General features: G+C 36.8%; 54 protein-coding genes and 1 other annotated feature (2 of these 55 only partly in view). Of the genes, 48 read left to right on the forward strand and 6 right to left on the reverse strand.

The annotated features are described in order from the left end of the window. From AC0OM3_RS04380 to AC0OM3_RS04390, 3 genes are all read left to right on the forward strand, one after another. On the forward strand, window positions 1-408 hold the 3' portion of the coding sequence (locus AC0OM3_RS04380) for a YceD family protein (protein ID WP_000872149.1). Its footprint begins 93 nt before the window's first position; only the last 408 of its 501 coding nucleotides appear in the window; its start codon lies off the left edge, out of view; its stop codon occupies window positions 406-408. A 61-nt stretch (window positions 409-469) separates the two neighbouring features. After that, window positions 470-643 carry a 50S ribosomal protein L32 gene (gene rpmF, locus AC0OM3_RS04385; RefSeq protein ID WP_001984764.1) on the forward strand — a complete coding sequence of 58 codons (174 nt, stop codon included), beginning with the start codon at window positions 470-472 and terminating at the stop codon, window positions 641-643. 129 nt (window positions 644-772) lie between these two features. Further along, window positions 773-1,279 carry an RsfA family transcriptional regulator gene (locus tag AC0OM3_RS04390; protein WP_000246464.1) on the forward strand — a complete coding sequence of 169 codons (507 nt, stop codon included), beginning with the start codon at window positions 773-775 and terminating at the stop codon, window positions 1,277-1,279. Between the two features lie 33 nt (window positions 1,280-1,312). On the opposite strand, the gene AC0OM3_RS04395 is transcribed toward AC0OM3_RS04390, so the two are convergent. After that, entirely contained in the window at window positions 1,313-1,786 is a 474-nt protein-coding gene (locus AC0OM3_RS04395) for an N-acetyltransferase (RefSeq protein ID WP_000506692.1), read from the reverse strand. A gap of 293 nt (window positions 1,787-2,079) precedes the next feature. Here AC0OM3_RS04395 and panE point away from each other — a divergent pair, with 293 nt between their 5' ends. From panE to pyrE, 39 genes are all read left to right on the forward strand, one after another. Further along, window positions 2,080-2,964: a 2-dehydropantoate 2-reductase gene (gene panE / locus AC0OM3_RS04400; protein ID WP_474211220.1), complete on the forward strand. Its 885-nt coding sequence runs from the start codon at window positions 2,080-2,082 to the stop codon at window positions 2,962-2,964. A gap of 79 nt (window positions 2,965-3,043) precedes the next feature. After that, on the forward strand, window positions 3,044-4,660 hold the full coding sequence (gene bshC / locus AC0OM3_RS04405) for a bacillithiol biosynthesis cysteine-adding enzyme BshC (protein WP_000403070.1): 1,617 nt from the start codon (window positions 3,044-3,046) through the stop codon (window positions 4,658-4,660). Window positions 4,661-5,028: 368 nt separating this feature from the next. Further along, the gene (rsmH, locus tag AC0OM3_RS04410; RefSeq protein WP_000472508.1) at window positions 5,029-5,961 is read left to right on the forward strand and encodes a 16S rRNA (cytosine(1402)-N(4))-methyltransferase RsmH; all 933 of its coding nucleotides are present in this window, start codon (window positions 5,029-5,031) and stop codon (window positions 5,959-5,961) included. Between the two features lie 15 nt (window positions 5,962-5,976). Next, window positions 5,977-6,339, forward strand: coding sequence for a cell division protein FtsL (gene ftsL / locus AC0OM3_RS04415; RefSeq protein ID WP_000182804.1), 363 nt, complete (start codon window positions 5,977-5,979; stop codon window positions 6,337-6,339). Between the two features lie 21 nt (window positions 6,340-6,360). Then, window positions 6,361-8,511 carry a penicillin-binding protein gene (locus tag AC0OM3_RS04420; RefSeq protein WP_000739955.1) on the forward strand — a complete coding sequence of 717 codons (2,151 nt, stop codon included), beginning with the start codon at window positions 6,361-6,363 and terminating at the stop codon, window positions 8,509-8,511. A gap of 81 nt (window positions 8,512-8,592) precedes the next feature. Next, window positions 8,593-10,509, forward strand: a complete 1,917-nt coding sequence (locus AC0OM3_RS04425; RefSeq protein ID WP_001266234.1) for a stage V sporulation protein D — start codon at window positions 8,593-8,595, stop codon at window positions 10,507-10,509. Window positions 10,510-10,693: 184 nt separating this feature from the next. Next, window positions 10,694-12,169: a UDP-N-acetylmuramoyl-L-alanyl-D-glutamate--2,6-diaminopimelate ligase gene (gene murE, locus AC0OM3_RS04430; protein ID WP_000766317.1), complete on the forward strand. Its 1,476-nt coding sequence runs from the start codon at window positions 10,694-10,696 to the stop codon at window positions 12,167-12,169. A gap of 22 nt (window positions 12,170-12,191) precedes the next feature. After that, window positions 12,192-13,166, forward strand: coding sequence for a phospho-N-acetylmuramoyl-pentapeptide-transferase (mraY, locus tag AC0OM3_RS04435; protein ID WP_000893057.1), 975 nt, complete (start codon window positions 12,192-12,194; stop codon window positions 13,164-13,166). After that, a complete protein-coding gene (murD, locus tag AC0OM3_RS04440) occupies window positions 13,167-14,519 on the forward strand; it encodes a UDP-N-acetylmuramoyl-L-alanine--D-glutamate ligase (RefSeq protein ID WP_000860130.1) in 1,353 nt (450 codons plus the stop codon). Between the two features lie 90 nt (window positions 14,520-14,609). After that, window positions 14,610-15,701 (forward strand): stage V sporulation protein E, encoded by a 1,092-nt coding sequence (gene spoVE / locus AC0OM3_RS04445; protein WP_000753519.1) that lies wholly within the window; start codon window positions 14,610-14,612, stop codon window positions 15,699-15,701. Window positions 15,702-15,797: 96 nt separating this feature from the next. Then, window positions 15,798-16,892, forward strand: coding sequence for an undecaprenyldiphospho-muramoylpentapeptide beta-N-acetylglucosaminyltransferase (gene murG / locus AC0OM3_RS04450; RefSeq protein WP_001265422.1), 1,095 nt, complete (start codon window positions 15,798-15,800; stop codon window positions 16,890-16,892). Between the two features lie 212 nt (window positions 16,893-17,104). After that, window positions 17,105-18,010: a UDP-N-acetylmuramate dehydrogenase gene (gene murB / locus AC0OM3_RS04455; protein ID WP_474211118.1), complete on the forward strand. Its 906-nt coding sequence runs from the start codon at window positions 17,105-17,107 to the stop codon at window positions 18,008-18,010. A 98-nt stretch (window positions 18,011-18,108) separates the two neighbouring features. Beyond that, window positions 18,109-18,879 carry a cell division protein DivIB gene (gene divIB, locus AC0OM3_RS04460; RefSeq protein WP_001065790.1) on the forward strand — a complete coding sequence of 257 codons (771 nt, stop codon included), beginning with the start codon at window positions 18,109-18,111 and terminating at the stop codon, window positions 18,877-18,879. 400 nt (window positions 18,880-19,279) lie between these two features. Then, window positions 19,280-20,587 carry a cell division protein FtsA gene (gene ftsA / locus AC0OM3_RS04465; RefSeq protein WP_001087557.1) on the forward strand — a complete coding sequence of 436 codons (1,308 nt, stop codon included), beginning with the start codon at window positions 19,280-19,282 and terminating at the stop codon, window positions 20,585-20,587. Between the two features lie 39 nt (window positions 20,588-20,626). Next, window positions 20,627-21,781 (forward strand): cell division protein FtsZ, encoded by a 1,155-nt coding sequence (gene ftsZ / locus AC0OM3_RS04470; protein ID WP_000888984.1) that lies wholly within the window; start codon window positions 20,627-20,629, stop codon window positions 21,779-21,781. Between the two features lie 260 nt (window positions 21,782-22,041). Then, a complete protein-coding gene (gene spoIIGA, locus AC0OM3_RS04475) occupies window positions 22,042-22,959 on the forward strand; it encodes a sigma-E processing peptidase SpoIIGA (protein WP_000261972.1) in 918 nt (305 codons plus the stop codon). Between the two features lie 19 nt (window positions 22,960-22,978). Next, complete coding sequence (sigE, locus tag AC0OM3_RS04480) at window positions 22,979-23,698, forward strand: RNA polymerase sporulation sigma factor SigE (protein ID WP_000976948.1); 720 nt, start codon at window positions 22,979-22,981, stop codon at window positions 23,696-23,698. A gap of 157 nt (window positions 23,699-23,855) precedes the next feature. After that, the gene (gene sigG, locus AC0OM3_RS04485) at window positions 23,856-24,635 is read left to right on the forward strand and encodes an RNA polymerase sporulation sigma factor SigG (protein ID WP_000197755.1); all 780 of its coding nucleotides are present in this window, start codon (window positions 23,856-23,858) and stop codon (window positions 24,633-24,635) included. A gap of 163 nt (window positions 24,636-24,798) precedes the next feature. Continuing rightward, window positions 24,799-25,080: a YlmC/YmxH family sporulation protein gene (locus AC0OM3_RS04490; RefSeq protein ID WP_000236748.1), complete on the forward strand. Its 282-nt coding sequence runs from the start codon at window positions 24,799-24,801 to the stop codon at window positions 25,078-25,080. Between the two features lie 121 nt (window positions 25,081-25,201). Next, window positions 25,202-26,020: a peptidoglycan editing factor PgeF gene (gene pgeF, locus AC0OM3_RS04495; RefSeq protein WP_001209016.1), complete on the forward strand. Its 819-nt coding sequence runs from the start codon at window positions 25,202-25,204 to the stop codon at window positions 26,018-26,020. After that, a complete protein-coding gene (locus AC0OM3_RS04500; protein ID WP_474211119.1) occupies window positions 26,017-26,691 on the forward strand; it encodes a YggS family pyridoxal phosphate-dependent enzyme in 675 nt (224 codons plus the stop codon). Before pgeF ends, AC0OM3_RS04500 begins: the two co-directional genes overlap by 4 nt. A 19-nt stretch (window positions 26,692-26,710) precedes the next feature. After that, window positions 26,711-27,181 (forward strand): cell division protein SepF, encoded by a 471-nt coding sequence (locus AC0OM3_RS04505; RefSeq protein WP_000119129.1) that lies wholly within the window; start codon window positions 26,711-26,713, stop codon window positions 27,179-27,181. 6 nt (window positions 27,182-27,187) lie between these two features. Further along, window positions 27,188-27,451, forward strand: a complete 264-nt coding sequence (locus AC0OM3_RS04510) for a YggT family protein (RefSeq protein ID WP_000214233.1) — start codon at window positions 27,188-27,190, stop codon at window positions 27,449-27,451. Between the two features lie 15 nt (window positions 27,452-27,466). Continuing rightward, window positions 27,467-28,234 carry a YlmH family RNA-binding protein gene (locus tag AC0OM3_RS04515; RefSeq protein ID WP_474211120.1) on the forward strand — a complete coding sequence of 256 codons (768 nt, stop codon included), beginning with the start codon at window positions 27,467-27,469 and terminating at the stop codon, window positions 28,232-28,234. Window positions 28,235-28,323: 89 nt separating this feature from the next. Beyond that, window positions 28,324-28,830, forward strand: a complete 507-nt coding sequence (gene divIVA, locus AC0OM3_RS04520) for a septum site-determining protein DivIVA (protein ID WP_001131611.1) — start codon at window positions 28,324-28,326, stop codon at window positions 28,828-28,830. 51 nt (window positions 28,831-28,881) lie between these two features. Then, window positions 28,882-29,105 (forward strand) — a binding site (T-box leader). Window positions 29,106-29,176: 71 nt separating this feature from the next. After that, a complete protein-coding gene (ileS2, locus tag AC0OM3_RS04525) occupies window positions 29,177-31,942 on the forward strand; it encodes an isoleucine--tRNA ligase (RefSeq protein ID WP_074593575.1) in 2,766 nt (921 codons plus the stop codon). 156 nt (window positions 31,943-32,098) lie between these two features. After that, a complete protein-coding gene (locus AC0OM3_RS04530; protein WP_001002956.1) occupies window positions 32,099-32,428 on the forward strand; it encodes a TraR/DksA C4-type zinc finger protein in 330 nt (109 codons plus the stop codon). Window positions 32,429-32,552: 124 nt separating this feature from the next. Next, window positions 32,553-33,011 carry a lipoprotein signal peptidase LspA gene (gene lspA, locus AC0OM3_RS04535; RefSeq protein WP_000642180.1) on the forward strand — a complete coding sequence of 153 codons (459 nt, stop codon included), beginning with the start codon at window positions 32,553-32,555 and terminating at the stop codon, window positions 33,009-33,011. A gap of 4 nt (window positions 33,012-33,015) precedes the next feature. Beyond that, a complete protein-coding gene (locus AC0OM3_RS04540; RefSeq protein ID WP_000005828.1) occupies window positions 33,016-33,924 on the forward strand; it encodes an RluA family pseudouridine synthase in 909 nt (302 codons plus the stop codon). Between the two features lie 203 nt (window positions 33,925-34,127). Continuing rightward, entirely contained in the window at window positions 34,128-34,670 is a 543-nt protein-coding gene (gene pyrR, locus AC0OM3_RS04545) for a bifunctional pyrimidine operon transcriptional regulator/uracil phosphoribosyltransferase (RefSeq protein ID WP_001156491.1), read from the forward strand. Window positions 34,671-34,816: 146 nt separating this feature from the next. Beyond that, a complete protein-coding gene (gene uraA, locus AC0OM3_RS04550) occupies window positions 34,817-36,100 on the forward strand; it encodes a uracil permease (protein WP_000435923.1) in 1,284 nt (427 codons plus the stop codon). A gap of 148 nt (window positions 36,101-36,248) precedes the next feature. After that, window positions 36,249-37,163, forward strand: a complete 915-nt coding sequence (pyrB, locus tag AC0OM3_RS04555) for an aspartate carbamoyltransferase (RefSeq protein ID WP_474211121.1) — start codon at window positions 36,249-36,251, stop codon at window positions 37,161-37,163. Next, window positions 37,147-38,433 carry a dihydroorotase gene (pyrC, locus tag AC0OM3_RS04560; RefSeq protein WP_001108367.1) on the forward strand — a complete coding sequence of 429 codons (1,287 nt, stop codon included), beginning with the start codon at window positions 37,147-37,149 and terminating at the stop codon, window positions 38,431-38,433. The genes pyrB and pyrC overlap by 17 nt, the downstream gene beginning before the upstream one ends. Continuing rightward, the gene (locus AC0OM3_RS04565; RefSeq protein ID WP_000828680.1) at window positions 38,430-39,527 is read left to right on the forward strand and encodes a carbamoyl phosphate synthase small subunit; all 1,098 of its coding nucleotides are present in this window, start codon (window positions 38,430-38,432) and stop codon (window positions 39,525-39,527) included. Before pyrC ends, AC0OM3_RS04565 begins: the two co-directional genes overlap by 4 nt. Next, window positions 39,512-42,730, forward strand: coding sequence for a carbamoyl-phosphate synthase large subunit (carB, locus tag AC0OM3_RS04570; RefSeq protein WP_001126102.1), 3,219 nt, complete (start codon window positions 39,512-39,514; stop codon window positions 42,728-42,730). Before AC0OM3_RS04565 ends, carB begins: the two co-directional genes overlap by 16 nt. Continuing rightward, window positions 42,727-43,506 (forward strand): dihydroorotate oxidase B electron transfer subunit, encoded by a 780-nt coding sequence (pyrK, locus tag AC0OM3_RS04575; RefSeq protein WP_000983365.1) that lies wholly within the window; start codon window positions 42,727-42,729, stop codon window positions 43,504-43,506. The genes carB and pyrK overlap by 4 nt, the downstream gene beginning before the upstream one ends. Then, window positions 43,503-44,432 carry a dihydroorotate oxidase B catalytic subunit gene (gene pyrD / locus AC0OM3_RS04580; RefSeq protein WP_001081049.1) on the forward strand — a complete coding sequence of 310 codons (930 nt, stop codon included), beginning with the start codon at window positions 43,503-43,505 and terminating at the stop codon, window positions 44,430-44,432. The genes pyrK and pyrD overlap by 4 nt, the downstream gene beginning before the upstream one ends. Beyond that, the gene (gene pyrF, locus AC0OM3_RS04585) at window positions 44,417-45,133 is read left to right on the forward strand and encodes an orotidine-5'-phosphate decarboxylase (protein ID WP_000083512.1); all 717 of its coding nucleotides are present in this window, start codon (window positions 44,417-44,419) and stop codon (window positions 45,131-45,133) included. The genes pyrD and pyrF overlap by 16 nt, the downstream gene beginning before the upstream one ends. Continuing rightward, window positions 45,130-45,762: an orotate phosphoribosyltransferase gene (gene pyrE, locus AC0OM3_RS04590; protein WP_000711449.1), complete on the forward strand. Its 633-nt coding sequence runs from the start codon at window positions 45,130-45,132 to the stop codon at window positions 45,760-45,762. The genes pyrF and pyrE overlap by 4 nt, the downstream gene beginning before the upstream one ends. Window positions 45,763-45,868: 106 nt before the next feature. Here the strand turns inward: pyrE and AC0OM3_RS04595 are convergent, their stop codons facing one another. Both AC0OM3_RS04595 and AC0OM3_RS04600 read right to left on the reverse strand, forming a co-directional pair. Continuing rightward, window positions 45,869-46,123 carry a YbeF family protein gene (locus AC0OM3_RS04595; RefSeq protein ID WP_001003920.1) on the reverse strand — a complete coding sequence of 85 codons (255 nt, stop codon included), beginning with the start codon at window positions 46,121-46,123 and terminating at the stop codon, window positions 45,869-45,871. Window positions 46,124-46,290: 167 nt separating this feature from the next. Then, the gene (locus AC0OM3_RS04600) at window positions 46,291-47,676 is read right to left on the reverse strand and encodes a hypothetical protein (protein ID WP_474211122.1); all 1,386 of its coding nucleotides are present in this window, start codon (window positions 47,674-47,676) and stop codon (window positions 46,291-46,293) included. Window positions 47,677-47,858: 182 nt separating this feature from the next. On the opposite strand from AC0OM3_RS04600, the gene AC0OM3_RS04605 reads away from it, so the two are divergent. Then, complete coding sequence (locus AC0OM3_RS04605) at window positions 47,859-48,227, forward strand: YoqO family protein (RefSeq protein ID WP_002181188.1); 369 nt, start codon at window positions 47,859-47,861, stop codon at window positions 48,225-48,227. Between the two features lie 32 nt (window positions 48,228-48,259). Here AC0OM3_RS04605 and AC0OM3_RS04610 read toward each other — a convergent pair whose 3' ends face one another. Both AC0OM3_RS04610 and AC0OM3_RS04615 read right to left on the reverse strand, forming a co-directional pair. Next, window positions 48,260-48,784: a DinB family protein gene (locus AC0OM3_RS04610; RefSeq protein WP_001012046.1), complete on the reverse strand. Its 525-nt coding sequence runs from the start codon at window positions 48,782-48,784 to the stop codon at window positions 48,260-48,262. Between the two features lie 82 nt (window positions 48,785-48,866). Continuing rightward, window positions 48,867-49,937, reverse strand: coding sequence for a M24 family metallopeptidase (locus AC0OM3_RS04615; protein WP_001026207.1), 1,071 nt, complete (start codon window positions 49,935-49,937; stop codon window positions 48,867-48,869). Between the two features lie 300 nt (window positions 49,938-50,237). Between AC0OM3_RS04615 and AC0OM3_RS04620 the strand changes: the two genes are divergently transcribed. Continuing rightward, entirely contained in the window at window positions 50,238-51,419 is a 1,182-nt protein-coding gene (locus AC0OM3_RS04620) for a lysozyme inhibitor LprI family protein (protein ID WP_474211123.1), read from the forward strand. A 50-nt stretch (window positions 51,420-51,469) separates the two neighbouring features. On the opposite strand, the gene AC0OM3_RS04625 is transcribed toward AC0OM3_RS04620, so the two are convergent. Next, window positions 51,470-53,179 carry an Rqc2 family fibronectin-binding protein gene (locus AC0OM3_RS04625; protein WP_474211124.1) on the reverse strand — a complete coding sequence of 570 codons (1,710 nt, stop codon included), beginning with the start codon at window positions 53,177-53,179 and terminating at the stop codon, window positions 51,470-51,472. 105 nt (window positions 53,180-53,284) lie between these two features. On the opposite strand from AC0OM3_RS04625, the gene AC0OM3_RS04630 reads away from it, so the two are divergent. The 4 genes from AC0OM3_RS04630 to gmk all read left to right on the forward strand — a co-directional run. After that, complete coding sequence (locus AC0OM3_RS04630; RefSeq protein WP_001104779.1) at window positions 53,285-56,008, forward strand: calcium-translocating P-type ATPase, SERCA-type; 2,724 nt, start codon at window positions 53,285-53,287, stop codon at window positions 56,006-56,008. Window positions 56,009-56,107: 99 nt separating this feature from the next. Continuing rightward, entirely contained in the window at window positions 56,108-56,983 is an 876-nt protein-coding gene (locus AC0OM3_RS04635; RefSeq protein WP_474211125.1) for a YicC/YloC family endoribonuclease, read from the forward strand. Between the two features lie 67 nt (window positions 56,984-57,050). Further along, complete coding sequence (remA, locus tag AC0OM3_RS04640; RefSeq protein WP_001251456.1) at window positions 57,051-57,314, forward strand: extracellular matrix/biofilm regulator RemA; 264 nt, start codon at window positions 57,051-57,053, stop codon at window positions 57,312-57,314. A gap of 13 nt (window positions 57,315-57,327) precedes the next feature. Continuing rightward, window positions 57,328-57,671 carry the 5' portion of a guanylate kinase gene (gmk, locus tag AC0OM3_RS04645; protein WP_001257741.1) on the forward strand. 274 nt of this gene lie beyond the right edge of the window, so only the first 344 of its 618 coding nucleotides appear in the window; its start codon is at window positions 57,328-57,330; its stop codon lies beyond the right edge, outside the window.

The following is a 57,671-nucleotide window of genomic DNA, read 5'->3' on the forward strand; positions in this document are numbered from 1 at the left end:
AAAGATATTCGTGAAATTAATCCTGTTCATGTAACGGGAAGAGTTGATTTTGGCTCCGGTAAGTTTACGTTTCATCTACATATAACTGGAAGCATGGTTTTACCATGTTCTCGCTCTTTAGTAGATGTGACATTACCATTTGACATTAAAACAACTGAGGTGTTCCAAACTTCACAAGAAGAATTTGAAACTGAAGCTGAAATTCACTCTTTAGAAGGAGAAGTACTTGACTTACTGCCCGTAATCAAGGAAAATATACTTTTGGAGATTCCAATGCAAATTTTCAGTGATGATGTTTCTGGTGGAGCACCGACGCAAGGTCAAGACTGGCAAGTGATTTCGGAAGAAGACAAAGAAAAGACTGTTGATCCAAGATTGGCAGGACTTGCAAAGTTTTTTGACAAATAATCGGAAGACTGGTTCAGGCCTTCATATGAAAATAACTATTTCTTTTAAGGAGGTGGGAAGAATGGCTGTACCTTTTAGAAGAACTTCTAAAACAGTAAAAAGAAAGCGTCGTACGCATTTCAAATTATCAGTACCTGGTATGGTAGAGTGCCCAAGCTGTGGTGAAGCGAAATTAGCTCACCGTGTATGTAAAGCATGCGGTACTTACAAAGGTAAAGAAGTAATCAGCAAGTAATTGCGGGAAAATAAACGCAGAAGATATCTTCTGCGTTTATTTTTTTTGTCTTAATCTTTAGTTGTTGTATTCTATCTTTTCTAGTAACTGCATATGCTTAATAAAAAATGCATAGGGAGGACTAGAGAGATGGCGACAACAAGACAAGATGCTTGGACTGATGATGAAGATTTGCTTCTGGCAGAAGTAGTACTCCGGCATATTCGAGAAGGTGGAACACAACTTTCTGCCTTTAAGGAAGTGGGAAAAAATTTATCTCGTACACCAGCAGCATGTGGGTTTAGATGGAATTCTTACGTAAGAAAGCAATTTAAAGAACGTATTGAGGAAGCAAAGCAACTTCGTAAAGTAGAAAATTATGAAGTGAAAGAGACAAAGGTGTTAGAACCTATGTCAATTACGTTGAATGATGTTATTGATTTCTTGCAAAATTATAAAGATGAAAACTCTTTAACGGTGTTGCAACAACAAGTTGAATCATTACAAACAGAAAGAGAGCGTCTTCTGGAGCGGTTATCAGTATATGAAGAAGAGTATAGAACATTACTTGATTATATCGATCAAAAAAGAAGTGTAATGGTAGCGGAAAGAAACAATGCTCGCTCGAATGAGAAGTTAGAGAAGCTTAAGAAATAAAAAACAGCTGTTATACAGCTGTTTTTTTATTTCTTAAGCTGATTCTTCATTTGTAACCGCATTCAAATTTGCTTCTGGATGCCAAATATAAAAATCTCCATCAGTTACTGATACGGGATTGAAATTTAATTTATCCCAAAAACCAGCTGAATGAATACGTGCTATCGTTTTAATAGGGAATTGCATTTGTTTCGCATGATTTACAAGCATTTGCCCGAATCCTTGTTTTTGAAAAGTTGGTAATACTTCAAGTTTATAAAGTTCGAGGTAGGGACCTGTAATTTCGAATGGTTCTCCGCCATTTCTTTTCATATATAGACTCATACGTGCAATTAGTGATCCACCGTAATAAATACCGTAAAATGGAGATTCACTGTCGTTTTCAATAATGTTTGCTTGTAATTCTTCCAGCATAGATAGTTCCTGGGCTCCGCACCCTTTAAATTTTTTGAATTCATCTAACGTTTTATAATTGATGAGCAAGCGCTCAACTTTTGGGAATCCCATTACATCACATCCTTTTCTTGTCTCGTTGAATGCAGAAAAGTAAAAATATTTACAATAATATTATAACTCATTTTTTTATTTTTATGAAGAAGATAGTATATTTCTTTTTTTATTTTTTTGAGGATTTGCTAAACTAAGAGTAGAAGCGTATTAATAGGTAGTACATACATAGTGAAAAATGAGAGTGTATTTGTTGGGCAAAGGACAGCGGAATTATAGGGCGTGCTCATGTGCTTTAAAAAGATATAAAGGGGGGAAGGCAAGGGCACTTAATGTGAATTCCTTGTGTGAAAATGAAAATTGGAATTGTCGGACCAGGTGCTATTGGTCTATTGTATACATTTTATTTACAAAAAAATAACCAAGATGTTACGTTGTTTACTAGGACGGCTAAGCAGGCGGAAGAATTGAAGGAAACAGGTGTAACTTGTATTAGAGATGGAAGATGTGAAACAGTATATCCATCTGTTTTACCGATAGAAAGTATGGTAGCGCAAAATTTAGATTATATATTTGTTGCTGTGAAGCAATATCATATAGATGACATACTACCGTTTGTGGAAGGGGCATCATCATTAATCTTTTTGCAAAACGGAATGTCGCATCTTCAAAAGATGCTGAACATAGGGAGTGAAAATATAGCTGTTGGTATTGTAGAACATGGTGCGAAAAAAGAGGGAGGGCATATCGTTCATCATACTGGGATAGGGGTAACAAAATTTGGAGTGGTTTGTGGTCAATCTATACATTTTAAAAAAATATTCAATTATTTTCCTGTTGCTTATTTTCCAGTTCAAATAGAAACGGATTGGGAAGAGATTATGCACAAAAAATTAGTAGTAAATGTATGTATCAATCCGTTGACAGCATTATTGGGAGTTAAGAATGGTGAATTAATCACGAATCGTTTTTTTTATCAAATGATGGAGCAAGTGTTTCAGGAGGTCGCATTTCTTATTAAAGGAGAAAAAGAAATGATATGGCAAATGGTACGAAATGTGTGTGAAGGAACGTCTCGTAATACATCCTCTATGTTAGCGGATGTAAGAGCGAATAGACAGACGGAAATTAATGCGATTGTTGGATATGTATTAGAAGAAGCTAAGAAACAGCAACGAACAGCTCCGGTACTTCAATTTTTGTTCGATGCAATAAAAGGTTTAGAAACAAGAGTATAAGTGTTATTCTTTGCTTTTACGTGAAACATTGACTACAATGTGGATTGGTGAGAGAACTGGATACGAAAGGAAGAATTATATGGAGATAAAAGAAATCTCTGTTCCGCAACAAGGTGTTGTAGCGGACTATATGAACGGTAAAAAAGAGATACAGTCATGTTTTGATTATGTGTTAACAGAAGATGCTTTTAAACAACGTTTACATGATTTGCGTGAAAGGGAGTTTTTCCGCCAAGATTTAGTAGCGCATTTATTAGAATATAATACAAAATTACAAGCGGGAGAATCTACAATTCAAAATGTAAAAGCGCTTGGAGATGAAAATACATATGTTGTTATAGCTGGACAACAAGCGGGGTTATTAACTGGACCGCTTTATACAATTCATAAAGTTATTTCAATTTTACAGCTTGCAAAGGAAAAGGAAGTAAGTTTAGGAGTTAAAGTTGTCCCTGTCTTCTGGATTGCGGGTGAAGACCATGATATGGATGAGATTAACCATACTTTCGTAGCAAAAAATAAAAAGTTGAAAAAAACAATTTTTTATGACCGTAATCCGAAAAAGGCGAGTGCTTCTGAGTCTGAACTTTCTGTTGAAGATTGTAGAAATTGGATTGAAGAGATTTTTAAAACATACCCAGAAACAAATTTTACGAAGGATGTATTAAAATTTGTTGATGATGCTTTGAAAAAATCGAATACGTATGTAGATTTCTTTGCTCATCTTATTACGAAAATCTTTGCTAATTCTGGTTTAATCCTTGTTGATTCACATCATCCTGAATTAAGAAAGTTAGAAATTCCATTTTTTAAGCGAGTTATAAGTAAGTATAAAGAGGTACAAGAGGGCCTTCGAAATCAGCAGGAAGTAATTAAAGAACTAGGATACAAACCGATTATTGAAACGAAGTCTCATGCAGTGCATATATTCATGGAAATAAATAATGAACGAGTATTGCTTGAAGAGCATCAAGGTAAGTTTGTTGGAAAGGATGGGGCGCATTCCTTTTCATACGAAGAGTTGATTGAAGAGATGGAGAGAAATCCGGCGCGTTTTAGTAATAACGTTGTAACACGTCCTCTTATGCAAGAGTATGTATTTCCTACGCTCGCATTTATTGGAGGTCCAGGAGAATTAGCTTATTGGAGTGAATTACAACAAGTATTCCATACTGTCGGTTTTCAAATGCCACCTGTCGTTCCTCGTCTTACAATTACTTATATGGAGAGAGATATAGCGACAGATTTATTTGATTTGCAATTGAGAGAAAGTGATCCATTTTTAAATGATGTCGATAAATTGCGTGAAAACTGGTTGTCCAATCAAATAGAGGAACCGATTGATGATCATTTTGAAAAGGCGAAAAAAGAAATTGCTGATATTCATACATCTTTACAGCAATTTGTAAAGAAAATAGAGCCAGGGTTAGGTGCGTTTGCAGGGAAAAACGAATTGAAAATTAATGAACAAATTGAACTGCTGGAAAGAATGTTGAAAAGAAATGTTGAGAAAAAGTATGAGGTTCAGCTAAATAAATTCCGTCGTATACAATTCGCACTTCGTCCATTAGGTGCACCACAAGAACGTGTGTGGAATGTATGTTATTATTTAAATCAGTTTGGTTTGGATTTCGTTGATCGTGTAATGGAAAACCCTTTTTCTTGGGACGGAAAACATCATGTTATAAAACTATAAAATCTTGCTCTTTGGAGCAGGATTTTATTTTTATTCCGTTGAATTTACTGTGAAGTGATTTTTTTCTGAATTATCAATCAAAAAATGTTGGATATGGTAATTGTGCTGGATACTTAAATATATGACAAAATAGCACAAAATGTAAACGTATTATTCGCTTTTTCGACAGTTTTTTATTTAAATTCCCGCAAAAGATGATAAAATTTAGTATATAATAAAAGAAAATAGCGATTTGTATAGTATGTTGCCTTTGTTGGTAAGTTAAATGAGTCGTTCTTTCGTATTATTTCATTCTCTAAGCGTGAAATATGTGTTTAGAGGAAGGGATACATTCAACATAATTAATTGGAAAAAGAGTAGGTGCAACAATGTTTAAACACGTAACAGTGCTTTTAAAGGAAACAGTAGACGGCTTAGATATAAAGCCAGATGGTACATATGTAGATTGTACACTGGGGGGAGGAGGACATAGTTCTTATTTATTATCCCAATTAACTGAAGGTGGAAAATTAATAGCGTTTGATCAAGATGAGATAGCGATTCAAAACGCGAAAGAAAAGTTCTCTTCATACGGTGAACAGTTTATAACAGTAAAGAGTAACTTCCGTTATTTAGCTGAAAAACTGCAGGAAATAGGTATAACAGAAGTAGACGGTATTTTATTTGATTTAGGTGTTTCATCCCCACAATTAGATACACCAGAACGAGGCTTTAGTTATCATCATGATGCACCGCTAGATATGCGGATGGATCAAGATGCCCCATTAACAGCGTATGATGTTGTAAATAGCTGGTCATATGAACAACTTGTAAGGATTTTCTTCCAATACGGTGAAGAAAAATTTTCAAAACAAATTGCAAGAAAAATTGAAGCTTATCGTGAGAATAAAGCTATTGAAACGACAGGAGAATTAGTAGAGCTAATTAAAGAAGGTATTCCGGCTCCAGCTCGTAGAACGGGTGGGCATCCTGCTAAGCGAGTGTTTCAGGCAATTCGTATAGCTGTAAATGATGAATTAAAAGTATTTGAAGAAGCATTGGAATCTGCTATTGAGATGGTTAAGCCAGGTGGAAGGGTTAGTGTTATAACATTCCATTCATTAGAAGATCGTATTTGTAAAACAACGTTTAAGCGAAATAGTACAACGCCACAATTGCCGCCAGGATTACCGATTATTCCTGATGAATTTAAGCCGAAATTAAAGCTTATTACAAGAAAACCGATTTTACCTTCTGATATAGAGCTAGAAGAAAATAATCGTGCGCGTTCTGCGAAGTTGAGAATCGCTGAAAAACGATAAAAGGGAGAGAGAGGTATGACTAATTTAGCTGTAAAGTACAAACAACAAGCGCAAGAAGAGGTGCAAATTCAAACGCCCCCACAGCAGATGGCTAAGCCGAAGGTTAAAGCGAAAATTACAAGAATCGAAAAATTGTTGTATGTAGCGTTTATTGGCTTTTTATTGTATGCCTGTGTCGCGTTTATTGGAAATAAAGCAGGCCTTTATCAAGTTAATGTAGAAGCAGCGACGATAGAAGAAAAAATTGTACAGCAGCAAAAAGAAAATCAAGAATTACAAGCTGAAGTAGAGAAGTTAAGTCGCTATGAACGAATCGCTGAAGTTGCAAAAAAACACGGGCTAGAAATTAATGCGAATAATGTGAAAGGCCTCAAATAAGGCAATAGGTGTGAAGGAACGATGAAGAAGAATATGACTAAATTTCATACCAATAAGGGAGCAGGTTATTTTATGATATTTTTCCTCCTGCTCTTTTTGCTGTTATTAGCCCGATTTTTTTACATACAATCAACAGGAACAGTTCATAATCAGGATTTAGATGCACTTGCTAAACAAAAGCATAGTAAAAAAGGAGTTCTTGAAGCGAACCGAGGAACTATTTATGATCAAAACGGTCATGTGTTAGCGCAAGACGCAAACTCTTATAAAATAGTAGCTGCGCTAAAAGGAGCTAACTCTGTTGAGAATAAAGAAGATACTGCAAAGAAAATTGCAGGAGTACTTGGAAAAGGCGAAGAGGATATTTTAGCTTCTTTAAATAAGGAAGGTAGAAGTCAAGTCGAATTTGGAACGTTAGGTAAGGATTTGACGAAAGAAAAGAAGGAACAAATAGAAGCGTTGAAGTTGCCAGGAATATCTTTTATTACAGAAAATGCAAGGGTGTATCCAAACGGTGATTTTGCATCTTACGTTATAGGTCATGCAAAACCAAATGAGAATGGAACCTCGGTAGGTCAATTTGGCATAGAGAAAAGCTTGGATAAATACTTAAGTGCTTCCAATGGAGAAGTAGCATATACAGGTGATCGTAAAGGTGTGTCCCTTGATGGTGGAAAAGTTAATGTAAAGGCACCTAAAAATGGAGATAACGCGTATTTGACAATTGATCAACGTGTCCAAAGTTATTTAGAAGATGCGATGAAAGCAGCAAGTAAGCAATATGAGCCAGAAAGTTTAATAGGGATTGTTGCAGATCCGAAAACCGGAAAAATATTAGCGATGTCTACTAAACCTAGTTATGACCCTAATGATCGCCAAATTAAATATTTCTTCAATGACGCAATTGCCAATGCATTTGAACCTGGATCAACAATGAAAATTTTCACGTTAGCGGCAGCTATTAATGAAGGTGTGTACAAAGGACAAGATTATTATCAATCTGGGACATATCAAGTCGGAAATAGGAAAATAAAAGATCATAACGGCGGTGCTGGTTGGGGCTCTATCACGTTTGATGAAGGGGTAGAGCGTTCTTCAAACGTAGCGTTTGCAATTTTAGGAGATCAAAAACTTGGTCCAGAACGTTTCCGAAAATATATTCATAGTTTTGGATTAGATGAAAAAACGAACATTGATTTATCAGGTGAAGGATCGAATACAATTTTATTTGATCAGCAAATACAACAAGTGACAACAGCTTTTGGACAAGGTTCCACTGTAACACCAATTCAGCTTGTACAAGCTGCAACGGCCATTGCAAATGATGGAAAAATGATGAAACCTTATGCAATTGATAAAATTGTAGACCCAATAACAGACAAAGTAAAATTAGAACATAAGCCAGAAGAAGTAGGAAAACCTGTTACAAAGGAAACAGCAGCGCAAGTAAGACAGTTATTAGAACGTGTTGTTACATCTCCGAAAGGTACAGGGACAGCTTATAAAATTGATGGATATTCAGTTGGTGGTAAAACAGGTACAGCGCAAATTCCGGATGGAAAAGGGGGCTATATGACAGGAAGACAGAATTATATATTCTCATTCTTAGGTATGGCACCAATGGACGATCCACAACTTGTTGTGTATGTAGCTGTTAAACAGCCGAAATTAAAAGATGATGAGAACGGTGCACAACCTTTAGCTGATATTTTTAAATATGTAACAAAAAATAGTTTAGAGTATTTAAAGATTAAGCCAAATGAAGTGAAAGATCCGAAAAAACATCTGAAAGAACAACAAACTACTGTTCCAGATGTAACTGGTAAAACGATGGCTGAAGCGGGGAAAGCGATTGATAAAGCAAAACTTCGTCCAATCGTACTAGGTGAAGGGAAAGTACAGCAACAAGTACCAAAAGCGACTGAACAAACATTAAAAGGCGACCGAGTCTTCTTGGTAGGAGATAAGCCTACAATGCCAAATATACAAGGATGGGCACTGCGTGATGTTATGAATTTAGCGAAGACATTACAGCTTAACTTGAAACCTTCTGGTACAGGATACGTAACAGAACAAAGTGTGGCGGAAGGAACATTATTACAACCTGGTACAGAATTAGGTGTCACACTCGTACCGCCACTCGAACCACAGCAAGAAGCAGAAAAGCCGTAATGGTAAAAGAGAATAAGTTCTAATTAAATAAGTACAAGCATATATTGGAACAAGCTAGGCGTAAGGGAGGCTTGTTCCGATATGCGTGTATCAAATGTAACAGTTAGAAAACGACTTATTTTTATACTTATATCAGGTATACTTATTTTCACTATTATCGATATTCGTCTTGGATATGTGCAATTTTTTCTTGGGAATATGTTAACGGATCGTGCGAAAGATTCATGGAGTCGTAATATTACTTTTGAACCCGAACGTGGGAAAATTTTAGACCGAAATGGTGTGGAACTTGCCACGAATAAAAGTGCTCCAACTGTCTTTGTTGTACCGAGGCAAATTGAAAAACCAGCAGAGACTGCAGAGAAGTTAGCTGCAGTATTAGGTGTGGAAAAAGATGAGATTTATAAAAGGATTACAAAAAAAGAATCAATTGTAAGGTTAGATAAAGGCGGAAGGAAAATATCACATGACAAAGCGAAAGAAGTACGAGGATTAAGTTTGAAGGGCGTGTATATCGCAGAGGATTCTATCCGGTACTATCCATTTGGAAACTTTTTATCACATGTATTAGGTTTTGCAGGTAGCGATAACCAAGGTCTTATGGGACTAGAGAAATATTATGATAAAGAGCTAAATGGGGACAAAGGTCATGTGCGTTTTTTTGCAGATGCGAAAGGACAAAGGATGCCTAATGTTGGTGATGATTTCAAAAAACCAGAAGCTGGTTTAAATTTAGGATTAACAATCGATGCGCGTATTACAAGGATTATGGAAAGAGAAATGAATATTGCGGAGTCAACTTATAATCCTGACGGTATGATTGCGATTGCAATGAATCCTAAAAATGGTGAAATTTTAGGCATGTCTAGTCGACCGAGTTTTGACCCAGCGGATTTTCAAAGTGTCTCTCCAGAAGTGTATAACAGAAATCTACCTGTATGGAGTACGTATGAGCCTGGTTCAACATTTAAGATCATTACATTAGCTGCAGCATTGAATGAAAATTTAGTAGACTTAGAGAAGGATACGTTTTATGATGATGGAGCAGCTGAAGTAGGTGGAGCTAGATTGAAATGCTGGAAAGCAGGAGGTCATGGCAGTCAAACGTTTTTAGAAGTCGTTCAAAACTCATGTAACCCGGGATTTATTGAACTTGGTGATCGCCTTGGTAAAGACCGATTATTTAAATACATTCGTAATTTTGGTTTTGGGCAGAAGACTGGAATTGACTTGCAAGGTGAAGGCAGTGGGATTTTATTTAATTTAGATAAAGTTGGTCCAGTAGAGCAAGCAACAACTTCATTCGGCCAAGGGGTTTCTGTTACACCGATTCAACAAGTAGCAGCTGTAGCGGCGGCTGTAAATGGTGGAACATTGTATCAGCCGTATATAGCTAAGGAGTTTATTGATCCGAAAAATAATCAAGTTGTTAGTAAAAAGACACCTGTTGAGAAAAGAAAAGTTATTTCCAAGGAAACTTCAGAAAAAGTTCGTTATGCATTAGAGAATGTTGTAGCGAAAGGTTCTGGTAAAGGTGCTTATATTGATGGGTATCGTGTAGGTGGAAAAACGGGTACTGCTCAAAAGGTGAAAGATGGTAAATATTTAGAGAATAATTATATAGTATCTTTTATCGGATTTGCTCCAGCGGATGATCCAGAGATTGTTGTGTATGTAGCTGTTGATAATCCAAAAGGGGTTACACAGTTTGGTGGAGTGGTAGCAGCTCCAATTGTCGGGAATATCCTTCGAGATGCGCTTCCTGTTATGGGAGTGAAACCGAGAAAAGAACAAGTTGAGAAAGAATATAAATGGGGCGATACACCAACTGTAGAAGTTCCGAATTTAATTGGAATGAAAAAGAAAGACTTACAAACACAACTCGTCGATTTGAAGCTTGATATAAGTGGAGATGGAGAGAAAGTAATTAAACAATCACCAGAAGCGGGAGCTAAAGTAAAAGAAGGCTCAAAAATTAGAATTTACTTCGGGAATTAAAGGTAACATAGTACGTTTTATGGTACAATTGGTGGAAGTGAGTTCTTTATAGAACAGTTACTTAATTTGAGACAGTAAGTGTCTCATTCATAAATAGGTCAGTAGCACTTACCTCCTTATATAGGAGGTAATGTGTTGCTTACTGAAAAAAGATAAATAAACAATGTAGAGAGGGTTTAGTGAAATGAAGTTGCATACACTTGTATCATGTTTGCATGATTTTCCAGTTGTTCCAAAAGAAAATCCAGAAATCACATCTATAGAAGCTGATTCACGTAAAGTGAAAGAGGGAAGCTTATTTGTATGTATGAAAGGATATACGGTTGATAGCCATGATTTTGCTAAGCAAGCAGCGGCACAAGGAGCGGCTGCTATTGTTGCGGAAAGACCAATTGATGTTGACGTTCCAGTTGTACTTGTGAAAAATACTTTTCGTTCGTTAGCGGTTTTAGCTGATTATTTTTATGGTCAACCGACACACAAGTTACATTTAATCGGAATTACAGGTACAAATGGAAAGACAACAACATCGCATATTATGGATGAGATTATGCGAGCACATGGTCATAAAACAGGGCTAATTGGAACGATTAATATGAAAATCGGTGATGAAACATTTGAGGTGAAAAATACAACACCAGATGCACTAACACTTCAACAGACGTTTTCAAAAATGGTTGAACAAGGTGTGGACAGCACGGTAATGGAGGTCTCGTCACATGCGTTAGATCTTGGTCGTGTACACGGATGTGATTACGATGTAGCGGTGTTTACGAATTTAACACAAGATCATTTAGACTATCATAAAACGATGGAAGAATATAAACATGCAAAAGGGTTACTATTTGCACAGCTTGGCAATAGTTATAATCATAATCGTGAAAAGTACGCTGTGCTGAATAGCGATGATAATGTAACAGAAGAGTATATGAGAAGTACTGCAGCAACAGTTGTAACATATGGTATTGATACAACAAGTGACATTATGGCAAAAAATATCGTTATGACGAGTGGCGGGACTACATTTACGCTTGTCACACCGTATGAAAGTGTAAATGTTACGATGAAATTAATAGGTAAATTTAATGTATATAACGTACTTGCAGCAACAGCAGCAGGACTTGTTTCGGGTGTGAAATTAGAAACAATCATTGCTGTTATAAAGGAACTAGCTGGGGTTCCAGGGCGTTTTGAAGTTGTTGATGGAGGGCAAAATTATACAGTTATTGTTGATTACGCACATACGCCGGATAGTTTAGAAAATGTATTAAAAACTGCGAAACAATTTGCAAAAGGTGATGTGTATTGTATCGTTGGTTGTGGCGGCGATAGGGACCGGACGAAGAGACCGATAATGGCAAGTGTTGCAACAAAATATGCAACTCATGCAATTTACACATCAGATAATCCAAGAAGTGAAGATCCAGCGGTTATTTTAGATGATATGGTACATGGTGCACGTGGAAATAATTATGAAGTGATTATTGATAGAAAAGAAGCGATACACCATGCAATCGCTAAAGCGAAAGCAGATGATATCATTATTATTGCTGGTAAGGGTCATGAAACGTATCAAATTATTGGTAAAGAAGTTCATCATTTTGATGATCGTGAAGTTGCAAAAGAAGCAATTACAGGGCGTTTAAACAACGAAGAGTAACAACGTGAGAGGAGGACTACATGTGCTTGAGCAAGGTTTATTAGTAACGGCTGGGGTAGCATTCTTAATTTCTGTTGCCCTTTCGCCATTGTTTATTCCATTTTTAAGAAAATTAAAGTTCGGACAGAGTATTCGTGATGAGGGACCGAAGTCACATCAAAAAAAATCAGGGACACCGACAATGGGTGGTATCGTCATATACGTATCTATGATGGTAACTTCACTTATTATGGCGATTAAGTTTAATCATTTAGGTGCAGAGGTTTCGTTATTACTATTAGTGACATTTGGTTACGGATTGATCGGATTTTTAGATGACTACATAAAGGTAGTTAAGAAGAGAAATCTTGGTTTAACATCAAAACAAAAATTAGTAGGTCAGCTTGTTATTGCTATTGCATTCTTTTTAATTGGAAAAGGGCAAGCGTTCCACACATACATCATGATTCCAGGAACGGATGTTAAGTTTGAATTAGGTTGGGCGTATTTTGTACTTGTACTATTTATGCTTATTGGTGGATCGAATGCAGTTAACTTAACTGACGGTTTAGATGGTTTATTATCAGGAACAGCTGCTATTGCATTTGGAGCATTTAGTATTATTGCTGTGGCACAAGAGCAATTTGGAGTAGCGATATTCTGTATGGCAGTTGTAGGAGCTGTACTTGGATTTTTAGTATTCAATGCGAATCCAGCAAAAGTGTTTATGGGAGATACAGGTTCATTAGCTTTAGGTGGAGCCATTGCAGCTGTAGCGATTTTATTAAAACAAGAATTGCTACTTGTAATTATTGGCGGAGTATTCGTAATGGAAACTTTATCGGTTATCATTCAGGTCATTTCATTTAAAACAACAGGAAAACGTGTCTTTAAAATGAGTCCATTACACCATCATTATGAATTATGTGGTTGGTCAGAGTGGCGTGTTGTTGTGACGTTTTGGTCTGCAGGATTTTTATTAGCTGTGTTAGGAATTTATATCGGGGTGTGGATGTAATTGAAAACTGTAACTGAATTTCAAAATAAGAATATTCTTGTATTAGGCATTGCAAAAAGTGGTTATGCAGCAGCTACATTGTTACAAAAGTTAGGGGCAAATGTTATTGTAAATGACGGAAAGCCTTTAGCAGAGAATGTACTTGCTGCAGAATTACAAGCAAAAGGAATGGACGTTGTATGCGGTGGACATCCTTTAGAATTATTAGAGAGAAATATTTCTCTTGTAGTAAAAAATCCAGGAATCCCGTATTCTAATCAAATACTAGTTGCTGCGAAAGAAAAGCAAATTCCGATTGTTACGGAAGTTGAATTAGCATATCGTATTTCAGAAGCACCATTTGTTGGGATTACGGGGTCTAACGGTAAAACGACGACGACAATGCTGACATTTGAAATGCTAAAAGAAGGACAAAAGCATCCTGTAATTGCAGGGAACATTGGAACTGTAGCGTGTGAAGTAGCACAGGATGCAAAAGAAAATGAAGTTGTAGTTACAGAACTTTCATCGTTTCAATTGATGGGAGTAGAATTGTTCCAACCTAAAATTGCTGCGTTTTTAAATTTATTTGAGGCCCACTTAGATTATCATGGGACGAAGAAAGAATATGGTTTAGCGAAAGCAAATATTTTTAAAAATCAAACAGAAAATGATTATAGTGTAATAAATGCGGATGATGCAGATGTGATGGCTTTGTCTGCGTATTCTAAAGGTCAAAAAATCCTGTTTTCGACAACGAAAGAAATTGAAGATGGCGCGTGTATAAAAGATAACGCTCTTTATTTCAAAGGTGAAAAAGTTGTTGAAGTAAGCGATATCGTTTTACCTGGTCAACATAATCTAGAAAATATTTTAGCTGCGATGAGTATTGCGAAATTATTAGGTACTTCTAATGAAGCAATTACGGTCGTGTTAAAACGTTTTACGGGTGTAAAACATCGTTTGGAATATGTAACAACGATTAACAACCGTAAGTTTTATAATGATTCAAAAGCAACGAATATGTTAGCGACTGAGAAAGCACTATCTGCGTTTACACAACCGATTGTGTTACTAGCAGGTGGGCTTGATCGAGGAAATGAATTCGATGATTTAATTCCGTATTTCAAAAATGTAAAAGCGATTGTAACATTTGGACAAACAGCTCCTAAACTAGTAAGAGCGGCAGAAAAAGCGGGATTAGATATAATTGAAAGTGTCGATACTTTAGATGAAGCAGTGGTGAAAGCTTATGCTCATTCTAAAGATGGTGATGTCGTTCTTCTTTCTCCAGCGTGTGCAAGCTGGGATCAATTTAAAACATTTGAAGAAAGAGGAGACATTTTTATACAAGCTGTGCATAAACTTATATAAAGTAAATCAAAACATCAGTAGGCTAACACCTACTGATGTTTTGTTACATAGGGCAAAAGGTTCTGCCTAAAGAGGTGGTGTTTGTGGGTAATGAAGAAAACGCCTGATTTTATTCTCATCATCGTAACACTTTCATTGTTGACAATCGGAATGATTATGGTTTATAGTGCGAGTGCAGTTTGGGCCTCTTATAAAATGGGGGACTCATTCTTTTTTGCAAAAAGACAATTACTGTTTGCGGGTCTTGGTGTAGTAGCTATGTTTTTTATTATGAAAATTGATTATTGGGTGTGGCGTACGTATTCAAAAGTGATTTTGCTAGTTTGCTTCATTCTTCTTATTCTCGTTCTTATTCCTGGAGTAGGTCTTGTTCGAGGAGGAGCACGAAGTTGGATTGGAATCGGTGCATTTTCGATTCAACCGTCAGAATTTATGAAGTTTGCGATGATTATTTTCTTGGCAAAGTTTTTAGCAGAACGGCAAAAATTGATTACATCTTTTAAACGTGGTTTATTACCGGCACTTAGTTTTGTGTTTCTTGCTTTTGGGATGATTATGTTACAACCAGACCTTGGGACAGGAACGGTAATGGTTGGGACATGTATCATTATGATATTTATTTCGGGAGCGAGGGTCTTTCACTTTGCAATGTTTGGTTTGATTGGTGTAGCAGGATTTATAGGGTTAATTGCATCAGCACCGTATCGAATGAAACGCATTACATCATATTTAGATCCGTGGTCAGATCCGCTCGGAAGTGGATTTCAAATTATCCAATCATTACTCGCAATTGGACCTGGTGGATTATTTGGGCTTGGACTTGGACAAAGTAGACAAAAATTCCTTTATTTACCCGAACCACAAACTGACTTTATATTTGCAATCTTATCCGAGGAATTAGGTTTTATTGGCGGTTCATTTGTGTTATTATTATTTAGTCTATTATTATGGCGCGGGATTCGTATCGCATTAGGAGCGCCAGATTTATATGGTACGTTTTTAGCAGTAGGTATTGTGGCGATGATTGCGATTCAAGTAATGATTAATGTTGGTGTTGTAACAGGACTGATGCCTGTTACGGGTATTACCTTGCCGTTTTTAAGTTATGGTGGATCAAGTTTGACATTAATGTTAATGGCAGTAGGTGTATTATTAAATATAAGTCGCCATTCTCGCTACTAAACCCTGTTTATAAGACAGGGTTTTTCGTATGTGTGTAAAAATGCAATATGTATATAGAAATAAATATAATGGAAATAAGAAGCGGAGGAGTTAGTAGTGCGTGTATTAGTGAGTGGTGGGGGTACTGGTGGTCATATTTATCCAGCTCTTGCTTTAATTAGAGAAATAAAAAAGTTAAATCCAGAAGCAAGATTTTTATATATTGGTACGGAAAATGGACTAGAGAGTACAATCGTTCCAAAAGCAGGTGTACCATTTCAATCTATTGTTATAAGTGGATTTAAACGAAAAATATCATTAGATAATGTGAAAACAGTAATGCGTTTTCTAAAAGGTGTACAGGATAGTAAACGATATATCCGTCGTTTTAATCCTGATATCGTAATTGGAACGGGTGGCTATGTATGTGGGCCAGTTGTATACGCTGCAGCCAAATTAGGTATTCCAACTATTGTACACGAACAAAATAGTGTACCAGGTGTAACGAATAAATTTTTAAGCCGTTATGTAAATAAAGTTGCTGTTTGTTTTGAAGCAGCTATAGAGCATTTTCCAGAGTCAAAAGTGGTAATGACAGGTAATCCGCGGGCATCAGAGGTAATGGATCAAAATGGAATGAAAGGGAAACGTTCAGTTGGGCTTTCTCTTCCTAAAAAGTCTGTACTTATATTTGGTGGAAGTCGTGGGGCTAGACCGATTAACGATGCCTTCGTTGAAGCAATTGAACAGTTTGGGAACAAAAGCTACGAAATACTATATGTAACAGGTGAAGTACATTATGACAAAGTGATGGAAGCCGTTAAGCAAAAAGGGAACCCAAGCAATGTTATTATTAAGCCGTTCATTCATAATATGCCAGAGGTACTAACTGGTGTAGACCTTGTTGTTTCAAGGGCTGGGGCAACAACACTTGCAGAATTAACAGCGTTAGGAAAACCAAGTGTGTTAATACCGAGTCCGTATGTAACCAATAATCATCAGGAAAAGAATGCACGTTCAGTTGTTGATAAAGGAGCGGCAAAAATGTTACTTGAAAAAGATTTAACAGCTGAAACACTTATTCGTGATATTGATGAGATTTTATTAGATGCACAAACATTACAAAATATGAAGCTAGCTGCTAAGCAACTAGGTATTCCAGATGCAGCAAATAAGCTGTATGAAGTAATGAATAAGCTTGTAAAAAAATAAAGTGAGGCTTTAATCAGTGGGGAGTGATTCTCTCTCATTGATTATTACCCTTCACTAATCGGATATTTACGGGCATCCCGATTCCGCCTACTTTCTTTGTTTCTACCGAATTTTGATTTAGGAGTCGTACTGCCCGTAAATAGAGGGATAACGTTAGGTGAACGCCCTGCATATTATTGTCATAAGGAGACTTAATATGGGGGAGATTGTCTATGGAACAATTAGTAAATGAGCTTATAGAAGCAGACGTTGGTCGTGTTTTAGTTAACGAGTCGTTAGCACGTTATACAACTATGAAAATAGGTGGACCAGCGGATATTTTAATTGTGCCAAAGCATGTAGCCGGTATTGAAAAAACATTACAGTTAGTAAAGCAATACAAAACGAAGTGGACTGTAATTGGGCGCGGTTCAAACCTTCTTGTATCTGATCAAGGCATAGAAGGTGTTGTTATTCGTTTAGGAGAAGGATTAGATCACTTAGAGGTCGAAAAACATAAGGTAAGAGTTGGTAGTGGATATCCTCTTATTAAATTGTCAACTTTACTTAGTCGTCAAGGGTTAGTTGGATTGGAGTTTGCAAGCGGTATTCCAGGAAGTGTCGGTGGTGCAGTATATATGAATGCAGGTGCACATAAATCAGATATATCGAGTGTATTATCGAAGGCTCTCATTCTGTTTGAAGACGGTACAATTGACTGGTTAACGAATAGAGAACTGGAGTTTTCTTATCGGGCATCTGTATTGCAAACGAAACGTCCTGGTATTGTTTTAGAGGCGGAGTTTCAATTACAGGCGGGAAAACGTGAAGAAATTGTACGTAGCATGCAAAATAATAAAGATTACCGCCGTGAAACGCAACCATGGAATTATCCGTGTGCAGGAAGTGTATTTCGGAATCCAATCCCACATTTTGCAGGAGATTTAGTAGAAAAAGCAGGGCTTCGTGGTTATAGGATTGGTGGAGCTCAAATTTCTGAAATGCATGGCAATTTTATTGTTAATACCGGGGGAGCTTCAGCGCAAGATGTATTGTCCTTAATTGAATTAATAAAACATACAATTAAGGATAAATTTGATGTAGATATGCACACAGAAGTAGAAATCATTGGAAGATAACGGTTATTCATTCCGCTCATTATCATTTATGTTATAATAAGAAGATAAGAACGGCATGAGGAACATGCCGTTCTTTATGTTACATAGGGGGATCGTACATGAATAATAGTAAAGTGATTAAACTACAAGATCGTGTACCAAAATTGAAAAATCAAAAGAAAAAAAACAAAAAAAATGTTAATCATCGATTGATTTTATACATATCAATTTTATTTTTATTAGTGCTCTTTTTAATTTATTTTCGGTCTCCGCTTAGTAATATAAAAAAGATTAGTGTGTTTGGAAATCACTATATGACGGATGAACAAGTAATGAAGGATTCGGGCGTGACATATGATACAAGTTATTTCCGAGTGACAGCACATAAAGCTGAAGAAAACTTAACGAAGCGAAAAGAAATTAAAGCAGTAAATGTAAAAAAACGTTTTCCAAACAAGATTGATATTCATATCGAAGAATATTTAACGATTGGTTATATAAATAAAGAGGGAAAATTACAACCGTTATTAGAGAATGGAAAAACGCTTGATGTACTACCTAATGGAAAACTTCCTGTTGCAGCACCGATTTTTGAACCTTTTAAAGAAGAGAAAATGAAGGAGTTAATCACTGAACTAGAAAAATTAACACCAGCTATTTTAAAATCTATTTCGGAAATTCGCTATTCACCAACGAATGCGAATGAAGATCATCTTACTTTATATATGAATGAGGGTTATGAAGTGAGCACTACGATTCGAAATTTCGCAAAACGTATGGAAACCTATCCGCTTATTTTAAAAACAATTGAGCCAGGTAAGAAGGTATTAATTGACTTAGAAGTAGGTGCATATACGAAAGAATTAGGTGTGGAAGAAAAAAAAGAATAGAATGGTAGTTTTCGTTGGTTATAGCAGAAAAAAACAGAACGAATGTTCTGTTATATGTATATGAATTTAGAAGAATGGTTCATTTGATGAAAAATATGTAAAAATTCTTAGATTCATACTAGTATTGGTACAAGTTTCACTTTTCTATGAGTACATCTTAGTGTAGACTTATACTTGGCGGTAAACTTTACACTCGAAATAGAATTATTTCAAGATAAGCAGTTATTCATAGTTTACTGCGATATTCTTAATTGAATGCTAAATAAAAATAAGAAAAATATAGGGTTAAAAAAGGGAAACGTATAAAGACGTTGAATATTTTTCTTATAAATAGTAAAGTTGCGATTGTTGTTCCATATATTGAGTTGTATGGTATAAATAAAGAAGGAGGTGCCAAAGAATGAACAGCAATGAAATATATGTTAGTCTTGACATCGGTACATCCAATGTTAAAGTCATCATTGGTGAAATGGTTAATGACAGCTTAAACATTATTGGTGTTGGAAATGTAAAATCAAATGGTTTAAAGAAGGGATCGATAGTTGATATAGATGAGACTGTTCGATCAATTAAAAAAGCAATTGAACAAGCTGAGCGCATGGTGGGAATCCACATTGAGCAAGTTGTAGTAGGTGTCAATGCAAACCAGGTACAGCTACTTCCTTGTCACGGAGTAGTCGCTGTTTCAAATGAAGATCGTGAAATCGGGAATGAAGATGTCTTACGCGTTCTAGATGCAGCACAAGTTGTGTCAATTGCTCCAGAACGTGAGTTTATTGATGTGGTACCTCGACAGTTCATCGTAGACGGTCTTGACGAGATTAACGATCCACGCGGGATGATCGGTGTAAGATTAGAAATGGAAGGTACACTTATTACAGGCTCGAGAACTTTACTACATAACCTACTTCGTTGTGTAGAAAAAGCAGGTCTTGAAATTGTTGATATTTGTCTTCAACCTTTAGCGGCTGCAACAGTTGCTATATCTTCAGATGAAAAAAATAGAGGAGTAGCCCTTGTTGATATGGGGGGAGGATCTACAACTTTATCTATTTTTAAAGATGGAGAGTTACAAGCGACGAGCGTATTACCATTAGGTGGAGACCATATAACGAAAGATATTGCGATTGGGTTGAAAACTTCAACAGAAAATGCAGATCAAATTAAGTTGAAATATGGACATGCTTTTTATGATACAGCATCTGAAGAAGAGATGTTTACGGTTCCTATTATGGGAAGCGACCAAACAGAACAATATTCTCAGTTGGAATTATCGGATATAATAGAGGCTCGTGTAGAGGAAATTTTAATGTTTGTTCAAGATGAAGTGCGTAAGTTAGGAGTAAAGCAAGTGGCTTCTGGTTATGTACTAACTGGCGGAATTGCTTCTATGCCAGGTGTTCTTGATCTTGCATATGATATTTTACATGAAAATGTTCGTGTAGCAACTCCTGATTATATTGGTGTGCGTGAGCCCCAATATACAAGTGGAGTTGGATTAATTAAACATTCTTATCAAAAAGCTAAATTACGTGGGAAAAATGTGCAGGAAAAGCAAGAGCATTTTGAACCAGTACCAGCACCAGCACCAACGCCGGTACAACAGCAACCCGCGAAACAAAAAACTCGTAATCAAAACAATAATAATCAAAATGATGACCGCATGATGTCAAAAGTAAAACGTGTATTCCGTTATTTATGGGATTAAAATTGGACACGAAAAATGAGGTTCTAGGGGGATTTCGACATGTTAGAGTTTGATACTACTCAAGATCAATTAGCGAATATAAAAGTTATCGGTGTCGGCGGTGGCGGAAACAATGCTGTAAACCGTATGATTGAACACGGTGTACAAGGTGTAGACTTTATCGCTGTGAACACTGATGCACAAGCATTAAATCTATCAAAAGCTGAAACAAAAATGCAAATTGGTGGAAAATTAACGCGTGGACTTGGTGCAGGTGCAAACCCTGAAGTAGGGAAAAAAGCTGCAGAAGAAAGTAAAGAACAGATCCAAGAAGCACTTCGTGGTGCGGATATGGTCTTCGTAACTGCTGGTATGGGCGGTGGAACTGGAACTGGTGCAGCTCCAGTTGTTGCTCAAGTTGCAAAAGAATTAGGTGCTTTAACAGTTGGTGTTGTAACACGTCCATTTACTTTTGAAGGACGTAAGCGTGCGACGCAAGCAGCATCTGGTATTGCAGCATTTAAAGAAAATGTAGATACTCTTATTGTAATTCCAAATGATCGCTTATTAGAGATTGTTGATAAAAATACGCCAATGTTAGAAGCATTCCGTGAAGCTGATAACGTATTACGTCAAGGTGTTCAAGGTATTTCGGATTTAATTGCAACGCCAGGTTTAATTAACTTAGACTTTGCAGACGTAAAGACAATTATGTCTAATAGAGGTTCTGCTTTAATGGGTATTGGTTCTGGTAACGGGGAAAATCGTGCTGCAGAAGCTGCGAAAAAAGCGATTTCAAGTCCATTACTAGAAACATCTATTGATGGAGCTCAAGGTGTTATCATGAACATTACGGGTGGCGCTAACTTAAGCTTATATGAAGTACAAGAAGCGGCAGATATCGTAGCTTCAGCTTCAGATCCAGAAGTAAATATGATCTTCGGTTCTGTTATTAACGAAGGATTAAAAGATGATATCGTTGTAACTGTAATTGCAACTGGTTTTGATGATAGCATTGCAACTCAACCACCAAAACCAATTATCCGTCCGAATGCGAACCACACGCAACAACAGCAACAACCAGTAGCTCAACCTTCAAAACAGCGTGAAGTAAAACGCGAAATGAAGCGTGAAGAGCCAGTTGTACATGAGCGTCATTCAGATTCAGATGATATCGATATTCCAGCATTTTTACGTAACCGTCGTAGACGATAAAAAAAGGAGCTTTCATGCTCCTTTTTTGTTTTTTAAATGGAAAAGACCTGCTAAGCAGGTCTTTTTTTATTTCGTATATTTCAATATATTTTGTTGGTGAAAATAAGAGTATATCATTCTATGAATTTGTACTTTTATTTTTTACCGACAGATTATGTCTAGAAATCACAAAATAACAAAAAAACACCTCCGCAAATTGACACACTTTCCTATTGGATATGCATTATACTAGTCTCAACTTGAAAAAAGAGGTGAATTGTTTGGTTGTTTACGCCGACGTTGTTTGGTTGTTAAACGCCTGCATTGATTTTCTTTTGCTTTTATTAACAGCTACCGTGTTAAAAAAGAAAATCAAAAGATGGAGGCTTGTGCTAGGGGCATTTATAGGTTCAACTATTGTTATTTTTGCCTTTACTCCTTTTGCTTCTATGATGACACATCCAATTATGAAACTACTGTACTCGTTACTTATTGTGTATACAGCATTTGGGTTTACAACATTTAGAGATTATGCACAAACTGTTTTTACTTTTTACTTTGTAACCTTTATGGTTGGCGGAGGATTAATTGGAACTCATTTCTTTTTGCAAACGAATGAAATGGTAAATGGATTGGTTCAATCTCAGTCAATTTCTTACGGTGATCCAATTAGTTGGTTATTTGTTATTTTTGGTTTTCCAGTAATTTATTATTTTTCTAAAAAGCGTATTGAAAGCGTAGAGGTCACGAAAATACACTATGATCAAATTGTGAAAGTAAAAATTCAATTAGCCGAAGAAGAACTAGAACTGGCAGGCCTTATTGACAGTGGGAACCAACTTTACGACCCATTAACCAAAACACCCGTTATGATTATGCATGTTTCATCATTAGAACATTGCTTACCATCTTGGTTAACAGAGCAAATTTATTCCAAAACAGAAATTCCTCAAATACCAGAAAATGATTCTGGTTGGGCGACCAAATTACGCTTAATTCCTTTCCGTGCAGTAGGAGTAGAGAGTCAATTTTTGTGGGCAATTAAGCCTGACAGTGTGCAAGTTGACCATGAAGGTAGTTCTATTGTTGTAAACAAAGTATTAATTGGATTAAATACACAACAGCTGTCTACTAATGGGGAGTATCAATGTATTGTGCATCCAAAAATGTTGATTTCACAAAAAATGGTGATCGCTTAATAATGAGAGGCGGGATAATATGATGAAATTAAAATTTTATTTAGTATACCTTTGGTATAAAGTATTGCTGAAATTAGGAATTAAGACCGATGAAATTTATTATATTGGTGGAAGCGAAGCGTTGCCACCACCGTTAACAAAAGAAGAAGAGGAAGTTCTTTTGAATAAATTGCCAAAAGGAGATCAGGCAGCAAGGTCATTACTCATTGAACGTAACTTAAGGCTCGTTGTATATATAGCAAGAAAGTTTGAAAATACAGGGATAAATATTGAAGATTTGATTAGTATAGGAACAATCGGCCTTATTAAAGCTGTAAATACATTTAATCCGGAAAAGAAAATAAAATTAGCAACATATGCATCTCGTTGTATAGAAAATGAAATTTTAATGCATTTACGTCGAAATAACAAAAATCGTTCGGAAGTTTCTTTTGATGAACCGCTAAACATTGATTGGGATGGGAATGAACTGTTATTGTCTGACGTGTTAGGTACAGATGATGATATTATTACAAAAGATTTAGAAGCTACTGTAGATCGTCACCTTTTAATGAAAGCATTACACCAATTAAATGATCGTGAAAAACAAATTATGGAACTTCGGTTTGGGCTTGCTGGAGGAGAGGAAAAGACGCAAAAAGATGTGGCTGATATGCTTGGGATTTCACAGTCATACATTTCGCGTTTAGAAAAAAGAATTATAAAAAGATTACGAAAAGAATTTAATAAAATGGTGTAAAGAATAAGACCAGCCGTTATGTAGGCTGGTCTTATTCTATTTAGTTGTATTAGGAAAGATAATTTAAATAACAAATCGTGAAAAAACCACATGCATAAAATCCCCTTCAAAGGAAATACTTTACACTGTACAGCAACTCCCGATAGGAGGGAACACTTTGACGAGAAACAAAGTAGAAATTTGCGGTGTTGATACAGCTAAACTTCCAGTATTAAAAAATGAAGAGATGCGTAAATTATTTCGTGAAATGCAAAGTGGAGAGATAAGCGCAAGAGAAAAATTAGTGAATGGAAACTTACGTCTTGTACTGAGCGTCATCCAAAGATTTAATAACAGAGGAGAATATGTTGACGATTTATTTCAAGTTGGTTGCATCGGACTTATGAAATCAATTGATAATTTTGATTTAGGCCAAAATGTAAAATTTTCAACGTATGCTGTGCCGATGATTATTGGGGAAATACGCAGATATTTGCGTGATAATAATCCGATTCGCGTATCGCGCTCATTGCGAGATATTGCGTATAAAGCTTTGCAAGTAAGAGAAAAGTTGATTGCAGAAAATTCAAAAGAACCAACAGCAATGGATATTGCAAAAGTGCTAGAAGTAACTCATGAAGAGATAGTATTTGCTTTAGATGCGATTCAAGACCCAGTTTCATTATTTGAACCAATTTATAATGATGGAGGAGATCCTATCTTTGTTATGGATCAGTTAAGTGATGAAAAACAAAAGGACGAGCAGTGGGTTGAAGAATTAGCATTGAAAGAAGGAATGAAGCGTTTAAATGATAGAGAGAAAATGATTATTAGAAAACGTTTCTTCCAAGGAAAGACACAGATGGAAGTTGCAGAAGAAATTGGGATTTCGCAAGCGCAAGTATCACGTTTAGAGAAGTCAGCCATTAAACAAATGAATAAAACGATTCAAGGATAAGGTCTCACCAATTATGGTGAGACCTTTTTATATGTAATATAGTTTGTGCTCATAGTAGGGGATTAGTGTTCATATAATGAAACTAGTATGGTGTTTCGTATAGGTGGCTTCCTGTAAATATGAGAAACAGTTTCCAATTCGTCATATAAGGGAGAGGATAAAAATGGTGATACGAATTTCAGAGTTACAGATGAAGGATGTTATAAATATTTCAGATGGAAAAAGGATTGGGAATATTGGAGATATTGAAATTGATATGAACACAGGGAAAGTTTGTTCTGTTATTATTTCCAAACAGACACGTATGCTAGGTATTTTTGGAAAAGATGTTGAGATTGTAATTCCTTGGAAGGAAATTGTGAAGATTGGAGAGGATGTCATACTTGTAAGAGTAAATCCTGTTAATACTGTAACAGAATCAATACAAACACCGACAATTTCATAAAGAATATTACAAATTCCTCTTTTTTTTTCTGTTAGGATTATGAAAAAATAAAAGTATGGTAAAATAGACAGGAAGTACCATGCTTTTTTCTGTTATTTTAATTAAAAGGAGCCGCTTTATTATGAGAGAACCATTTAAATATGTGGACGGTATACTGTATTTACAAGCGTGGAAAGAACTTGGAAACATTACTGCTGGATTTACGACAAAAGATGGTGGGATAAGTACGGGCTCCTTTCATACGATGAATTTAGGATTACATGTGAATGATATCGTGGAGAACGTTCATGAAAACAGACGCATTTTAGCAAATAAGTTACAAAAACCATTAGAAAACTGGATTTGCTCTGAACAAGTTCATGCTCATCATGTTGAAAAAGTAGGGCAACAGGAAAAGGGAAGTGGCGTCTATTCATATGAGGACGGCATTTCAAAAACAGATGGCATTTATACGAGTAATGAAGATGTTCTGTTAACGTCTTGTTACGCGGATTGTGTTCCGCTCTATTTTTATGCACCATCACATGGTATGATAGGACTTGCGCATGCTGGATGGAAAGGCACTGTACAAGAGATTGCAAAGGAAATGATTCAAAAGTGGGATGCAGAAGGTATTTCAAGTGATGAAATTCATGTTGCAATTGGGCCGTCGATCGGATCTTGTTGTTATGTTGTGGATGATCGTGTATTAACAGCAGCACAGGAAGTAGTTAGCGGTGCTGTTCCTCATCAAAAAATTTCTGACGGGCAGTACGCAATTAATTTAAAAGAAATTAATCGTATATTATGTGTACAAGCAGGCATAAAAGAAGAGCATATTGTAATGTCATCTCTTTGTACAAGCTGTGAAGAGCAACTATTTTTCTCTCATCGTCGTGATCAAGGTAAGACAGGAAGAATGTTGAGTTTCATAGGTTTTAAGGAGGAAGGAAGCAAGTGACAGTACAAGAAAATTTAGTAATTGTAAACGAAGCTATTAAAGAATCTTGCGCTCGAGCTCGACGTTCGTTGCAAGATATTAAACTTGTTGCAGTTACAAAAACTGTAGGGATTGAAAAAACAAACGAAGTAATTGAAGCTGGAATTATCGATTTAGGTGAAAATAGAAATGAAGGTTTCTTACAGAAATACGAGCATTTCGGTTCAAAAGTTAATTGGCACTTTATTGGCTCATTACAAACGAGAAAAGTAAAAGAAATTATTAATGAAATTGATTATTTACATTCGTTAGATCGTCTTTCCCTGGCGAAAGAAATTCAGAAACGTGCTGATAAGAAAGTAAAATGCTTTATTCAAGTGAAAACCTCATCTGAAGAATCGAAGCAAGGATTGGCAATAGAAGAGGTTGTTTCTTTTATTCAAAGTTTGCAAGAATTCGATAAAATTGAAGTGGTTGGACTAATGACGATGGCTCCATTTACAGAAGAAGAGGAAGAAATCAGATGCTGTTTTAAGGAATTACGTATGCTGCAAACAGAGGTGCAGGAGCTAGAGTTATTACATGCGCCATGTAAAGAATTATCAATGGGAATGTCCAACGATTACACGATTGCAATTGAAGAAGGGGCTACATATATTCGTTTGGGAACGATTTTAGTAGGAAAAGCGTAAAAGGAAGGAGAATCTTATTATGAGTTGGTCAAAAGTAAAATACTTCTTTTTTGATACACCGGAAGAAAAAGAAGCAGCTCAATATGGTTATGAAAAGGAGCAAACAGACATGAAAAAGCAGCAAGATCCACCAGAACAACAAGACGTTACGTTTCCGAAAGCACAACCGAAGCAAAATGTTGTTAGTATTGAAACAGCAAAACAATCTTCAAAAGTTGTTTTATTAGAACCACGCACATATTCGGAAGCGCAAGGGATTGCGGACCACTTAAAAGGTAGACGAGCTGTTGTAATTAATTTGCAGAGAATGTCTACTGATCAAGCGGTGCGTATCGTTGACTTTTTAAGTGGTACTGTATACGCTATAGGCGGGGACATTCAAAAAATAGGACCGAAAACATTTATGTGTACACCTGAAAATGTAGATATTGTTGGTGCAATTTCAGAGTTATTCGGTGAAGAAGAAGAAACAAATATAAAGAGGTGGTAATACGCCATGACAACAGTTTTTATAGTGTTAAGTTATGCTATCGAGATTTACTCGTGGGCACTTATTATTTACATTCTCCTATCATGGTTTCCTGGTGCAAAGGAATCATCTTTTGGAGAGTTCCTGGCACGTATTTGTGAACCGTATTTAGAACCATTCCGCCGCTTTATTCCGCCGCTTGGAATGATTGATATTTCTCCAATCGTTGCAATCTTTGCGTTGAAACTTGCTAAAACTGGTTTGTTCAGTTTATTAAGCTATTTCTTATAGTAAGAAGGTAAATACATGAGCATCTACGAACATTTTAGGCCTGATGAGGAGGTCTTTGTGGATAAAGTGCTAGAGTGGAAGCGAGCGGCGGAGTACCATCAAGTGAAGTTAACGGATTTTCTTGATCCTAGGCAACAACAAATTGTTTCTATGGTAATAGGACAAGGTGATGTTGCTGTGCAATTTGGTGGTGCAACGCCTAATGCAGAGCGTAAAAGAGCACTTATTCATCCAGACTATCTAGAATTAAATGAAGAAGAATTTCAAGTAGAAGTATTAGAAATTGACTATCCTTCCAAGTTTTATACGCTAGAACATAGGCAAATATTAGGTACATTTATGTCTCTTGGTTTAACAAGAGAAAAATGTGGTGATATTTTGCTGCGAGAAAATCGTGCCCAAATTGTAGTTGCGAAAGAAATTGTATCGTATATTGAGATGAACTTACAATCAATAGGGAAAGTAAAAGTCTCTTTAGCGTCAGTGCAAGGAGAAAAAATTCTACAGATACATGAAACGTGGGGAGAGAAATCTGGAACGGTTTCTTCACTTCGTTTAGATGTTATGTTAGCTGAAATGTTACATTTATCTAGACAGAAAGTACAACCTTTCATAAAAAATGGTTTAGTAAAAGTCAATTGGAAAACAGTGGAGCAAACTTCGTATGAATGTTATCCAGGAGATGTTTTTTCTGTTAGAGGATATGGCCGAAGTAAATTATTTTCTGTAGAAGGTAGAACAAAACGCGACAAATGGAGAATTTTGTATGGTATACTAAAATGATTGGTTTTTTAGAAGGAAATCCTCCTATTTTGTCGAAGAAAAGATATAATTGAAAGAGGAAATTTAGATAACTACTTGGAGGTGGCGTTGTGCCGTTAACACCATTAGATATTCATAACAAAGAATTTGGTCGCGGATTCCGTGGCTATGATGAAGATCAAGTAAATGAGTTTCTTGATCAAATTATCAAAGATTATGAATTGGTCATTCGTGAGAAAAAAGCTTTAGAAGAAAAAGTTGCGCAGTTAGAAGGGAAGTTAGATCATTTCTCTAATATTGAAGATACGTTAAACAAATCTATCGTTGTTGCACAAGAAGCAGCGGAAGAAGTAAAACGTAATGCGCAAAAAGAAGCGAAATTAATTGTGCGTGAAGCTGAAAAGAATGCTGATCGTATTATTAACGAAGCATTAGTAAAATCAAGAAAAGTTGCTTTTGATATTGAAGAGCTAAAGAAACAAGCGAAAGTATTCCGAACTCGTTTCCGTATGTTATTAGAAACACAGCTTGAGATGTTAAACAACGATGATTGGGATAAACTAATTGAATTAGAAGACGAAGTAGATGAACTGTTGAAAAAAGAAGAAACAGTGTAAGCTTGACGTTTTTCTCATTATTACATATAATTTTAAACAACATATTTATTAAGAAAAACGAAGATAGGGATAAGTACCTTTTCAAACCTTATATAGCGAACTGAGGATGGTGTAAGCTCAGGATAAGGAGATAGTGGGAATATCACCCTGGAGTTCCGCGCTGAACAAATAGAGTAAGCGTAGGCGTGTATTCGCGTTAAGAATATAAAGAGGATTCTATACATATGTATATGATCTACTAGGGTGGTACCGCGGGAGACTTTCTCGTCCCTTTTTGGGATGAGAAGGTCTCTTTTTTATTCCGTTTTTTAAGTATTTCTTTTATACATGTAAGGAGGAATTGAGCATGGAGTACAAAAATACATTACTGATGCCAAAAACTGAGTTCCCAATGCGTGGGAATTTACCAAAACGTGAGCCTGCAATGCAAGAAAAATGGGCTGAAATGAATATTTACGAAAAAGTACAAGAACATACAAAAGGTCGTCCTTTATTTGTATTGCATGATGGACCTCCATATGCGAATGGTGACATTCATATGGGACATGCATTAAATAAAGTATTAAAAGACTTTATTGTTCGTTATAAATCAATGACTGGTTTTAGTGCACCATATGTTCCAGGATGGGATACGCACGGTTTACCAATTGAACAAGCTTTAACAAATAAAGGTGTAAAACGTAAAGAAATGACAGTTGCTGAGTTCCGTAAGTTATGTGCAGAGTATGCATATGAACAAGTAGAACGTCAACGTGAACAATTTAAGCGTCTAGGTGTACGTGCAGATTGGGATAATCCATATATTACTTTAGAGCCAGCTTATGAAGCACAACAAATTAAAGTGTTTGGTGACATGGCGAAAAAAGGTTATATCTATAAAGGTCAAAAACCAGTTTACTGGTCTCCAACGAGTGAATCTGCTTTAGCGGAAGCTGAAATTGAATATCAAGATAAAAAATCAGCATCTATTTACGTAGCATTCCCTGTAAAAGATGGAAAGAACGTATTAGAAGGTGATGAAAAGTACATCATTTGGACAACAACACCTTGGACATTACCTGCAAACTTAGGTATTTCTGTTCACCCAGAGCTTGAATATAGCATTGTAAAAGTAAATGATGAGAAATATATCATTGCTTCTGAGCTGTTTGAGACAGTTGCAAAAACGTTAGAGTGGGAAAATGCTGAAGTTGTGAAAACAGTAAAAGGTAGCGAACTTGAGTACACAGTTGCAAAACACCCATTCTACGATCGTGATTCATTAGTTATGCTAGGAGATCACGTAACAACAGATGCAGGTACAGGTTGTGTTCATACAGCACCAGGACACGGGGAAGATGACTTCGTTGTTGGTAAAAAGTATGGATTAGAAGTACTTTGCCCAGTCGATGATAAAGGTGTGTTAACAAATGAAGCACCTGGATTTGAAGGCTTATTCTATGATAAAGCTAACAAACCAATTACAGAAAAATTAGAAGAAGTAGGCGCGTTACTGAAACTAACATTCATTACACATTCATACCCACATGATTGGAGAACGAAAAAACCAATTATTTTCCGTGCGACAGCACAGTGGTTTGCGTCTATTGAAGCATTCCGTAAAGAATTAATAGAAGCTGTAGCGGAAACAAAATGGGTACCAGCATGGGGAGAAACTCGTCTTCATAATATGGTTCGTGACCGTGGTGACTGGTGTATTTCTCGTCAGCGTGCATGGGGTGTGCCAATTCCGGTATTCTATGCTGAGAATGGTGATCCAATTATTACGGATGAAACAATTAACCATGTAGCAGATTTATTCCGTGAACACGGTTCTAACGTATGGTTCGAGCGTGAAGCGAAAGATCTATTACCAGAAGGGTTTACACATCCGGGTAGCCCAAATGGCGAATTCCGTAAAGAAACAGACATCATGGATGTATGGTTCGATTCAGGTTCTTCTCACCAAGCGGTATTAGAAGAGCGCGAAGATTTACAGCGTCCAGCTGATTTATATTTAGAAGGATCTGACCAGTATCGTGGTTGGTTTAACTCTTCATTATCAACAGCAGTTGCTGTAACAGGTAAAGCACCATATAAAGGCGTATTAAGCCACGGTTTCGTACTAGACGGTGAAGGACGTAAAATGAGTAAGTCGATTGGAAACATCGTCGTACCGAAGAAAATTATGGATCAATTAGGTGGAGACATTTTACGCTTATGGGTATCTTCTGTTGACTATCAATCTGACGTACGTATTTCAGATGATATTTTAAAACAAGTAGCAGAAGTGTATCGTAAAATCCGTAACACATTCCGTTTCTTATTAGGAAACTTAGACGACTTTAATCCAAGTGAAAATGCAGTAGCTGTAGCTGAACTTCGTGAAGTAGATCGTTACATGTTAGTGAAATTAAATGACTTAATTACAAAAGTTAAAGAAGCATATGAGACATACGACTTCGCTGCTGTGTATCATGCAATTCATAACTTCTGTACAATTGATTTAAGTTCATTCTATTTAGACTTTGCAAAAGACATTTTATACATTGAAGGTGCAAACCACGAAGATCGTCGTGCAATTCAAACTGTATTATATGATGTTCTTGTTGCGTTAACGAAACTTGTAACACCAATCTTACCGCATACAGCTGATGAAGTATGGCCATATATTCCAGGCGTAACAGAAGAAAGTGTACAATTAACTGATATGCCAGAAGCTGTACAATTAGATGACGCGGAAGCGTTAAAAACAAAATGGGATGCATTTATGACATTACGTGATGACGTGTTAAAAGCACTAGAAGTAGCTCGTAATGAAAAAGTAATCGGTAAGTCATTAAATGCAAGCATTACACTATATCCAACTGCAGAAATGAAAGTTATGTTGGAGTCTATTAGCGAAGACTTAAAGCAATTATTCATCGTTTCTGAGTATAAACTTGGTGGTATGATGGATGAAGCGCCAGCAGATGCACCGAAGTATGAACATACAGCGGTTGTTGTTGCCCAAGCAACTGGTGAAACATGTGAACGTTGTTGGGTAGTTTCAGAAACAATTGGTAAAGATACTGAACATGAAACATTATGTGAGCGTTGTGCAACAGTTGTTAAAGAAAACTATGTAAAATAATAAAAAAGCTGACTGCTATTGATGCAGTCAGTTTTTTTGTTGATGGTATATCAAAATCACTTTCAGACTCTTTCCTGTGAAGGAAAAATGTGTGTGAGGTAAGCAAATAAATTTCGGACACACTAACTGTACATTACAGCTAGGAGGAATGTACACGTGAATGAAATTTACATGGAAATAAAAGAAGAATTGCAATTGATGAGAAAAGAGTTGCAAGAGAGACTAGCTAAAGAAGTAATGCACAAATATGATGTCGAGTTCAGCCAAGAACTTGGATATGAAATTAAGGAAGAGATAAAGAAAAAATTGCTATTACATGATATAAAAGAGGATTTAAAGGATGTAGAACGCGCATTATTTAAGATGGAAATAGACATGTATGGTATTTGTGAAGAGACGGGGAGATTAATTTCGACAAAGCAAATGAAGACAATGCCGACTGCCCGTACGATTCATGAATTCTTCTATGAAAAGGTAAATGTATGAATACGCACAACGATATTATATTACCTTTTTTTAATTTATTTTATTCTTCTATAAAGGTTCATTGTGAAAAGGTAGCAGCTATGCTAAAATTTTGAGGTACACTGTCTTTGTGGGGGAAATGAAAATGATATATTATGTAATAGCGTTATTCGTCATTGCTATCGATCAAATATCGAAGTGGTTAATTGTAAAGAACATGGAATTGGGTACGAGTATTCCGATTATCGACAATGTATTATACATAACATCACATCGAAATAGAGGTGCTGCTTGGGGTATTTTAGAAAATAAAATGTGGTTCTTCTACATTATTACAGTTGTTTTTGTAGTATTTATTGTATTTTATATGAAAAAGTATGCGAAAACAGACAAGCTTCTAGGTATTTCGTTAGGCCTAATTTTGGGCGGGGCAATTGGTAACTTTATTGATCGTGTATTTAGACAAGAAGTAGTGGATTTCATTCACGTGTATATTTTCTCGTACAACTATCCAGTATTCAATATAGCTGATTCAGCATTATGTATTGGTGTTGTATTAATTATTATTCAAACATTATTAGAAGGCAAGAAAGCGAAGGAGTAATTGAATGAGTGAAGTAGTACAAGTAACAGTTGCAGCAGAGCAAAAAAACGAGCGAATTGATAAATTCGTTGCAGGGATAAATAACGAATGGTCACGTACGCAAGTGCAGCAATGGATTAAAGATGACGTTGTGACAGTAAACGGGAAAGCTGTAAAAGGAAATTATAAAGTAAAAGAAGAAGATGAAATTACAGTAACAATTCCTGAACCAGAAGAGTTAGATATTCAACCAGAAGATTTAAATTTAGAAATTTATTATGAAGATGCAGATGTGCTTGTTGTAAATAAGCCACGTGGTATGGTTGTACATCCAGCACCAGGGCATACAAGTGGTACACTTGTAAACGGCCTCATGCACCATTGTACAGACTTATCAGGCATTAACGGTATAATGCGTCCAGGTATCGTGCATCGTATTGATAAAGATACATCTGGACTATTAATGGTTGCTAAAAATGATATGGCACATGAATCGCTTGTAAATCAGCTTGTAGCAAAAACAGTAACGAGACGTTATAAAGCGATTGTACACGGTGTGATTCCGCATGATAAGGGAACGATTGATGCTCCGATTGCTCGTGATAAGAAAGAGCGTCAAAGTATGACAGTTGATGAAAATGGTAAGAACGCTGTTACGCACTTCCAAGTGTTAGAACGCTTTAAAGACTTTACACTTGTAGAATGTCGCTTAGAAACGGGACGTACGCACCAAATTCGTGTTCATATGAAATATATTGGCTATCCACTTGCAGGAGATCCGAAGTATGGTCCGAAGAAAACGTTAGATATGAATGGACAAGCACTTCATGCGGGTATTTTAGGCTTTGATCATCCTCGTACTGGTGAATATATTCAGTTTGAGGCACCAATTCCAGAAGTGTTTGAAGACGCATTAAATATTTTACGAAAATAGTATTGACAAATCATAAGAAAACTGAGATACTGACAACAGTTAAATAATGATCCTTTAACACAGCCCCGTGAGGTTGAGAAGGTAACGGTTTGAAATACTTAGGGTATGTTGTACCCTTTTTTCAAAAGTCCTCTCGCACACGCTGAGAGGACTTTTTTTATACCATTACTCTCACGCAAGAAAAAAGCTTGGAGGTGTAGAGCATGCAAGAGAAAGCTGTCGTTTTAGATGACCAAATGATTCGCCGCGCTTTAACACGAATTAGTCATGAAATCGTGGAACGAAATAAAGGTGTCGATAATTGTGTTCTTGTCGGAATTAAAACTCGTGGAATTTTTATTGCACAACGTTTGGCAGAACGAATTGGTCAAATTGAAGGAAAAGAAATGGAAGTTGGAGAGTTAGACATTACGTTATATCGTGATGATTTAACACTACAATCGAAAAATAAAGAACCACTTGTAAAGGGTTCTGATATCCCTGTAGATATTACGAAGAAAAAAGTTATCCTTGTGGATGACGTATTATATACAGGAAGAACAGTTCGAGCAGCAATGGATGCTCTTATGGATTTAGGTAGACCATCTCAAATCCAATTGGCGGTTCTTGTTGATAGAGGTCATCGCGAATTACCAATTCGCGCTGATTATGTAGGGAAGAACATTCCAACATCAAGTGAAGAGCGTATCGAAGTTGATTTGCAAGAGACAGATCAACAAGATCGAGTAAGCATATACGATAAGTAAAGCCCTTTTAAATGTAGTCCTGTGAGGCTGCCAAAGGGTCTTGGCTTTCATATGTCAAATTTGGCATACGAAAGTGTAGGACTCTTTGTGCACAGGCACAAAGAGTTTTTTTATTGCAAAGATTTAAACTGAAGGAGGATGTAACAATGGAACAAAAGCCAGTGTTAGACGTTAATGAAGTACCGAAACCGGGAAAATGGTTATTTTTAAGTATACAACATTTGTTCGCGATGTTTGGATCAACAGTGCTTGTTCCATTTTTAACAGGATTGAATCCATCAGTAGCATTAATATCAAGTGGATTAGGAACGTTAGCGTTCCTTCTTATAACGAAAGGCCAAGTACCTGCTTATCTAGGATCATCATTCGCCTTTATCGCACCGATTATAACAGCCAAAACGGCAGGTGGACCGGGAGCGGCAATGCTTGGTGGTTTGCTAGCAGGACTTGTGTACATTTTAATCTCACTCGGAATTAAGAAATCAGGATCAGAGTGGATTATGAAATTACTACCACCAATCGTAGTTGGTCCAGTAGTAATGGTAATCGGTCTAGCTTTAGCACATACAGCAGTTAACATGGCGATGAACGATGCGGATGGCAAATATAGCTTTACACATTTTTCAGTAGCGTTAGTAACATTAGCAATTACAATTATATGCTCGATATTTGGAAGAGGATTTTTCAGTATAATACCAGTGTTACTTGGCATTATCGGCGGATATATCTTCGCTTACTTCCAAGGGCTAGTAGACTTAAAGCCGGTAGCTGAGGCAAAATGGTTTGTTGTACCAGATTTCACAGTACCATTTGTAACATACACACCAGAGTTTTCATGGAAGATTGTACTCTTGATGGTACCAGTTGCACTAGTAACAATATCAGAACATATCGGACATCAAATTGTTCTTGGAAATGTTATTAAAAGAGATTTAATTGAAAAACCAGGTTTACACCGTTCAATCTTCGGTGACGGAGTAGCAACATTAATCGCGTCACTAATCGGTGGGCCACCAAATACAACGTATGGTGAAAACATCGGTGTGCTAGCAATTACGAGAGCATACAGTGTATACTTATTCATCGGTTCAGCAGTATTCGCAATCATGTTCGGATTTATCGGTAAGATTTCTGCACTGATTCATTCGATTCCAACACCAGTTATGGGTGGTGTATCAATCTTACTATTCGGTGTAATCGCATCAAGCGGATTACGCATGATGGTAGATGATAAAACAGATTTAAGTGACAAACGAAACCTAATGATTGCATCAGTAATATTAGTAATCGGTATTGGTGGAGCGGTACTTCACGTAGGAGAATCATTCCAAGTAGAAGGAATGGCACTAGCAGCAATTGTAGGTGTACTGTTAAATCTACTACTACCGGAAACGAAACAAATAAAACAATCTAAGCAGATTGCTTCATAATAATAACCTTTTAATTCAGTCCTGTGAGACCGAAAAGGGTGGCTTCTTTCTTGCACCCTAGTCTCACATGACTAGGGTATTTTTATGCAAAGGTTGTTATAAAAATTCAAAAGTGGTAACATAAAAATCAGAAAGATGAGGGATGACGATGAGCCATTTGTTAACGATGAGTGAATTATCGGAAGTAGAAATTTCAGAAATCCTAAAAGATGCAGAAGATTTTGCGGATGGAAAAGAGAGCAAAACGACAGAGCAAACTTTTGTTGCGAACTTGTTCTTTGAGAATAGTACGAGAACGAGATTTAGCTTTGAAGTTGCTGAGAAGAGATTAGGACTTGATGTTTTAAACTTTTCAGCTGATGCATCTAGCGTACAAAAAGGAGAAACTCTATACGATACGATAAGAACACTAGAATCAATCGGAACAAAAGCAGTGGTCATCCGCCACGAGCAAGATCGCTACTTCGATGAACTAAAAGATCAGGTGAATATTCCAATCTTAAACGCTGGAGATGGATGCGGAAACCACCCAACACAGTGCCTACTGGACCTTCTTACAATTAAACAAGAGTTTGGAAGATTTGAAGGTTTGAAGATTGCAATAGTAGGAGATGTTCGTCATAGCCGAGTAGCACGTTCTAATGCAGAAGCATTAACGAAGCTTGGTGCAACGATTTACTTTGCAAGTCCAGAAGAGTGGAAAGATGAAGACAACACATTTGGAACATACAAACCATTAGATGAACTTGTTCCAGAAGTTGATGTAATGATGTTACTCCGTGTACAACATGAGCGTCATGATCATTATGAAACAGACATTATGAAAGAATATCATGAGAAACACGGATTAACAGTAGAAAGAGAAAAGCGTATGAAAGAAGGAAGCATTATTATGCATCCAGCTCCTGTAAACCGTGATGTTGAAATTGCAAGTGAACTTGTTGAGTGTGAGCGTTCACGCATATTTAAACAAATGGAAAATGGAGTTTACGTAAGAATGGCTGTACTAAAACGCGCCTTACCAAATGTATTAGGAGGAATGAAACATGAATTATTTGTTTAAAAATGGTCGTTATATGAATGAAGAAGGAAAAATCGTAGCAACGGATCTTCTCGTACAAGACGGTAAAATCGCTAAGGTAGCAGAAAATATTACGGCAGATAATGCTGAAGTAATCGATGTGAACGGAAAGTTAATCGCACCTGGATTAGTAGATGTACACGTACATCTTCGTGAACCAGGTGGTGAACATAAAGAAACAATTGAAACAGGTACACTAGCAGCGGCAAAAGGTGGATTCACTACAATTTGCGCAATGCCAAATACACGCCCGGTACCAGATTGCAGAGAACATATGGAAGACTTGCAAAAACGTATTGAAGAAAAAGCTCATGTTAACGTACTACCATACGGAGCAATTACAGTACGTCAAGCTGGTTCTGAAATGACAGATTTCGAAACATTAAAAGAACTTGGAGCATTTGCTTTCACAGATGACGGCGTAGGCGTACAAGATGCGAGCATGATGTTAGCGGCTATGAAACGTGCAGCAAAATTAGATATGGCAGTAGTTGCGCACTGTGAAGAGAATACGCTTATTAATAAAGGTTGTGTACATGAAGGGAAGTTTTCTGAGAAACACGGATTAAACGGTATCCCATCAGTATGTGAATCTGTACATATTGCAAGGGATATACTGCTTGCTGAAGCAGCAGATTGCCACTATCACGTATGTCACGTAAGTACGAAAGGTTCTGTACGTGTAATCCGTGATGCGAAACGCGCTGGAATTAAAGTAACAGCAGAAGTAACACCGCATCACCTAGTGTTATGTGAAGATGATATCCCATCAGCTGATCCTAACTTTAAAATGAACCCACCACTTCGTGGAAAAGAAGACCATGCAGCATTAATTGAAGGTTTATTAGATGGAACGATCGATATGATCGCAACTGACCATGCACCGCATACAGCGGAAGAGAAAGCACAAGGAATTGAAAGAGCACCGTTTGGAATTACTGGTTTTGAAACAGCATTCCCGCTTCTATACACAAACCTTGTGAAAAAGGGAGTCATTACGCTAGAACAGTTAATTCAATTCTTAACAGAAAAGCCAGCTGATACATTCGGCTTAGAAGCAGGTCGCCTAAAAGAAGGTAGAGCAGCTGATATTACAATCATTGATTTAGAACAAGAAGAAGAGATTGACCCAACAACATTCTTATCAAAAGGAAAAAATACACCATTCGCAGGTTGGAAATGCCAAGGATGGCCGGTAATGACAATCGTTGGTGGTAAGATCGCATGGCAAAAGGAGAGTGCATTAGTATGAAAAGACAACTTATCTTAGAAGATGGAACAGTATTAATTGGAACAGGTTTCGGAGGCGAAATCGAAAAGTCAGGTGAGGTTGTATTTACAACAGGAATGACTGGATATCAAGAAACATTATCTGATCCATCATATTGCGGTCAAATCGTAACATTCACGTACCCATTAATCGGAAATTACGGCATTAACCGTGACGATTTTGAATCCATTCACCCATCTGTAAATGGTTTAATCGTAAACGAAATTTGTGATCACCCATCAAACTTCCGTAATGAAATTTCGTTAAATGATTACTTGAAAGAAAGAAATATTCCAGGATTAGCAGGGATTGATACGAGAAAATTAACGAGAAAAATTCGTCAATACGGTACATTACGCGGACGCCTTTGTAACATGGATGCAGATGTAGAGTACATTGTAAGCCAATTAAAAGCGACAGTATTTACAGATCATGTAAAACGCGTATCAACGAAAGATCCATACCCAAGCCCAGGTCGTGGTCACCGAGTTGTACTAGTAGACTTCGGTATGAAACATGGTATTTTACGAGAATTAAATAAGCGTGACTGTGATGTAATTGTAGTTCCTTACAACACAACAGCAGAAGAAATTTTACGCCTTAGCCCAGATGGAATTATGTTAAGTAATGGACCTGGAGATCCGAAAGATGTACCAGAAGCAATTGAAATGTTAAAAGACATTATCGGTAAAGTTCCTTTATTCGGAATTTGCCTAGGACATCAATTGTTCGCTCTAGCATCAGGTGCAAATACAAGTAAGTTGAAATTTGGTCACCGTGGTTTAAACCATCCAGTAAAAAATCTTGCAACTGGAAAAGTAGCAATTACATCTCAAAACCACGGATACGCAGTAGAAGAAGAATCAGTTGAAAATACAGATCTTGAAATTACACATGTTGCTTTAAACGATGGAACGGTAGAAGGTCTTCGTCATAAGAAGTTCCCAGCATTTACAGTACAATACCATCCAGAAGCTTCAGCGGGACCAGAAGATGCAAATGATTTATTCGAAGATTTCTTAACAATGATTGAAAACTTCAAGAAAGAAGGGGAAGAGTTATGCCAAAACGCCTAGACATTAACACAATTTTAGTAATCGGATCAGGACCAATTGTAATTGGGCAAGCAGCGGAGTTTGACTACTCTGGCACACAAGCTTGTCAATCTCTTAAAGAGGAAGGTTACAAAGTAATCCTTGTTAACTCTAACCCAGCAACAATTATGACGGATACTGCAACAGCAGATAAAGTATACATCGAGCCATTAACATTAGAATTCGTAAGCCGTATTATTCGTAAAGAACGTCCTGATGCAATCCTACCAACATTAGGTGGTCAAACAGGTTTAAACATGGCTGTTGAACTTGCAAAATCAGGCGTACTTGACGAGTGCGGAGTTGAAATTTTAGGAACAAAATTATCAGCAATCGAGCAAGCGGAAGATCGTGATTTATTCCGTACATTAATGCAAGATTTAAATGAACCAACACCACCAAGTGAAATTATTCATAACCTTGATGAAGCATATGGATTTGTAAATGAAATTGGTTATCCAGTAATCGTTCGACCAGCGTTCACATTAGGAGGAACGGGCGGCGGAATTTGCCATAACGAAGAAGAGCTAATTGAAATCGTAACAAGCGGTTTAAAACATAGTCCAGTAACACAATGTTTATTAGAGAAAAGTATTGCTGGCTGTAAGGAAATTGAATATGAAGTAATGCGTGATTCAAATGATAACGCGATTGTAGTATGTAACATGGAAAACATCGATCCAGTTGGTGTTCACACAGGTGATTCGATTGTAGTAGCACCGAGCCAAACGCTAAGCGACCGTGAATATCAAATGTTACGTAACACTTCATTACGAATTATTCGTGCACTAGGAATTGAAGGCGGATGTAACGTTCAGCTTGCGCTTGATCCATATAGCTTCCAATACTATGTAATCGAAGTAAATCCACGTGTAAGTCGTTCATCTGCACTAGCATCTAAAGCAACTGGATATCCAATTGCGAAATTAGCAGCAAAAATTGCAGTCGGTTTAACGTTAGATGAAATCGTAAACCCAGTAACACAAAAAACTTACGCTTGCTTCGAGCCAGCGTTAGACTATGTTGTTTCAAAAATTCCACGTTGGCCGTTTGATAAGTTTGAATCAGCGAACAGAACGCTTGGAACACAAATGAAAGCAACTGGTGAAGTTATGTCAATCGGACGTAACTTAGAAGAATCATTACTAAAAGCAGTTCGTTCTTTAGAGCTTGGCATTTATCACTTAGAATTAGACCACTTAAAAGAACTTGATAAAGAAACGATGAAAAAACGTATCATTAAAGCGGATGATGAACGACTGTTTATTGTAGCAGAAGCAATTCGCCAAGGTGTAACGAAAGAAGAAATCAATGAATGGTGTGAAATGGACTTCTTCTTCTTACAAAAAGTTGAAAACATCGTAAATATGGAACGTGAAGTAAAAGCGAATGTAGGAAATATGGAAGTACTACAAACTGCAAAAGAAATGGGCTTCAGCGATCACTACATTGCAGCAGCTTGGAACAAAACGGAGCGCGAAATTTATGATATGCGTAAAGAAAATAATATGATGCCAGTATTCAAAATGGTAGATACTTGCGCGGCAGAGTTTGAATCTGCAACGCCATATTACTACAGCACATATGCAGACGAAAATGAATCGATTGTAACAGATCGTAAGAGTGTAGTAGTTCTAGGATCTGGTCCGATCCGCATTGGTCAAGGTGTTGAGTTTGACTACGCAACAGTTCACTCAGTATGGGCAATTAAAGAAGCTGGATATGAAGCAATTATTATTAACAACAACCCAGAAACAGTTTCAACAGACTTCAGTATTTCTGACAAATTATACTTTGAACCATTAACGATTGAAGATGTAATGCACATTATCGATTTAGAAAAACCAGAAGGTGTTATCGTTCAGTTCGGTGGACAAACGGCAATTAACTTAGCAGCGAAACTAGAAGAACACGGTGTGAAAATTTTAGGAACATCACTTGAAGATCTAGACCGTGCAGAAGATCGTGATAAATTCGAAGCTGCACTAACACAATTAGGTATCCCACAACCAGTTGGTAAAACAGCAACAACTGTAGAACAGGCGGTAGCAATCGCTGAAGAAATTGGTTACCCAGTATTAGTAAGACCATCTTACGTATTAGGTGGACGTGCGATGGAAATCGTATATCGTCAAGAAGAACTACTGCACTACATGAAAAATGCAGTTAAAGTTCATGCGGAGCATCCGGTATTAATTGACCGTTACATGGTTGGTAAAGAAATTGAAGTAGATGCAATTTCAGACGGCGAGAATGTATTCATTCCAGGTATTATGGAACATATTGAACGCGCTGGAGTTCACTCTGGTGACTCAATTGGAGTATACCCACCACAAAGCTTATCTGAAAAACTAAAAGAACAAATTATTGAACATACAATTGCACTTGGAAAAGGTTTAAACATTGTTGGATTACTAAATATCCAGTTTGTAGTATTCAAAGATCAAGTGTACGTAATTGAAGTAAACCCACGTGCGAGTCGTACAGTACCGTTCTTAAGTAAAATTACGGGCGTACCTATGGCGAATGTTGCAACGAAAGTTATTTTAGGTCAAGACTTAGTTGAGCAAGGATACGGAACTGGTTATCACCCAGAAGAGAAAGAAGTATATGTAAAAGCACCGGTATTCTCGTTTGCGAAACTACGCTCAGTTGATACAACATTAGGACCTGAAATGAAATCAACAGGGGAAGTAATGGGTAAAGACTTAACACTTGAAAAAGCATTATACAAAGGATTAGTTGCTTCTGGAATTAACATCCCAACGCACGGATCAGTAATTATCACAGTAGCGGATAAAGATAAAGAAGAGGCAATGGAAATTGCAAAACGTTTCCACGAAATCGGTTATAACTTATTAGCAACAGCTGGAACAGCAAAATCGTTAGCGGAGCAAAATATTCCAGTGCAAGTTGTAAACAAAATTGATTCTGAAGACTACAACTTACTTGATATTATCCGTCAAGGAAAAGCGCAGTTTGTAATCAATACATTAACAAAAGGAAAACAACCAGCGCGTGATGGTTTCCGCATTCGCCGTGAATCAGTAGAAAATGGTGTAGCTTGCTTAACATCACTTGATACAACGAGAGCAATCTTACGAGTATTAGAATCTATGACATTCTCAGCTCATTCAATGAAAGAAATTACGCAAACAAAGCGTCACGAGGTGGTACATGCATGATGCAAAAGCAAAATATGATCGTCGTTAACCAAAAAGAAATCGCAAAAAATATTTACGAATTAGTGCTTCAAGGAACGTTAGTACAGCAAATGAACGAACCAGGGCAGTTTGTACACATTAAGGTAGCAGAGGGCATTGCGCCCCTTCTGCGCCGCCCAATTAGTATTTGTAATGTAGATCAAGAGAAGAACGAATTTACAATGCTATATCGTGCCGAAGGACAAGGGACAAAAACATTAGCAACTAGAAAACAAGGTGAAATGGTAGATGTACTGGGACCATTAGGAAACGGTTTTCCTGTAGAAGAAGCAGAAGCTGGCCAAACAGCTTTATTAGTAGGCGGGGGAATTGGTGTACCACCACTTTATGAATTATCACAGCGCCTCGTTGCAAGGGGTGTACGTGTTATTCACATCTTAGGTTTTCAAACGAAAGATGTTGTTTTCTATGAAGAAAAATTTGCAGAACTTGGTGATACGTACGTTGCGACAGTAGACGGTACACACGGTACAAAAGGATTTGTCACAGATGTAATTGATAATTACGGAATCGACTTTGATATTCTTTACTCATGTGGCCCGTTAGCGATGCTTCGTGCATTAGAAGGACGTTACAAAGAGAAAAAAGCCTATATTTCATTAGAAGAGCGTATGGGTTGTGGTATTGGAGCTTGTTTCGCATGTGTATGCCACTTACAAGAAGATCCAAGTGGACATTCTTACAAGAAGGTGTGTAGCGACGGACCAGTATTTCCAATCGGGGAGGTTGTACTATGAACAGATTGCAAGTTGAATTACCAGGATTATCATTAAAAAATCCAATTATACCGGCATCTGGATGCTTTGGGTTTGGTCGTGAATATGCACAGTTTTACGATTTAAGTGTACTAGGATCAATCATGATTAAAGCGACGACAGAACAACCACGTTATGGAAATCCAACGCCTCGTGTTGCTGAAACACCAGGCGGCATGCTAAATGCAATTGGACTTCAAAACCCGGGATTAGACAAAGTAATGAATTCGGAATTACCATGGTTAGAACAATTTGACCTTCCAATTATTGCGAACGTTGCAGGCTCACAAGCTGAGGATTACGTAGCGGTTGCGAAGGAAATTTCTAAAGCGCCTAATGTCCATGCACTAGAATTAAACATTTCTTGTCCGAACGTAAAAACAGGTGGTATCGCCTTTGGTACAAATCCTGAAATTGCTGCTGATTTAACGAAGCGAGTAAAAGAGGTTTCTGAAGTGCCTGTATACGTGAAATTGTCACCGAACGTGGCAAACATAGTGGAAATTGCAAAAGCGATTGAAAATGCAGGTGCAGATGGTTTAACGATGATTAATACATTGCTTGGTATGCGTCTAGATTTAAAAACAGCTAAACCAATTTTAGCAAACCGTACAGGCGGATTATCAGGTCCTGCGATTAAGCCAGTAGCAATTCGCATGGTCCATGAAGTAAGCCAAGCGGTTAACATTCCAATTATCGGAATGGGTGGTATTGAAACAGCTGAAGATGTAATTGAATTCTTCTATGCTGGCGCAAGCGCAGTTGCAGTAGGTACAGCGAACTTTATCGATCCGTTCGTATGTCCGACAATTATTGAAGAGTTACCAGCATTATTAGATGAGTTAGGATTTGATCACATTTCGGAATGTCAAGGAAGGAGCTGGAAGCAAACATGTCACAGTCGTTAATCGTTGCACTAGATTTTCCAGGGAAACAAGAAGTAGAACAATTCTTACAACACTTTGAAGGGGAAGAGTTATTTGTCAAAGTAGGTATGGAGTTATTTTACAAAGAAGGCCCTGCGATTATTACGTACTTAAAAGAAAAGGGACATAAGATCTTCTTAGATTTAAAACTTCATGATATTCCGAATACAGTAAAAAGCGCTATGCGTAGCTTAGCTAGTCTAGATGTCGATATGGTAAATGTTCATGCTGCTGGGGGAAGCAGCATGATGAAAGCTGCGATTGAGGGATTAGAGGAAGGTAAGCAAGAAGGAAAAGAGAGACCGATTTGTATTGCAGTTACACAACTAACAAGCACTTCGGAAGCTATGATGAAAAAAGAGATTGGCATTGAGAAAACGCTAGAAGAAGCGGTTGCTCATTATGCAAAACTAACGAAAGAAAGTGGACTTGATGGCGTTGTTTGTTCAACACTTGAAGTTCCAAAATTACGTGAAGTATGCGGAAATGAATTTGTAACAGTAACACCGGGGATTCGTCTTGCAAGCGATGATGTAAATGACCAAGTGCGCGTAGCAACACCGAAACGTGCGAGGGAACTTGGTTCAAGTTACATCGTAGTCGGACGTAGTATTACAAAAGCAGAAAATCCGCTTGAAGCGTATAAAACAGTAAAACAACAGTGGGAAGGTGTAACAGTATGAAAAAAGAAATCGCATCGCATTTATTAGAAATTGGAGCAGTATTTTTACAACCGAATGATCCATTCACTTGGTCTTCAGGTATGAAATCACCAATTTATTGTGATAACCGTTTAACTTTATCTTATCCAAAAGTACGTCAAGCGATTGCAGCTGGATTAGAAGAGTTAATTAAAGAGCACTTCCCAACTGTAGAAGTTATTGCAGGAACAGCAACTGCTGGTATTGCGCACGCTGCATGGGTAAGCGATCGTATGGATTTACCAATGTGCTACGTACGTAGTAAAGCAAAAGGGCACGGTAAAGGGAACCAAATCGAAGGAAAAGCTGAAAAAGGTCAAAAAGTCGTAGTAGTAGAAGACTTAATTTCAACTGGCGGTAGTGCAATTACATGTGTAGAAGCACTTCGCGAAGCTGGATGTGAAGTATTAGGAATCGTATCAATCTTCACATACGAGCTAGAAGCAGGAAAAGAAAAGCTAGAAGCAGCTAACGTAGCATCATATTCTTTAAGTGATTACAGTGCATTAACTGAAGTTGCAGCAGAAAAAGGTATGATCGGACAAGCTGAAACGAAAAAATTACAAGAGTGGCGTAAAAATCCAGCTAACGAAGCTTGGATCACAGCGTAATACAAAAAAACGACCGCGGGGGAACGCGGTCGTTTTTTATATTATTGTTAAAAATTCAAGTAAAGTTCCATCAATATTAAAGAAAATCATATTACAATCTCCTTAACTACTTAGTGCTTTCTGCAAGCTTATATCCTCTTACAAACAATAGAGTCACATAAGAAACAATAAATGAGAAAATGCTATACATGCCGACCCAAAAGAAAAATTTTGGAGTAAAGGCGATAACACCTATTATTAAAAAACTAGCAAACGTTACAATCGGCATTACGTAATACGTTTTCGTTTTGCGTGTTCCAATAACAGATACGATAAAGATAAATAATGGACAAATTAATAAGACGAAAATCAATTCATTCATAGGTATGTCCCCTTTTCTAATTGCAGTAATCTGTTTCTCGTAAACGTTTTGAAATAATTACTCTCCTAATATAATTTCGCTAAGTAATAACGAATCCCTCTTGAAAACTGATAATTCATGATGAATTGTACAAGCAAAAAACGTAAGCAAGAGAACACTTGCTTACGTTATAGGATAAACATCGCAACGATCGTGGTGACAATTAAACCGATAACAACCGGTAAAAAGTTTCGGCGTGCAAGTTCAAATGGATCGACTTTACAAATCGCAGCAGCAGGAATAAGTGCCCAAGGAATTAACGTCCCGCCCCCGGTCCATATAGCTGCAATTTGCCCGAGTGCTGTTAATGTAGCTGTTCCATGGCCAAGTGCTGTTCCAAAAAGATTGGCAATGGAACCAGCAAGTGATATACCTGAAAAACCTGATCCATCTAAGCCGGTAATGACACCAACGATGGTTAATGTCCCTGCCGATACATATTGATTTAAAGGAACAGTTTGAGATAAAGCGATGCCTAAGTCGTTAATGATTCCGTGTGAACCTTTCGGTAAATAGTCCCCGATAATTTTCACAAAGCCACTATCTCCTAAATAAAAGAGTGCAGCGATAGGAATAACTGGTCCGAAAATTTTAAAGCTAAATTGGAGCCCTTCTATGAAATAATCGGTCGTTTTATTCAGTCCATTACCTTTGTAGGCGATGAGAGAAATGATGATAATCATAATAACAGTTGTTCCGCCGATAAGTGCAGTTGCGTCGCTTCCTTGTAGTTGAAATTGAATCATGCAAAGGATATCAATGATATATACGATAGAGATACAAATAGCGAGCCATTTCTTTGTGCGAGGAGATAATGAAGTGAGCGTTTTAGAAGACTCAGTTGATAGAATAGATTCTTGTATAGCTAAGCCTGTATGAAACTCTTTTCGTAAGAAGAAAAAAGCGACGGAAGTTGTCACAACGCCCATAACGATAACGAGTGGAACACTTGCAGATACGACGCTGGAAACAGGGAGACCAGCAGCGTCTGCGGTTAATTTTGGTGCGCCTTGTATAACGAAGTCGCCGGATAAAGCAATCCCATGACCGAATAAGTTCATAGCAATTGCAACCCCAATTGGAGGAAGGCCGACACGTACAGCAACCGGTAATAAAATAGCTCCCATTAAGGCGACAGCTGGAGAAGGCCAAAAGAAGAAAGAAATGGTCATCATTAAAAGGCCGATAATCCAGTAGGCGAGTGTAGGTGTACGAATCATTTTTGTAAATGGTGAAATCATCGTATCATTTATGCCAGTATGAACGAGTAAATTGCTCATTGATACGATAATGGAGATGATTAATATAGTTGGTAATAGCTCAGTAATGGCGTAAATGAAACTTTGAAAAATTCCGCTAATGGCAAGAGGGATAGAACTTGTTGCAGTTAATGCTAATAAAAAGATAAAAACGATACAAATGATAGTCGTATCTTTTCGGAGAATAAAAAAGGTAATAATAGTGAGTAAACAAATAATGTAGAGAGCGTGTAATAGCGTTAATTCAACTCCCATAACATTCACATCCTTTAGGCATTCGTGTAGTGTATTGTATGAAAGCGGTGAAAGTATGTGAGTATAGGAAAAAGAAAAAAGTGAAATTTCATGTACTGTAATGATAAGAATAAAAAATGGATGATACAATACAATTAATCCTAAAAATGGGATTTGAGGAGAAGGGGAATGGGGGAGTACGAATGAGAGAAAAAATAGGATATTATGGTGTGCTAGTTTGTTTACTATTATCAGTTATTTCAGGACAATTTCTTAACAGTGAATGGGTACCAGTTATATTATGTATAGGCGTATTGATTTTTGCTCCTATGTATCGCTGGAATGAATGGAAAGCATATAGTCGAAAAAAGAAAATGGTTTTCAGCATCGAATTTGTCATTATAATCAGCACAATTCCGTTTTTGTTATGGAAAGGAAATGAGATAATAGATGGAATTGTAATGTTTCAAGGGTGGTTGTTTATTGCGAAAATGCTATATTTAATATGCATTTTAATGTTGGTAGTGGTAGTCACTAAAATAGTAAACGAAAAGCTATTCGTTAATGAATAAAAGAAAATGCCACCTTATTCGGTGGCATTTCCTCATTTTACTGCATGAGCTTTTTGCATCTTTTTAATTAAACGAATTTGTCCACGATGATTGATTTCATCTTCAAAAACGTGAAACCACTTAAAATAGTTATTTGCTGGTTTGTCATACCAAAAGTCTGTCGTTTTAAATAACCATTCATCAGGTAACGATTGAAAAGTCTCGATTGTTTTGGAACGTACTTCTTGTAATGTATTGATGTAAAATTCTATAGCGTTTCCTTTTATTTTCTCACGTCCAAGATCGCCTAATTCAATGCCAGGTAACCAGCGTTCTAATTCAGCCTCCGTTGGTTCACGGTCTTCAAAAGTATGAATCTGGTAGTAAAATTCAATAGCGGCCATATGGTACAATAACATGCCAATTGAATTTGTGTCCTTATCATATAAATAATCAAGTTCCTCAATTGTTAAACCTTCCACCGCTTGCATTGTTGTATAGCGAGCGTAATTCATCATGGAAACAAGATTTGAAAATTCAGACTGTAACCCATCTATCTTATCAATTACAAAATTCAATTTAAATTCCCCCTCTTAAACGATGACTCCAGAGAAAGAATTCTATGTGCAACGAAAAACTCCTTTAAAAAAGGTCGTGATTTCAACAAGGAATAACAATTAGTTCTCTATTTGATTTTGTAATAACTTCATAGCCTTCTTTTGTAATGACGATATCGTCTTCAATTCTACAACCGCCCCAGTTCGGAATGTAAATACCAGGTTCAACGGTAACAACCATACCTTCTTCTAAAGTAGCCGTACTTTCTTGAGATAAGCGAAGAGGTTCATGTATTTCTAACCCAAGACCATGACCAGTAGAGTGTCCAAAATATTGACCATATCCACAATCTGTAATGTATTTTCTTGTTACATCATCGATACTTTTCGCAGTTTCTCCAGGCTTAATCGCTTCAGTCCCACGTTTTAACGCTTCTCGTACAACATTGTATATTTTTTTGAATTCTTCCGATGGTTCCCCTATTGCTACAGTACGTGTTATATCGGAACAATATCCGTCGTAAAGTGCACCGAAGTCTAATGTAACGATATCCCCTCGTTCGATTATTTTATTTGATGCAACTCCATGGGGAAGTGAAGAACGAACGCCTGAGGCTACAATGATTTGGAATGAAGAAGATGTAGCCCCTTTTTTTCGCATGAAAAATTCTAATTCATCTCGTACAGCATTTTCACTTATTCCTGGTTTTAGAAACGTAAGAATGTGGTGAAATGCTTCGTCCGCGATATTAGCTGCAATTTTCATTGTTTCTATTTCAGGCGTGTCTTTAATGATACGAATATTTTCGATAATTTCGCACACTTGAATCATTTCCGCCTGTACGTATTTTTGCAAGTTTTTATATTGTTGCAATATCATGTTGTTTTCTTCAATTCCAAGTTTTTGAATGTTTAATTTCGATACTTGATGTGCAATTTCTTTTTCTAAATTTCCTTTATGCATAATAATTTCAGCATCTTTTATTTGTGATTTCGCTTGATCTACATAGCGGAAATCAGTGATAAAAACAGCTTGATCGGCAGAGATTAAGACGCCGCCAGCGCTACCTGTAAAGCCTGTTGCATATTGACGGTTTTCTTTCTTTGTAATAAGTAACCCGTCGATTCCGTAATTATGTAGTTGTTTTTGGATGTTAGTTATTCTTATATTCATTTTAATTCCTCCTTTTTACATTAATAAAGCAAGAATTGTGCCAATATATTTATTTAGAATAAAAGAGAAGAGGGTAGCTGTGTGTCAAAAAAACTAGACGGATGTAAAATATATATATAATTTTTACAGTAAGTTTTTATGTGAATGAACAATAATGTAAACTTGCAAACAAAATCTTTTTAATTTAAATATTATATTTTTTGTATAAATAAATTAAAAAATTGGTATAATAAGGGATTGTTACGTTTTTTTGTAGGTAAAGAGATGTAACGAAAAAATTGGGTTAAGGAATGTGAATGTATGAAGAAATTAAGTAAAGTAATGTCATTTTGTTTGGCCGCTAGTATGCTTGTTATAACGGGGTGTGAAACAAGTGAAAACAAAGTTCAAGTGAATAAAATGATTGAACAGCTTGATGAAGCGCCAGAAGTGACAGAAAAAGAAGCAAAAAAGATTGTAAGAAAGAGTGTAGATGGAATAGTAAACGCGTTTAGTGAGATGGAAAAAGAAAATGGATGGAGCCGAAATAATCCTGGGGATTTAGAGACAGTTAAAAAAGGAGTTAAGGGATTAGTTTCAAAAAAATTTGTAGAGAATCAGCTTCTTGAATTGCTTAATAACTTTAATAGATCGAGAGAGACTGATATGTTACCATTCCCAAATTATTTTCAAACTGAAATAAGATTTTCTTCTTCACAAGATAAAGAAAATTTAACGGTACATACATTAAGTTTAGAAGATGAAATAGGTCATGCGGCCCAAGAATGGGAATTTCATTTGGTGTATAAAGAAGGGGAATGGTTAATGGATAAATGGTCATTCGTTTTTCCTGAAGATTTAAAACTTACAAAAGAAGAAGCAAATAGAATTTTACAAACGCCAGACGATAAGAATGTGTCATTTGTAAGTGAAGAAAATAGTGGCGATAAGAAATATATATTCAAAGATAGTAACGGATTAATTACTGTAAATGCGAAAACATCTCTTATTTCATACAATGTAGATGAAAATAAGTATGAAAAGTTAACGAAAGAAAGAAATATTCAAGAAACAGAACAAGTACAGAGAAAGGATTCCAGTGCGTATACAGGCTCAAAAGACGAGAAACAATCGCAAAAAGAATCTTCTTCAAAGATAGATAGAGCAAATGTTTTAAGCGAATTAGCTGCTATAGATAAACAAGAAAAACATACGAATGCTATGTCAACCAATGATATAGTAAATGAAATAGAAGGAAATTATGAACTGTGGGATAATAAACTAAATGAAATTTACAGTACATTAAAAAGTACGATGTCAGCTGATGCGTTCCAGTCGTTAAAAACGAAACAAATTGCGTGGGTTAAAGAAAAAGAAAGTAAAGTTAAAGCAATTGGTACTGATACAAATAATGGAACGATGAGGCGTATAGAAGCCTCAGAAGAGAAATATAAGATGACAAAAGCAAGATGTTATGAATTAGTAAATGGGTATATGAATTAGTGTGAACGAATATAAAAAATGCGCTGCATACAAGCAACGCATTTTTTTATTTACGCTTTTAATTTCATTACAATATCAGCATCTGGTGTTACATATACGGTTTGCTGATTGTCATACGTAACAAAACCAATTTTTGCACCACTCGGTTTTTTAACATGGCGTATTTTGGTGAAATCAACAGGTACAGAGCTAGACTCTTTTGCTTTACTGTAATAGGCAGCAATCTTGGCAGCTTCTAGTAAAGTTTCTTCAGCAGGCTCTAAAGAACGAATGACAACGTGAGAACCAGGTATGTCTTTCGTATGTAACCAAATTTCATCACGGCGGGCAAACTTCGTTGTTAAATAATCATTTTGTTTATTGTTTTTACCAACGAAAATCTCTGTGCCATCACTTGCTACATATTTATCTAATACTGGTTTAGTAGGCTTTTTCTTTGCGTTTTTTGTTTTACGATTGCGCACATAACCTTCTTCAGCTAATTCCTCACGAATTTCTTCAATATCTTTTGAAGAAGCAGCTTCCATTTGTTGAAGTAAGCTATCAAAATAAAGAATTTCTTCATTTGTTTTTTCGATTTGTTCTTCTACAACAACAACTGAATTTTTTGCTTTTTGATACTTTTGGAAATAGCGTTGTGCATTTTCAGATGGTGTTTTTAAAGGATCTAATGTGATTTTTACAGTTCCACCATTCTCATCGTAATAATTAACGACCTCAATATCTTTATCGCCCTTTTTTAAAGCGTACATATTAGCTGTAAGTAGCTCTCCAAATAGTTGATATTTATCTGCTTTTCCAGCATCTTGCAGTGTTTTTTCGAGTTTAATGAGTTTTTTCTCATTTTTATTTTTTTCGTTTTGCATAAAGCGCTCTAAATCATGAGCTTGTTGTTTTACACGATCACGTTCTGCCTTGCCAAAGAAGAAACGATCTAACAGTTCGCTCACTGATGAGAATGTTTTTTCTTCTCCTTGCAAGTGTGTAAGAGGGAAAAGATAAAAGAATTCTTTTCCATTTGCAGTAATCATTGTTGGTGTATATGCATGAGATAGTAATGGTGTTTGTATAGAGAAAAATGCTTCTGATAATGCTTTCTCGTTTACCATACCGGCTTTCTTTACTACTTCTTTTGCAAATAATGGGGATATTCCCATGAAGGCCCCCACGAGTTGTTTATCCATATTTCCAGATAGAAAGTCTAGCGGTCTAATAAAATCATCTGCGGTTTCAATTTGCAGAGGATTGATTTTATGTTGGGCTGGTGGCGCGACGTACTCAGCGCCAGCATATACAGTTCGGTGACGGTTTACGGCTAATGAAACGTGTTTTAAGCTATCTAAAATCACGTTTGTTTTCGTATCTAATAAGATAATGTTACTATGTCGTCCCATTATTTCAATTACTAATGTTTTTAATGATTCGTCTCCGATTTCATTACGACTGCGAACTGTAATTTGAATAATGCGTTCTAAGTCGATTTGTTCAATTTTTTCAATAAATCCACCTTCTAAATGTTTGCGAAGAAGCATACAGAACATCGGCGGTATTGCTGGCGAATCGTAGTTTTGATTCGTTAAGTGCATACGCGCATATGTAGGATGAGATGAAAGAATTAGTTTTTGGTTCTTTCCATTCGCTCGAATATGTAATAAAATCTCGTATTTTGAAGGTTGATATATTTTGGAAATTCTTCCTGTGTAAAGAGAATTTTTAATTTCATGTGTAATCGCTCTTGTAAATAATCCATCGAATGCCATAAATGAACACTCCTTTCTAACTAAATGTTAATTATAGCATTTTTTTGGACGAGGCTGAATAAGCTTTCAATAGAGTATGTCTGGAATCAGGAGGTCGATAGCAGGATGAACTGGTATGGAATGCGAGCACATGAAGTGGAAGAAAGGACGAATACGAATGTAAAGGTTGGACTTACAGAGAAAGAAGCAGAAGGGCGAGTAAAGAAATTTGGTACTAATGAATTAGAAGAAGCAAAAAGGCCTTCTGCACTAATGGTATTTTTAGCACAGTTTAAAGATTTCATGGTACTCGTTTTGTTTGGAGCAACAATTGTTTCTGCGTTTTTAGGTGAATACATTGATTCTATTGCTATTGTTGCCATTGTTATTATCAATGGTATTCTCGGCTTTTTTCAAGAAAGAAAAGCTGAAAAATCATTGGAAGCTTTAAAGGAACTAGCCGCTCCGCAAGTTACTGTAATGCGGAATGGAAAGTGGGTAAAAGCACCATCTAAAGCACTTGTTTTAGGGGATATTATTAAGTTTTCCAGTGGTGATCGTATTGGGGCTGATGTGCGTCTTGTTGAGGCATCAAGTTTATATATTGAAGAGTCTGCTTTGACAGGGGAGTCCGTACCTGTACAAAAGAAGGTAGAAGCATTGCAAGGGCAAGATGTTGCAATTGGGGATCAAAAAAATATGGCTTTTATGGGGACAATGATTACGCGAGGATCTGGTACAGGAGTTGTTGTAGCAACTGGTATGAATACAGCGATGGGGCAAATTGCAAATATGTTGCAAAATGCAGAGCAAATGGAAACGCCACTGCAAAGAAGGTTAGAACAGCTCGGAAAAATATTAATTATTGTAGCTCTTATTTTGACAGCGCTCGTTGTATTGGCTGGTGTGTATCAAGGGAATGAAGTATATCATATGTTTTTAGCTGGCGTATCGCTAGCTGTTGCGGCTATTCCAGAAGGATTGCCAGCAATTGTTACAGTAGCTTTATCACTTGGTGTACAGCGTATGATAAAAAAGAGAGCAATTGTAAGGAAGTTACCGGCCGTAGAAACGTTAGGCTGCGCTTCTGTTATATGCTCTGATAAAACGGGAACAATGACGCAAAACAAAATGATGGTAACACATATGTGGTCAGGCGGAGAATTGTGGAAAGTGACAGGGCAAGGATATGAACCTAATGGCTCTTTTATGAAAGGTGAAAAAGAAGTGAATCCAGCTAAGACAAAATCACTTTATCAGCTACTTACATTTGGTTCACTATGTAACAATGCAAATATTATTCAAAAGAAAAAGGCGTACGTATTAGATGGAGATCCAACAGAGGGAGCGCTTGTAGCTGCAGCAATGAAAGCTGGGATAACACGTGAGGCGTTGAAAGGGAAATTTGAAATTATTCGTGAATTTCCCTTTGATTCAACTCGAAAAATGATGAGTGTTATTGTACGAGATCGAGAGGGGAAAAAGTTTATTGTTACGAAAGGAGCACCTGATGTTCTTTTGCAAATGAGTCAAACAATCTTATGGGGGGATAAGCAGCAGCCGTTAAGTGAGCTATATAGAAAAGAAGTACAGGCGGCTATTCATAGCTTAGGTAGTCAAGCGCTTCGAACAATTGCAGTTGCGTTTAAGCCTTTAAAAGTCACGGATTCTATTGAACATGAAAGAGACGTTGAAAAAGATTTTATGTTGGTTGGGATACAAGGTATGATTGACCCGCCAAGGCCAGAAGTGGCGCAGGCGGTAAAAGAGTGTAAAGAAGCTGGTATTCGAACAGTAATGATTACAGGTGATCATAAAGTGACAGCAATGGCGATTGCTGAACAATTAGGAGTTTTACCACCAGATGGACGCGTTGTTGAAGGCGTAGAACTCGCGAATATGGATGTGGAGGAATTAGAAAATGTTGTAGAAGATACGTATGTATTCGCTCGTGTATCACCTGAACATAAATTAAAAATTGTTAAGGCACTGCAAAATCAAGGACATATAGTAGCGATGACAGGTGATGGAGTGAACGATGCTCCAGCGATAAAAACAGCGGATATTGGGATAGCGATGGGAATTACAGGGACAGATGTTGCGAAAGAAGCCTCTTCACTTGTTTTACTAGACGATAATTTTGCTACAATTAAATCAGCAATTAAAGAAGGAAGAAATATATATGAGAACATACGTAAGTTCATTCGCTACTTATTGGCGTCAAATGTTGGAGAAATTTTAGTTATGTTATTTGCGATGTTACTTGCATTACCACTGCCGATGGTTCCTATTCAAATTTTATGGGTGAACTTAGTTACTGATGGTTTACCAGCGATGGCATTAGGTTTGGATAAGGCTGAAGGAGATGTGATGAAGAGAACACCGCGCCACCCGAAAGAAGGGGTATTTGCTAGAGGGCTTGCGTGGAAAATAATAAGTCGAGGTTTTTTAATTGGGGCAGTGACGTTAGTAGCGTTCATTATTGCGTATAACCAACATCCAAATGAACTGAAATATGCACAAACTGTAGCGTTTGCGACGTTGGTACTTGCTCAGCTTATTCATGTATTTGATTGTCGCAGTGAGCATTCTGTCTTTCACCGTAATCCATTTGGGAACGTGTATTTAGTAGGGGCGGTTATTATTTCGTTACTACTCATGCTAGTGGTTATATATTATCCACCGTTACAACCGATCTTTAGCACAATGCCGATACAAGCAAGAGATTGGTTATTAATTGGAGGTTTGTCATCAATTCCGACTTTCTTACTAGTAGGCTCTTTATTAACAGGGAAAAAGGCTAAGAAGAAAAAGTCGATGTTATATAAGAAGGGATTAAACTTGAAATAGTCAATGTTATGAAAATGTGATATAATTTACAGAAGGTAGTAGAGCCTTGTCTCTATTACCTTTTTCATTGAGTTATTTTATGGCTTGGATGTGATAAAAATGATTTCTAGTATGACAGGGTTTGGAAGATCGAAAGTAGAAAGTGATACTTTTCAAATTACAGTAGAAATGAAATCGGTGAACCACCGTTTTTTAGAGATGAGTATTCGACTTCCTAAGCAAATGATGGTATTTGAGGACAAAATTCGTAAAATAATTGCACAGCAAGTTCGACGTGGACGCATTGAAGTGTCTATTAGTATAGCGGGTGAAGGACTTGTTGAAAGAAAATTAAGTGTGAATTGGTCACTTCTTGAGCAGTACCAATCGATGATGGAAGATATAAAAGGGAAATTTCAATTACAAGATTCTATTACACTTCAGCAATTAATGGCAATGCCAGAAGTAACAGCAATTGAAGAAATAGAAAATGTAAATGAACATTTTGAGAACAGTTTATATGAGGCTGTTCGTCAAGCTGCTCATATGTTGAAAACGATGAGAGATGGCGAAGGAGAACGATTACATAAAGATATAGCGTATCGTTTACAAGAGATTAGAAATTGTGTAAATGCAATTATTCCACATGCACCAATTGTTACACAAAAATATCGTGAACGATTAGAAAATCGCTTAAAAGAATTACATAATCAAGATCTAGATGAACAAAGATTGCTAACAGAAGTCGCAATCTTTGCAGAGCGTTGTGATGTTCATGAAGAGTTAGTTCGTTTGCAAAGTCATTTAGAGCAATTTCGTGAAACACTGCAGATTGAAGAGCCTGTTGGAAGGAAAATGGATTTCATCGTGCAAGAGATGCATAGAGAAATTAATACGATTGGTTCTAAGGCAAATGACTTAACAATTTCAAAATATGTTGTAGAAATGAAAAATAACCTTGAAAAAATTCGTGAACAAGTACAAAATATTGAGTAGCTTTCAAAAAATATGTAAAGTTATACGTGGTGGAGAAATCGGATAGACTTACTAGGAGGCGCAAACTATGGCCATGCGGTTTTTAAATATTGGATACGGAAATATTGTATCTGCTCATCGAATTATTGCTATTGTAAGTCCGGAGTCAGCTCCTATTAAACGAACAGTACAGGAAGCACGCGAACATAATGCTTTGCTTGATGCTACGTATGGGAGAAAAACAAGGGCGGTTATTGTTATGGATGATGGGCATGTTGTATTAAGTCCAATTCAACCAGAGACGATTGCACATCGTTTGAATAATAAAGAAGATTTAAGTGAGGAAGGGTAGGTTTTACATATTTATGAGAAGTAGAAGAGGATTGCTCATCGTTCTTTCAGGGCCTTCTGGGGTTGGAAAAGGGACGGTTCGTAAAGAGCTGTTTAGCCATGAGGATACACGTTTTCAGTACTCTATTTCAGTAACGACACGTAAGCCGCGTGAAGGTGAAGTAGATGGTGTGGATTATTTCTTTAAAGAAAGAGAAGAATTCGAGGAAATGATTCGTAATGAAAAATTACTTGAGTGGGCTGAGTTCGTAGGTAATTATTACGGAACACCGATTGACTATGTTGAAAAAACATTACAAGAAGGAAAAGATGTATTCTTAGAAATTGAAGTGCAAGGAGCAATTCAAGTTAAGAAAGC

It is taken from the genome of Bacillus sp. FAU20 (genome assembly GCF_056033865.1).

Excerpts from the sequence above, each read along its gene's own strand:
- rpmF (WP_001984764.1), top strand. The coding sequence starts at position 470 with ATGGCTGTACCTTTTAGAAGAACTTCTAAAACAGTAAAAAGAAAGCGT.
- AC0OM3_RS04390 (WP_000246464.1), top strand. The coding sequence starts at position 773 with ATGGCGACAACAAGACAAGATGCTTGGACTGATGATGAAGATTTGCTT.
- AC0OM3_RS04395 (WP_000506692.1), bottom strand. The coding sequence starts at position 1,786 with ATGGGATTCCCAAAAGTTGAGCGCTTGCTCATCAATTATAAAACGTTA.
- panE (WP_474211220.1), top strand. The coding sequence starts at position 2,080 with ATGAAAATTGGAATTGTCGGACCAGGTGCTATTGGTCTATTGTATACA.
- bshC (WP_000403070.1), top strand. The coding sequence starts at position 3,044 with ATGGAGATAAAAGAAATCTCTGTTCCGCAACAAGGTGTTGTAGCGGAC.
- rsmH (WP_000472508.1), top strand. The coding sequence starts at position 5,029 with ATGTTTAAACACGTAACAGTGCTTTTAAAGGAAACAGTAGACGGCTTA.
- ftsL (WP_000182804.1), top strand. The coding sequence starts at position 5,977 with ATGACTAATTTAGCTGTAAAGTACAAACAACAAGCGCAAGAAGAGGTG.
- AC0OM3_RS04420 (WP_000739955.1), top strand. The coding sequence starts at position 6,361 with ATGAAGAAGAATATGACTAAATTTCATACCAATAAGGGAGCAGGTTAT.
- AC0OM3_RS04425 (WP_001266234.1), top strand. The coding sequence starts at position 8,593 with ATGCGTGTATCAAATGTAACAGTTAGAAAACGACTTATTTTTATACTT.
- murE (WP_000766317.1), top strand. The coding sequence starts at position 10,694 with ATGAAGTTGCATACACTTGTATCATGTTTGCATGATTTTCCAGTTGTT.
- spoVE (WP_000753519.1), top strand. The coding sequence starts at position 14,610 with ATGAAGAAAACGCCTGATTTTATTCTCATCATCGTAACACTTTCATTG.
- murB (WP_474211118.1), top strand. The coding sequence starts at position 17,105 with ATGGAACAATTAGTAAATGAGCTTATAGAAGCAGACGTTGGTCGTGTT.
- divIB (WP_001065790.1), top strand. The coding sequence starts at position 18,109 with ATGAATAATAGTAAAGTGATTAAACTACAAGATCGTGTACCAAAATTG.
- ftsA (WP_001087557.1), top strand. The coding sequence starts at position 19,280 with ATGAACAGCAATGAAATATATGTTAGTCTTGACATCGGTACATCCAAT.
- ftsZ (WP_000888984.1), top strand. The coding sequence starts at position 20,627 with ATGTTAGAGTTTGATACTACTCAAGATCAATTAGCGAATATAAAAGTT.
- sigE (WP_000976948.1), top strand. The coding sequence starts at position 22,979 with ATGATGAAATTAAAATTTTATTTAGTATACCTTTGGTATAAAGTATTG.
- AC0OM3_RS04490 (WP_000236748.1), top strand. The coding sequence starts at position 24,799 with ATGGTGATACGAATTTCAGAGTTACAGATGAAGGATGTTATAAATATT.
- pgeF (WP_001209016.1), top strand. The coding sequence starts at position 25,202 with ATGAGAGAACCATTTAAATATGTGGACGGTATACTGTATTTACAAGCG.
- AC0OM3_RS04505 (WP_000119129.1), top strand. The coding sequence starts at position 26,711 with ATGAGTTGGTCAAAAGTAAAATACTTCTTTTTTGATACACCGGAAGAA.
- AC0OM3_RS04510 (WP_000214233.1), top strand. The coding sequence starts at position 27,188 with ATGACAACAGTTTTTATAGTGTTAAGTTATGCTATCGAGATTTACTCG.
- AC0OM3_RS04515 (WP_474211120.1), top strand. The coding sequence starts at position 27,467 with ATGAGCATCTACGAACATTTTAGGCCTGATGAGGAGGTCTTTGTGGAT.
- ileS2 (WP_074593575.1), top strand. The coding sequence starts at position 29,177 with ATGGAGTACAAAAATACATTACTGATGCCAAAAACTGAGTTCCCAATG.
- lspA (WP_000642180.1), top strand. The coding sequence starts at position 32,553 with ATGATATATTATGTAATAGCGTTATTCGTCATTGCTATCGATCAAATA.
- AC0OM3_RS04540 (WP_000005828.1), top strand. The coding sequence starts at position 33,016 with ATGAGTGAAGTAGTACAAGTAACAGTTGCAGCAGAGCAAAAAAACGAG.
- pyrR (WP_001156491.1), top strand. The coding sequence starts at position 34,128 with ATGCAAGAGAAAGCTGTCGTTTTAGATGACCAAATGATTCGCCGCGCT.
- uraA (WP_000435923.1), top strand. The coding sequence starts at position 34,817 with ATGGAACAAAAGCCAGTGTTAGACGTTAATGAAGTACCGAAACCGGGA.
- pyrB (WP_474211121.1), top strand. The coding sequence starts at position 36,249 with ATGAGCCATTTGTTAACGATGAGTGAATTATCGGAAGTAGAAATTTCA.
- pyrC (WP_001108367.1), top strand. The coding sequence starts at position 37,147 with ATGAATTATTTGTTTAAAAATGGTCGTTATATGAATGAAGAAGGAAAA.
- AC0OM3_RS04565 (WP_000828680.1), top strand. The coding sequence starts at position 38,430 with ATGAAAAGACAACTTATCTTAGAAGATGGAACAGTATTAATTGGAACA.
- carB (WP_001126102.1), top strand. The coding sequence starts at position 39,512 with ATGCCAAAACGCCTAGACATTAACACAATTTTAGTAATCGGATCAGGA.
- pyrK (WP_000983365.1), top strand. The coding sequence starts at position 42,727 with ATGATGCAAAAGCAAAATATGATCGTCGTTAACCAAAAAGAAATCGCA.
- pyrD (WP_001081049.1), top strand. The coding sequence starts at position 43,503 with ATGAACAGATTGCAAGTTGAATTACCAGGATTATCATTAAAAAATCCA.
- pyrF (WP_000083512.1), top strand. The coding sequence starts at position 44,417 with ATGTCACAGTCGTTAATCGTTGCACTAGATTTTCCAGGGAAACAAGAA.
- pyrE (WP_000711449.1), top strand. The coding sequence starts at position 45,130 with ATGAAAAAAGAAATCGCATCGCATTTATTAGAAATTGGAGCAGTATTT.
- AC0OM3_RS04595 (WP_001003920.1), bottom strand. The coding sequence starts at position 46,123 with ATGAATGAATTGATTTTCGTCTTATTAATTTGTCCATTATTTATCTTT.
- AC0OM3_RS04600 (WP_474211122.1), bottom strand. The coding sequence starts at position 47,676 with ATGGGAGTTGAATTAACGCTATTACACGCTCTCTACATTATTTGTTTA.
- AC0OM3_RS04605 (WP_002181188.1), top strand. The coding sequence starts at position 47,859 with ATGAGAGAAAAAATAGGATATTATGGTGTGCTAGTTTGTTTACTATTA.
- AC0OM3_RS04615 (WP_001026207.1), bottom strand. The coding sequence starts at position 49,937 with ATGAATATAAGAATAACTAACATCCAAAAACAACTACATAATTACGGA.
- AC0OM3_RS04620 (WP_474211123.1), top strand. The coding sequence starts at position 50,238 with ATGAAGAAATTAAGTAAAGTAATGTCATTTTGTTTGGCCGCTAGTATG.
- AC0OM3_RS04625 (WP_474211124.1), bottom strand. The coding sequence starts at position 53,179 with ATGGCATTCGATGGATTATTTACAAGAGCGATTACACATGAAATTAAA.
- AC0OM3_RS04630 (WP_001104779.1), top strand. The coding sequence starts at position 53,285 with ATGAACTGGTATGGAATGCGAGCACATGAAGTGGAAGAAAGGACGAAT.
- AC0OM3_RS04635 (WP_474211125.1), top strand. The coding sequence starts at position 56,108 with ATGATTTCTAGTATGACAGGGTTTGGAAGATCGAAAGTAGAAAGTGAT.
- remA (WP_001251456.1), top strand. The coding sequence starts at position 57,051 with ATGGCCATGCGGTTTTTAAATATTGGATACGGAAATATTGTATCTGCT.